At 67.4% G+C, this 56,473-nt stretch carries 56 protein-coding genes and 2 pseudogenes (1 of these 58 running past the window's edge); 13 read left to right on the top strand and 45 right to left on the bottom strand.

What is annotated here, in order from left to right:
- The 3 genes in view from ACIA75_RS07275 to ACIA75_RS07265 are tightly spaced (at most 19 nt apart) and all read right to left on the bottom strand, a layout consistent with a single transcriptional unit that may run on beyond the window.
- Positions 1–5,323, bottom strand: the start of a protein-coding gene (locus tag ACIA75_RS07275) for a hypothetical protein (protein ID WP_397100797.1). 28,814 nt of this gene lie to the left of the window's left edge; 5,323 of the gene's 34,137 nt are visible here — the first part of the coding sequence; the start codon lies at positions 5,321–5,323; its stop codon lies beyond the left edge, outside the window.
- A 15-nt stretch (positions 5,324–5,338) separates the two neighbouring features.
- Positions 5,339–5,830: a YbaB/EbfC family nucleoid-associated protein gene (locus ACIA75_RS07270; protein WP_397100795.1), complete on the bottom strand. Its 492-nt coding sequence runs from the start codon at positions 5,828–5,830 to the stop codon at positions 5,339–5,341.
- Positions 5,831–5,849: 19 nt separating this feature from the next.
- On the bottom strand, positions 5,850–6,170 hold the full coding sequence (locus ACIA75_RS07265) for a hypothetical protein (RefSeq protein WP_397100793.1): 321 nt from the start codon (positions 6,168–6,170) through the stop codon (positions 5,850–5,852).
- A gap of 316 nt (positions 6,171–6,486) precedes the next feature.
- On the opposite strand from ACIA75_RS07265, the gene dtd reads away from it, so the two are divergent.
- Positions 6,487–6,930: a D-aminoacyl-tRNA deacylase gene (gene dtd / locus ACIA75_RS07260; protein ID WP_397100791.1), complete on the top strand. Its 444-nt coding sequence runs from the start codon at positions 6,487–6,489 to the stop codon at positions 6,928–6,930.
- A 72-nt stretch (positions 6,931–7,002) separates the two neighbouring features.
- Here the strand turns inward: dtd and map are convergent, their stop codons facing one another.
- From map to ACIA75_RS07195, 13 genes and pseudogenes are all read right to left on the bottom strand, one after another.
- A complete protein-coding gene (map, locus tag ACIA75_RS07255; RefSeq protein WP_397100789.1) occupies positions 7,003–7,812 on the bottom strand; it encodes a type I methionyl aminopeptidase in 810 nt (269 codons plus the stop codon).
- A gap of 44 nt (positions 7,813–7,856) precedes the next feature.
- The gene (locus tag ACIA75_RS07250) at positions 7,857–8,417 is read right to left on the bottom strand and encodes an adenylate kinase (RefSeq protein WP_397100787.1); all 561 of its coding nucleotides are present in this window, start codon (positions 8,415–8,417) and stop codon (positions 7,857–7,859) included.
- Positions 8,414–9,739, bottom strand: a complete 1,326-nt coding sequence (secY, locus tag ACIA75_RS07245; protein WP_397100785.1) for a preprotein translocase subunit SecY — start codon at positions 9,737–9,739, stop codon at positions 8,414–8,416. The genes ACIA75_RS07250 and secY overlap by 4 nt, the downstream gene beginning before the upstream one ends.
- A gap of 240 nt (positions 9,740–9,979) precedes the next feature.
- Positions 9,980–10,423, bottom strand: a complete 444-nt coding sequence (gene rplO / locus ACIA75_RS07240) for a 50S ribosomal protein L15 (protein ID WP_397100783.1) — start codon at positions 10,421–10,423, stop codon at positions 9,980–9,982.
- Between the two features lies 1 nt (position 10,424).
- The gene (gene rpmD, locus ACIA75_RS07235) at positions 10,425–10,604 is read right to left on the bottom strand and encodes a 50S ribosomal protein L30 (protein ID WP_033244270.1); all 180 of its coding nucleotides are present in this window, start codon (positions 10,602–10,604) and stop codon (positions 10,425–10,427) included.
- 1 nt (position 10,605) lies between these two features.
- A complete protein-coding gene (rpsE, locus tag ACIA75_RS07230) occupies positions 10,606–11,253 on the bottom strand; it encodes a 30S ribosomal protein S5 (protein ID WP_397100780.1) in 648 nt (215 codons plus the stop codon).
- 46 nt (positions 11,254–11,299) lie between these two features.
- Positions 11,300–11,707 carry a 50S ribosomal protein L18 gene (gene rplR / locus ACIA75_RS07225; protein ID WP_397100778.1) on the bottom strand — a complete coding sequence of 136 codons (408 nt, stop codon included), beginning with the start codon at positions 11,705–11,707 and terminating at the stop codon, positions 11,300–11,302.
- Positions 11,708–11,709: 2 nt separating this feature from the next.
- Positions 11,710–12,246, bottom strand: a complete 537-nt coding sequence (gene rplF / locus ACIA75_RS07220; RefSeq protein ID WP_397100776.1) for a 50S ribosomal protein L6 — start codon at positions 12,244–12,246, stop codon at positions 11,710–11,712.
- 15 nt (positions 12,247–12,261) lie between these two features.
- Entirely contained in the window at positions 12,262–12,660 is a 399-nt protein-coding gene (rpsH, locus tag ACIA75_RS07215) for a 30S ribosomal protein S8 (protein WP_069161946.1), read from the bottom strand.
- 358 nt (positions 12,661–13,018) lie between these two features.
- Entirely contained in the window at positions 13,019–13,846 is an 828-nt protein-coding gene (locus ACIA75_RS07210; RefSeq protein WP_397101022.1) for a collagen binding domain-containing protein, read from the bottom strand.
- A gap of 228 nt (positions 13,847–14,074) precedes the next feature.
- A pseudogene (locus ACIA75_RS07205) lies at positions 14,075–15,502 on the bottom strand (MFS transporter); the annotation flags it as partial.
- Positions 15,503–15,743: 241 nt separating this feature from the next.
- Positions 15,744–17,159: a protein kinase gene (locus tag ACIA75_RS07200; protein WP_397100774.1), complete on the bottom strand. Its 1,416-nt coding sequence runs from the start codon at positions 17,157–17,159 to the stop codon at positions 15,744–15,746.
- 32 nt (positions 17,160–17,191) lie between these two features.
- Positions 17,192–18,001 carry a hypothetical protein gene (locus tag ACIA75_RS07195; protein WP_397100772.1) on the bottom strand — a complete coding sequence of 270 codons (810 nt, stop codon included), beginning with the start codon at positions 17,999–18,001 and terminating at the stop codon, positions 17,192–17,194.
- 125 nt (positions 18,002–18,126) lie between these two features.
- Between ACIA75_RS07195 and ACIA75_RS07190 the strand changes: the two genes are divergently transcribed.
- The 3 genes from ACIA75_RS07190 to ACIA75_RS07180 all read left to right on the top strand — a co-directional run bounded on the left by ACIA75_RS07190 (position 18,127) and on the right by ACIA75_RS07180 (position 20,368).
- Positions 18,127–18,366, top strand: coding sequence for a hypothetical protein (locus ACIA75_RS07190; protein ID WP_397100770.1), 240 nt, complete (start codon positions 18,127–18,129; stop codon positions 18,364–18,366).
- Positions 18,367–18,439: 73 nt separating this feature from the next.
- The gene (locus ACIA75_RS07185) at positions 18,440–19,570 is read left to right on the top strand and encodes an alkaline phosphatase family protein (RefSeq protein ID WP_397100768.1); all 1,131 of its coding nucleotides are present in this window, start codon (positions 18,440–18,442) and stop codon (positions 19,568–19,570) included.
- A gap of 117 nt (positions 19,571–19,687) precedes the next feature.
- A complete protein-coding gene (locus tag ACIA75_RS07180) occupies positions 19,688–20,368 on the top strand; it encodes an MBL fold metallo-hydrolase (protein ID WP_397100766.1) in 681 nt (226 codons plus the stop codon).
- A gap of 138 nt (positions 20,369–20,506) precedes the next feature.
- Here ACIA75_RS07180 and ACIA75_RS07175 read toward each other — a convergent pair whose 3' ends face one another.
- The 4 genes from ACIA75_RS07175 to rplN are packed head-to-tail and all read right to left on the bottom strand — an operon-like array spanning position 20,507 to position 21,948.
- Positions 20,507–20,692 carry a type Z 30S ribosomal protein S14 gene (locus ACIA75_RS07175; protein ID WP_014349101.1) on the bottom strand — a complete coding sequence of 62 codons (186 nt, stop codon included), beginning with the start codon at positions 20,690–20,692 and terminating at the stop codon, positions 20,507–20,509.
- Positions 20,693–20,695: 3 nt separating this feature from the next.
- The gene (gene rplE / locus ACIA75_RS07170; protein WP_397100764.1) at positions 20,696–21,259 is read right to left on the bottom strand and encodes a 50S ribosomal protein L5; all 564 of its coding nucleotides are present in this window, start codon (positions 21,257–21,259) and stop codon (positions 20,696–20,698) included.
- A 1-nt stretch (position 21,260) separates the two neighbouring features.
- The gene (rplX, locus tag ACIA75_RS07165; protein WP_357241949.1) at positions 21,261–21,578 is read right to left on the bottom strand and encodes a 50S ribosomal protein L24; all 318 of its coding nucleotides are present in this window, start codon (positions 21,576–21,578) and stop codon (positions 21,261–21,263) included.
- A gap of 1 nt (position 21,579) precedes the next feature.
- Positions 21,580–21,948, bottom strand: coding sequence for a 50S ribosomal protein L14 (gene rplN / locus ACIA75_RS07160; RefSeq protein ID WP_033244618.1), 369 nt, complete (start codon positions 21,946–21,948; stop codon positions 21,580–21,582).
- Between the two features lie 341 nt (positions 21,949–22,289).
- On the opposite strand from rplN, the gene ACIA75_RS07155 reads away from it, so the two are divergent.
- Positions 22,290–24,329, top strand: a complete 2,040-nt coding sequence (locus tag ACIA75_RS07155) for a M13 family metallopeptidase (RefSeq protein ID WP_397100761.1) — start codon at positions 22,290–22,292, stop codon at positions 24,327–24,329.
- Between the two features lie 33 nt (positions 24,330–24,362).
- Here the strand turns inward: ACIA75_RS07155 and ACIA75_RS07150 are convergent, their stop codons facing one another.
- The 5 genes and pseudogenes from ACIA75_RS07150 to ACIA75_RS07130 all read right to left on the bottom strand — a co-directional run.
- A complete protein-coding gene (locus tag ACIA75_RS07150) occupies positions 24,363–28,865 on the bottom strand; it encodes an amino acid adenylation domain-containing protein (protein WP_397100759.1) in 4,503 nt (1,500 codons plus the stop codon).
- A 79-nt stretch (positions 28,866–28,944) separates the two neighbouring features.
- Positions 28,945–29,886, bottom strand: a complete 942-nt coding sequence (locus ACIA75_RS07145; protein WP_397100757.1) for a methionyl-tRNA formyltransferase — start codon at positions 29,884–29,886, stop codon at positions 28,945–28,947.
- 63 nt (positions 29,887–29,949) lie between these two features.
- Positions 29,950–31,242, bottom strand: a complete 1,293-nt coding sequence (locus ACIA75_RS07140) for a SidA/IucD/PvdA family monooxygenase (RefSeq protein ID WP_397100755.1) — start codon at positions 31,240–31,242, stop codon at positions 29,950–29,952.
- Positions 31,243–31,827: 585 nt separating this feature from the next.
- Complete coding sequence (locus tag ACIA75_RS07135; protein ID WP_397100753.1) at positions 31,828–32,883, bottom strand: AMP-binding protein; 1,056 nt, start codon at positions 32,881–32,883, stop codon at positions 31,828–31,830.
- Positions 32,884–33,224: 341 nt separating this feature from the next.
- Positions 33,225–33,512 (bottom strand): annotated as a pseudogene (locus tag ACIA75_RS07130) (ABC transporter ATP-binding protein); the annotation flags it as partial.
- 75 nt (positions 33,513–33,587) lie between these two features.
- Between ACIA75_RS07130 and ACIA75_RS07125 the strand changes: the two are divergent.
- Both ACIA75_RS07125 and ACIA75_RS07120 read left to right on the top strand, forming a co-directional pair.
- Positions 33,588–34,289, top strand: a complete 702-nt coding sequence (locus ACIA75_RS07125; RefSeq protein WP_397100751.1) for a siderophore-interacting protein — start codon at positions 33,588–33,590, stop codon at positions 34,287–34,289.
- 62 nt (positions 34,290–34,351) lie between these two features.
- The gene (locus ACIA75_RS07120) at positions 34,352–35,311 is read left to right on the top strand and encodes a pseudouridine synthase (protein WP_397100749.1); all 960 of its coding nucleotides are present in this window, start codon (positions 34,352–34,354) and stop codon (positions 35,309–35,311) included.
- On the opposite strand, the gene ACIA75_RS07115 is transcribed toward ACIA75_RS07120, so the two are convergent.
- A complete protein-coding gene (locus ACIA75_RS07115) occupies positions 35,305–36,825 on the bottom strand; it encodes an alpha/beta hydrolase (protein ID WP_397100746.1) in 1,521 nt (506 codons plus the stop codon). The two genes, ACIA75_RS07120 and ACIA75_RS07115, sit on opposite strands and share 7 nt — an antisense overlap.
- 166 nt (positions 36,826–36,991) lie before the next feature.
- On the opposite strand from ACIA75_RS07115, the gene ACIA75_RS07110 reads away from it, so the two are divergent.
- Entirely contained in the window at positions 36,992–37,735 is a 744-nt protein-coding gene (locus tag ACIA75_RS07110; RefSeq protein WP_397100744.1) for a lysostaphin resistance A-like protein, read from the top strand.
- 281 nt (positions 37,736–38,016) lie between these two features.
- Here ACIA75_RS07110 and ACIA75_RS07105 read toward each other — a convergent pair whose 3' ends face one another.
- Both ACIA75_RS07105 and ACIA75_RS07100 read right to left on the bottom strand, forming a co-directional pair.
- Positions 38,017–38,595: a hypothetical protein gene (locus ACIA75_RS07105; RefSeq protein WP_397100742.1), complete on the bottom strand. Its 579-nt coding sequence runs from the start codon at positions 38,593–38,595 to the stop codon at positions 38,017–38,019.
- Between the two features lie 698 nt (positions 38,596–39,293).
- Positions 39,294–39,617, bottom strand: coding sequence for a hypothetical protein (locus ACIA75_RS07100; protein ID WP_397100740.1), 324 nt, complete (start codon positions 39,615–39,617; stop codon positions 39,294–39,296).
- Between the two features lie 373 nt (positions 39,618–39,990).
- Here ACIA75_RS07100 and ACIA75_RS07095 point away from each other — a divergent pair, with 373 nt between their 5' ends.
- The gene (locus tag ACIA75_RS07095) at positions 39,991–40,773 is read left to right on the top strand and encodes a dienelactone hydrolase family protein (protein ID WP_397100738.1); all 783 of its coding nucleotides are present in this window, start codon (positions 39,991–39,993) and stop codon (positions 40,771–40,773) included.
- Between the two features lie 159 nt (positions 40,774–40,932).
- On the opposite strand, the gene ACIA75_RS07090 is transcribed toward ACIA75_RS07095, so the two are convergent.
- From ACIA75_RS07090 to rpsJ, 13 genes are all read right to left on the bottom strand, one after another.
- Entirely contained in the window at positions 40,933–41,367 is a 435-nt protein-coding gene (locus tag ACIA75_RS07090) for a type II toxin-antitoxin system VapC family toxin (protein ID WP_397100736.1), read from the bottom strand.
- Complete coding sequence (locus ACIA75_RS07085) at positions 41,364–41,606, bottom strand: ribbon-helix-helix protein, CopG family (RefSeq protein ID WP_397100734.1); 243 nt, start codon at positions 41,604–41,606, stop codon at positions 41,364–41,366. Before ACIA75_RS07085 ends, ACIA75_RS07090 begins: the two co-directional genes overlap by 4 nt.
- A gap of 141 nt (positions 41,607–41,747) precedes the next feature.
- On the bottom strand, positions 41,748–42,020 hold the full coding sequence (rpsQ, locus tag ACIA75_RS07080; protein WP_397100732.1) for a 30S ribosomal protein S17: 273 nt from the start codon (positions 42,018–42,020) through the stop codon (positions 41,748–41,750).
- A complete protein-coding gene (rpmC, locus tag ACIA75_RS07075; RefSeq protein WP_357241994.1) occupies positions 42,017–42,256 on the bottom strand; it encodes a 50S ribosomal protein L29 in 240 nt (79 codons plus the stop codon). Before rpmC ends, rpsQ begins: the two co-directional genes overlap by 4 nt.
- Entirely contained in the window at positions 42,256–42,672 is a 417-nt protein-coding gene (gene rplP, locus ACIA75_RS07070; protein WP_397100730.1) for a 50S ribosomal protein L16, read from the bottom strand. The genes rpmC and rplP overlap by 1 nt, the downstream gene beginning before the upstream one ends.
- A gap of 3 nt (positions 42,673–42,675) precedes the next feature.
- Positions 42,676–43,473, bottom strand: a complete 798-nt coding sequence (rpsC, locus tag ACIA75_RS07065; RefSeq protein ID WP_062999054.1) for a 30S ribosomal protein S3 — start codon at positions 43,471–43,473, stop codon at positions 42,676–42,678.
- Positions 43,474–43,872: a 50S ribosomal protein L22 gene (gene rplV / locus ACIA75_RS07060; RefSeq protein ID WP_033244237.1), complete on the bottom strand. Its 399-nt coding sequence runs from the start codon at positions 43,870–43,872 to the stop codon at positions 43,474–43,476.
- Complete coding sequence (rpsS, locus tag ACIA75_RS07055) at positions 43,869–44,150, bottom strand: 30S ribosomal protein S19 (RefSeq protein ID WP_062999056.1); 282 nt, start codon at positions 44,148–44,150, stop codon at positions 43,869–43,871. The genes rplV and rpsS overlap by 4 nt, the downstream gene beginning before the upstream one ends.
- A 14-nt stretch (positions 44,151–44,164) precedes the next feature.
- The gene (rplB, locus tag ACIA75_RS07050; protein WP_397100726.1) at positions 44,165–45,001 is read right to left on the bottom strand and encodes a 50S ribosomal protein L2; all 837 of its coding nucleotides are present in this window, start codon (positions 44,999–45,001) and stop codon (positions 44,165–44,167) included.
- Between the two features lie 33 nt (positions 45,002–45,034).
- Positions 45,035–45,340 carry a 50S ribosomal protein L23 gene (gene rplW / locus ACIA75_RS07045; protein WP_030522697.1) on the bottom strand — a complete coding sequence of 102 codons (306 nt, stop codon included), beginning with the start codon at positions 45,338–45,340 and terminating at the stop codon, positions 45,035–45,037.
- Complete coding sequence (gene rplD / locus ACIA75_RS07040) at positions 45,337–46,026, bottom strand: 50S ribosomal protein L4 (RefSeq protein ID WP_397100724.1); 690 nt, start codon at positions 46,024–46,026, stop codon at positions 45,337–45,339. The genes rplW and rplD overlap by 4 nt, the downstream gene beginning before the upstream one ends.
- Positions 46,023–46,688, bottom strand: a complete 666-nt coding sequence (gene rplC, locus ACIA75_RS07035; RefSeq protein ID WP_397100722.1) for a 50S ribosomal protein L3 — start codon at positions 46,686–46,688, stop codon at positions 46,023–46,025. The genes rplD and rplC overlap by 4 nt, the downstream gene beginning before the upstream one ends.
- Before the next feature lie 14 nt (positions 46,689–46,702).
- Entirely contained in the window at positions 46,703–47,008 is a 306-nt protein-coding gene (gene rpsJ / locus ACIA75_RS07030; protein ID WP_003938093.1) for a 30S ribosomal protein S10, read from the bottom strand.
- A 461-nt stretch (positions 47,009–47,469) separates the two neighbouring features.
- Here rpsJ and ACIA75_RS07025 point away from each other — a divergent pair, with 461 nt between their 5' ends.
- Both ACIA75_RS07025 and ACIA75_RS07020 read left to right on the top strand, forming a co-directional pair.
- On the top strand, positions 47,470–47,949 hold the full coding sequence (locus ACIA75_RS07025) for a hotdog fold domain-containing protein (RefSeq protein WP_397100720.1): 480 nt from the start codon (positions 47,470–47,472) through the stop codon (positions 47,947–47,949).
- A 306-nt stretch (positions 47,950–48,255) separates the two neighbouring features.
- Complete coding sequence (locus tag ACIA75_RS07020; protein WP_397100718.1) at positions 48,256–49,446, top strand: lycopene cyclase family protein; 1,191 nt, start codon at positions 48,256–48,258, stop codon at positions 49,444–49,446.
- Between the two features lie 9 nt (positions 49,447–49,455).
- Here ACIA75_RS07020 and ACIA75_RS07015 read toward each other — a convergent pair whose 3' ends face one another.
- The 3 genes from ACIA75_RS07015 to ACIA75_RS07005 are packed head-to-tail and all read right to left on the bottom strand — an operon-like array spanning position 49,456 to position 52,081.
- The gene (locus ACIA75_RS07015) at positions 49,456–50,328 is read right to left on the bottom strand and encodes an ABC transporter permease (protein WP_397100716.1); all 873 of its coding nucleotides are present in this window, start codon (positions 50,326–50,328) and stop codon (positions 49,456–49,458) included.
- Positions 50,325–51,134 carry an ABC transporter permease gene (locus ACIA75_RS07010; RefSeq protein WP_397100714.1) on the bottom strand — a complete coding sequence of 270 codons (810 nt, stop codon included), beginning with the start codon at positions 51,132–51,134 and terminating at the stop codon, positions 50,325–50,327. The genes ACIA75_RS07015 and ACIA75_RS07010 overlap by 4 nt, the downstream gene beginning before the upstream one ends.
- On the bottom strand, positions 51,131–52,081 hold the full coding sequence (locus tag ACIA75_RS07005; protein WP_397101019.1) for an ATP-binding cassette domain-containing protein: 951 nt from the start codon (positions 52,079–52,081) through the stop codon (positions 51,131–51,133). Before ACIA75_RS07005 ends, ACIA75_RS07010 begins: the two co-directional genes overlap by 4 nt.
- A gap of 464 nt (positions 52,082–52,545) precedes the next feature.
- On the opposite strand from ACIA75_RS07005, the gene ACIA75_RS07000 reads away from it, so the two are divergent.
- Positions 52,546–54,063: an aldehyde dehydrogenase family protein gene (locus ACIA75_RS07000; protein WP_397100712.1), complete on the top strand. Its 1,518-nt coding sequence runs from the start codon at positions 52,546–52,548 to the stop codon at positions 54,061–54,063.
- Between the two features lie 102 nt (positions 54,064–54,165).
- On the opposite strand, the gene ACIA75_RS06995 is transcribed toward ACIA75_RS07000, so the two are convergent.
- Complete coding sequence (locus ACIA75_RS06995) at positions 54,166–55,401, bottom strand: TetR/AcrR family transcriptional regulator (protein ID WP_397100710.1); 1,236 nt, start codon at positions 55,399–55,401, stop codon at positions 54,166–54,168.
- 132 nt (positions 55,402–55,533) lie between these two features.
- On the opposite strand from ACIA75_RS06995, the gene ACIA75_RS06990 reads away from it, so the two are divergent.
- Positions 55,534–56,343, top strand: a complete 810-nt coding sequence (locus tag ACIA75_RS06990; RefSeq protein ID WP_397100707.1) for an enoyl-CoA hydratase-related protein — start codon at positions 55,534–55,536, stop codon at positions 56,341–56,343.
- Positions 56,344–56,473 lie beyond the last annotated feature (130 nt).

The following is a 56,473-nucleotide window of genomic DNA, read 5'->3' as shown; positions in this document are numbered from 1 at the left end:
GTTGCGCGTCCACGGTTCTCGACCCGCCGAGTGGCGAACGGCCGCCCTTCGCTTCGACAACGAGCAGCTTCGGCGGCGTGGTATCGGAACCCGGGACGAAGGCCGCGACATCCACGACATTGCTCGAGGTGCTGTCACCCTCCAGCGGGGTGAGCTGCACGACCCCGGGATGCAGATCTCGATCCAGCGCGTACGCGAGACCACCCAGCTCGCCCAGATGCTGTGAGGTGGCGACCTCCCGCAGTCGTAGCGCATGGAACTGCCGGGCATGCTCACCCAGCGCGTCGAGTGCCGCGGATCGCTCCGCCCGGTGACTATCGCTCAGGTCCGGGTTGTTGCGGACCAGTCGCTGCTGCTTCGCAATCTCCTCGCCCACGGCCCGCGGGCTGCGATTGCGGATCTCGGTGAGATCTCGGCGCGTGAACCGCCCCAGTTCCGCCTGGAGCCGCGCACGGTCGGCGTCGAGGCGGGCGTGTTCGGCCCGCTGTTCGGCCCGCTGGGCCACGGCCTCGGTCATCCGCTCGGCGAGCGCCCGGTCGGCCGTCCGGTACGGCTGCTCCGGCCCGAGTTGTGCGTGATGCCGGTAGTCCGCGGCGCGGGATCGGCCGGGATCGTCGCCGAAGAAACCGTCGGCATGCAGGTTGCCGACGCCGCCGATCGTATCGATGGGAACCGGGGCGCCGTCGCGGGTGAGATCAAACCGGCGCACCCTGACATCGCCGTTCGCCCCGGTCCGCACCTCGTGGTACTCGACCTGCAGCGTTCCGTCCCGATGAGCGGCCAGCAGGTTGTCCCGTGCGCGGGTGAGCGCGCGTCCCTGGGCGCCGTCCGGGTCGATACCGCGGGCCCGCATCTGCTCGGGGCTCTCGGTGAGCACGGTGGCTAGGTTCTTGTCCATGGCGAGGGTCCGGGCGAGGTATTCGGGCGAACCCTGTTGTGCGGCAGATACTCTCGATCCACCCAGCGTCGACCCCACACCCTTGGCCTCGACGACGAGCAGTTTCGGCGGCGCACCGTCGGCCCCGGGCACCAGGACCGCGATATCGACGACGTTCTTCGCGCTGCTCCCGCCCTCGTAAGGCGACAGCTGAACCGCCCCCGGGTGCAGTTCCGGATCCAGCGCATAGGCCAGCCCACCCAGTTCACCGAGCTGCTGCGAGGCAGCTACCTCCTGCCGGATCAGCCTGCGGTAATCCTCGGCGTGGATGCGCAGATCGTCGAGAATCGCGAGCCGTTCCTGCCGCTCGTCTTCGCTCAGGCTTTCGTCGAAGAGGACCTGCTGCTCTTCCCGGGCGATCTCGCCCTCGAGCTTGTTCGGGGTGAGATATCGGAGGTCGGTGAGATCGGCCCGGCCGACAATCCCCGCTTCCACAGCGAGCGCTTCGAGGTCGGCGGCGAGCCGGTCGCGGCGAGCCTGCTGCTCGAGCCGCGTGGCCGAGGCCTCGGCCAACTGCCCGGCCAGCACCGGATCGGTCGGCAGATACGGTGCGGCCTCGCCCAGCTGCGCGCGATGCCGATATCCGCCCCCGGTGCGCGGATCGGGTACCCAGCCGTGCTGGTCGCGTAGCCGGAAATCTGTGTCGCGGTAGGTGTTCGGCGGGTCGTCGCGATGATGCCGCCGCCCGCCGGAATCGGTGTAGACGAGATCGTCGCCGGCATCATTGCGCGGTTCGGCGCCGGATTCCTCCCGCTGCCCGGGCGAACCTTCGTCCTCGGGGCGATTCCGGCCGTAGTCGACACCGGACTCCGGAGCACGGCGAGCCCCCGCCTCACTCTCATCCGCACGATCCAGGGTCGCGTCGTCCCGGCGCCCGGATGTCTCGTCCCCACCCCGGGCGGCCGACTCGTCCTCGCCTCGACGGGCCGGTTCGTCCTCATCCCGACCGGCCGACTCGTCCTCATCTCGACGTGTCGACTCGCCTTCATCGCGACCCGCGGGCTCCTCATCGCGACCCGCGGGCTCGTCCTCATCGCGGTTCGACCGCTCGTCCTCGTCACGCGAGTCCGGGTCGTCATCCGACGGTGTCCGCTCGTTGTCCCTTGGCCAGTCGGAGATCCGCGTCTTCGGTGGGCGGCGCGCCTCGTCCCACCGGTTGTCAGCGGTGGCGCGGTGTTCCTCGGCTTGACGGTCGGCCTCGTCGGCGCGGGCGCGGAGCGCATCGCCGAGGCCGGCCGGGCCGTTCTCGTCGAAACCATCCGCCACCAGCCGCAGGACCTGCGCGCGCCGGCGTTCCAGCAGGGACGTCAGATCGGCGGCCTCGGCCTCCCGCCGCGCCGTGTACTGCGCCTCGTTTTCCCGGCGACCCTGCCGGTTCGCCCGGTAATCGTCCTGGTTGTGCCGCAGATACTCCTCGACCGACGGCCGGACCCGGGCATCGTTCCCGGACGGCGGAACCACCCGGCCCGCCCCGTCCAGGATCGTCGCCGATACCTTCCGGACCTCCGCCGGCGCGTCCGGCGGGTAGCCACGGGTGGACGGCGCCCCGGTCGGATCCGAGACCACGATCCGGTATTCGCCGGTGAGCGGGTCGGCCACCACCCGCATCGAGTAGGCGTGCGAACCCACCCCGTGCTCGTCGACCGGACCGGCATAGCTGTCGATCACGAACGCCCGCGGTCCCCGGCCCGCGAGCACCAGTTCCGGAGGCAGTTGCGCGGCCTGCCGCATCAGTTCGTCGGCGACGGCCTGATGCCGCGGCTCGGGTTCCGCACCCGGGCGCTGGTCCGGGGCCGGATAGTCGTAGAGCTTCCCGCCGAGCGCGTCCTCGATGTCGGAGCGGTCCATACCGCGGGGCCCGACCGGATCTTCCGGCGGCCTGATCCGGGTGCTGCCGGTCTCCTCTTGGAGCTGGGCCAACGTCAGTCGCGCGCATTCGCCGCGGTTGCGCGGCTCGGCGGCCCCCTCGGGCTCATCGAGGTCCCGGGTCCGGGTGTCGTCGGTATCGTCCGGCGAGGGGTCGAGGTCGTCCGGGTCGTCCGGGGCGGGATCGAGGTCGTCGGCGGAATCATCCGGGGAGCGGTCCGGGTTGTCGTCGGGATCGGTGCCGGCCCGGCTATCGCGGCGGGGGCCGCGGGACTCCGGATCACGCGGCGTACTGCGCGATCCGCCCTCGCGCATAGTGGAGGTATCTCCGGGCACCGGGAGCGGAAGCACATCCTCCGGCCCGATCCGGCCGTCGCCGACATCGCCGGGGACCCGGCCGCCGGGGAGGTCCTGCCCATTGTCCGCCGGCCGGGCCTTGTTCGAATCCGGTGCGGGAGCATCGGTCCGGCCCGCACGAATACCCTCCGTGCCCGGATACGGCGACCGCTGCCCGGCCCGGTCACCGGCTCCCGCTCGATCACCGGCTCCGGCCCGGTCGCCGGTCCGCGCGCGCGACCCACCCTCGCCGGCGCCCGGCGACGAACGGGAATCACCCGGCGCTCCGGGCTGTGCCCGCTGATCGCCGCCGCTGCCGGGAGCGTGCGAGGAGCCGGGAGCAGCCGGACTGGAGCCACCGGGAGTGGCACCCGGAGCGGCCGGTGCGGAACCCGGCGCGGGCGTGGCCCCCGGTACTCCGGCGGCCGGTGGCACCGGCGCACCCCCCAACGGGCCCGCCACCGGTGCGCCGACGACCGCACCCGGCGCGCCGGTACGGTCGCCACCCAGCGCCGGATCCCCGGTCCCGGTGACCCCGTCGCCGGCCGTACGACCGGCGCTCTGCGACTCCCCTGCGCCCGTATCCTGCTGTACACCAGCGGTATCCGAGGTCTCGGAACGGTCCCGCCCCGGATCGGTTCCGGAATCCGCGACCGGCCCGGTAGGTTCCTGCCCCCCGGACCGGTCCGCGATACCCGCACCGGAGTCGGACCGGTCACCGCCCCGGGACGGCTCCGCGGCCGCCCCCGAATCCGTGGAATCGTCTCCGCGCGATACCTGACCGCCGTCGTTCGCCGGCGTGCCGGAACTCGTCGAGCCGGGATCGGAATCGCCGCGGCCCGCGCCGTCTCCGCCACCGTTCGATGGATCGCCGGTGGCCGAGGCCGGGGAGCTGGGCCGGTCGCCGTTGCTCGAATCGCCGTCGCCGTTCGACGAACTGTCGTTCATCGACGAGCCGTTGTGTGCAGGCCCACCCTCGCCCGTGAACCCGTTACCTTCGGGGCCACCCGGCGTCCGCGCCGGGCTACTGGTCTGCGATCCATCGGGTCCCACGCCCGAACCGTCTGTGCCACCGGGCAATCCGGCACCGGGGGCGAAACCGGCGCGCGGGCCGGAACCGTTCACTTCCGCGTTGATCCGGTCCATGAGGGTCCGGTCGCCCCAGGTATTGCGGAAGTCCTCGCTGTGCACCCCTATTCCGAACTTGCCGCCCGCCGCGTTGATACCACCTTTGTAACCACCGGTGATCGCCCCGTTGGTCATCCCGGAGACGATCCCGAGCGGCCCGAACTGCTGGGGCAGCGACGACATCGTCTTGTCCATCGCGTCGCCCCAGTCCCCGCCGTTGTGGTACATGAGGACCGCGAACTGAGCCGGGATGGCGGCGACGGTACCGGCCACACCGCCGGCGAGTCCGGCCACGGCGCCGGTGGCCAACCCGTCGAATGTCTGGCGCAGTATCCCGCTGCCTTCCCGGCGCAGCGCATTCCCCATCAGATCACCCAGCGGGCCGGCGGCGGCGCCACCTGCGGCGGAGGCCACCACCGTGACCCCGATCTGCCCCAGGTCGAAATCCGGGCGATGCCCCTGCTGGATCTGCCACCCCTGGATTCCGACCTCCTGCAGAGTGCCGAGAATCGTATCGATGGCCACATGGCGCAGCAGGAATTTGGCGAACTTCTGCCCGGCGATCCGCATGATCGCCTGTATCGCCCGCTGAGTCAGCAAACGCACCGCGACCCGGGTCGCTGCGACGGCCGCGGCGTGCAGCGCAGGCCCCGCGAAAAGGGCGAACGACGCCGCGATGAGCTCCGCCAGCAGCAACGCCAGCGACGAGAGATACATCAGCTTGGTGTATTCGATCTCGGTGCCGGTGTTGTACGCCGCATCACCGAGTGCCCGGAAGTTGTCGGCGAGTTTCGGCACGGATTGATCGGTATCGGATCCGTCACCGGAGATCAGGCTGTCGAAAGCCTTGATCATCTCGGCGACGCCGTCACCCTCCGGATAGGCGTACAGCGAGGCACGCTTGGCCTCGATGATGTCCGAGACGATATCGTCGAGTGAATCTCCCGCGCCCCGCCAATCCTCCCCGAGGCCCCACATCTCGTCTTCGTTGCCCTCGGGCCATTCCACACCCGCGATCCATGCCAGGTTCTGCGCCCAGCCCGGGATATCGATCATGGCGGGATACTCGGACTACCAGCTGGAATCGGTGACCGAGCCGCGCCCGCTACCGTCCTCGCCCGCGAACCGCAGCCCGCTACCGTCGGAAATATCGCGGCGCTGCGCGGCATCCGGCCGTGCGGTCGAAGCAGGAACCACGCCCGGCATTTCCAGCTCGTCCATGCCCTCCACGAGATCGGAGAGTTTCGGTAACCGGGCCCGCTGGGTTTCCAGCGGCGCCATCAAGTCGGCGGTCTTCTCCGTCAGCTGTTCGGTGGCTCGCTGGCCGGCCTCGGTGATCGCCTTCGCGATTTCCGAATAGCTCAATTCGTCGACATCATCGGCGAATTTCACGTCGATCACCGTATTGTCGGCGTTCACCGTGACGCGGACTTTCTTACCGCGGGCCGTGCCGGTGGCAGTGATTTCGGCGCGCTGCTGCTGGATCCGGGCGATGGTGCGCATCTGCTCCTGCACCCCGCTCATGATCGCGGCGAAGTCGGCTTTGGCCTGTTCGTTGGTCATCGTCGCGCTTCAGCCTCGGTCAGCGCAGGCCGTCGCGGTTGCCGTCTTCCATGTCTTTCAGGTAGTTCGCGCTTTCCACCTGGCCGTCATAGAAGGAGCCCATGGTGCCGGCGACATTCCGGGCGCTCGCGAACAGGTTCGTCTTACCGGACGAATAACCGTCGTTCGCTTCACCATTGAGGAAGCTGTTTCCGAGCGTATCGTTGCCCCACGGCTCGCCGCGGCCGTTGATACTGGTGGTGAGGGTGTCGATCACGCCGTTGACCCGATCCCGCACACCGCCCGTGCGTTCTGCGGCCGCCGTGAACGCTTCGTCGTTGTAGTCGACCCTGTCGGCCATCGCGTCCGCTCCTCCCGCGGTGCCGAGCCACCCCGCACCGTCGTATCTGTCGAGATCGACGATGACAGCCAGGAGCGAACCCGGCGTAATGCCGGCGTGAACAGGAGCTTGCCCGCGGTTTGCGAACAGAAATACCGCCGCGCACAGTAGCTTCCGCGCGGCGGACAGCGCCGGGTCCGAAATACCCCCGGCGAGCAGGAATTCTGCGTGACTCTATCGCACCGGTACCCGTCCGGCGCGGGACAATTCTCCCCACAGACGGGAACCCCGCACCCGCGGCGCGGGAGCAGTGTCCGGCAGGGCATGATCGACCGGTATGCGAGCCCTCCTACAGCGTGTGACCTCCGCACAGGTACAGGTGGACGGCGAAACGGTCGGCCGGATAGACCCGGTGGCCAACGGAATTCCGCACGGCGTGCTGGCGCTGGTGGGTGTCACGCACACCGATACCGAGTCGATCGCGCGGGCCATGGCCGAAAAGATCTGGCGCCTACGGATCCTCGACGGTGAACGCAGCGCCGCGGATCTAGGGGCGCCCGTACTGGTGGTCAGTCAGTTCACGCTCTACGCCGACACCCGCAAGGGACGACGCCCCTCCTGGTCGGGAGCCGCACCCGGGGCAATCGCCGAACCACTGGTCGAGACGCTCGCCGATACCCTCCGGCAACTCGGCGCGACCGTAGCCGGCGGCCGCTTCGGGGCGCATATGCAGGTGGAACTCAGCAACGACGGACCGGTCACCGTCCTGCTCGAACTCTGAACCGGACAACGTGACCGGGCTGTGCACCGAAGCGGCTTGGCCGAAACCGGCGGGCGGGGGTGAGAGACGGTCCTATACGGAGTCGGAGGGGCGCAGGGTGAGGATCCGAGGGCCGTCCTCGGTCACCGCAACGGTGTGCTCCCAGTGCGCGGCGCGGGAACCGTCGGTGGTGACCACGGTCCAGTCGTCGTCGAGAACCTTGGTGTCGGAGGTGCCCAGGGTGAGCATCGGCTCGATGGCGAGTACCGAACCCACCACGAGACGCGGGCCCTTACCGGGCTGGCCCTCATTCGGCAGAAACGGGTCGAGATGCATTTCGCGTCCGATCCCGTGCCCGCCGTAACCGTCGACAATGCCGTACGAGCGGCCGTGCTCGGATTCCGCGGCGCGCGTGCCGAGCTCGATCGCGTGTGAGACATCGGTGAGCCGGTTCTCCGGAAGCATGGCGGCGATCCCCGCCACCATCGATTTCTCGGTGGCCTCACTCAGCAGCCGATCCGCTTCCGACACCTCGCCGACCCCGAACGTCCACGCCGAATCACCGTGCCAGCCGTCCAGGATCGCACCGCAATCGATGGACACCAGATCGCCCGCGGCCAGCACCTCCGACTCGGTCGGGATACCGTGGACCACGCGGTCGTTCACCGAGGCGCAGATCGACGCCGGAAACCCGTGGTAGCCCTGGAAGGACGGAACCGCACCGGCGTCCCGGATCACCTGTTCGGCGACCCGGTCCAGTTCGAGCGTGGATACTCCGGGCGCGGCCGCCGCACGCACCGCGACCAGCGCACGGCCGACGATCGCACCGGCCGCCGCCATCGCGTCGAGTTCCCCGGCGGTACGGAACGGTACGACCTTCTTACTCTTGCGACCGAAGACCACAGCTCTCCTTCTTCGAAGGATCGACGCCGGAGCCGCGAACGAAGCTATCCGGTCGTGGCATTACGGCCCAACGCCTCGAGGGCCCGCGCATTGACCTCGTCGACCTCGCCGACACCGTCCACCGACACGACCAGACCGTCGTAGTAGTTCAGCAGCGGCTGGGTCTCGTCGCGGTAGACCCGCAACCGGGTCCGGATGGTTTCCTCGTTGTCGTCGGAACGACCACGGGAGAGCATCCGCTCGACCACCGTGTCCTCGGACACCACGAAGCACAGCACCGCGTCGAGTTCGCTACCGAGCTCGTCGAGAATCTTGGCGAGCGCATCGGCCTGATCCACCGTGCGGGGGTAGCCGTCGAGAACGAAACCGCGCGAAGCATCCGGTTCGCCCACCCGCGACCGCACCATCCGGTTGGTCACATCGCTGGGCACCAGCTCACCGGCGTCCATATAGCGCTTGGCCTCGACACCGAGCGGAGTCTGCTCGCTGATATTCGCGCGGAACAGATCCCCCGTAGAGATATGTGGTACCCCCAGCTTTTCCGATAGCAGCACGGCTTGAGTGCCCTTGCCCGCTCCCGGCGGCCCGAGTAGTACGACTCTCACTTGAGGAACCCTTCGTAATTGCGATTCATGAGTTGGCTTTCGATCTGCTTCACGGTGTCCAGGCCGACGCTCACCATGATGAGCACGGCGGTACCACCGAACGGCAGATTCTGCACCCCGCTGGACGACGAACCCATATCGAGGAACACGTTCGGCAGTACGGCGACCAGACCGAGATAGATCGAGCCCGGCAGGGTGATGCGGCTCAATACGAAGGTCAGATGGTCGGCCGTCGGCTTACCGGGGCGGTAGCCCGGGATGAAGCCGCCGAACTTCTTCATTTCGTCTGCGCGTTCCTCCGGGTTGAAGGTGATCGCGACGTAGAAGTAGGTGAAGAAGACAATAAGGCCGAAGTAGATCGCGATGTACACCGGGTTGCTGGGGTTCACCAGATACTTCTGGATGATCTCCTGCCACCAACTGGGGTCCTCGGCAGTGTTGGACCCGGTGAGCTGGGCGATCAGGTTCGGCAGATACAGCAGCGAGGACGCGAAGATCACCGGGATGACACCGGCCTGGTTCACCTTCAACGGTAGATACGTCGACGAACCGCCGTACATCTTGCGGCCGACCACGCGTTTGGCGTACTGCACCGGGATCCGGCGCTGACCCTGTTCGACGAAGATGACCGCCACGATGATGGCGAACGCGGCGACGCAGACGAGCGCGAACACCAGGTTGCCGCGGCTGTCGAGAATGTTCTTGCCCTCGCTGGGGATCCGGGCGGCGATACCGGCGAAGATCAGCAGCGACATACCGTTGCCGACACCGCGCTCGGTGATCTGCTCACCGAACCACATGACCAGGGCGGCACCCGCGGTCATCACCAGCACGATGATGATCACACCGAAAACACTGGTGTCGGCGAGAATGTCCTGCTGGCAGCCCTGCAGCAGCTGCCCGCGGGCAGCCAGCGCGACCAGGCCCGAGGCCTGCAAAATCGCCAGCGCGATCGACAGGTAGCGGGTGTACTGCGTCATCTTGGTCTGGCCGGCCTGGCCTTCCTTGCGCAGTTCCTCGAACCGCGGGATGACGACGGTCAGCAGCTGAACGATGATGCTCGCTGTGATGTAGGGCATGATGCCGATTGCGAACACCGACAACTGCAGTAGCGCACCACCGGAGAACAGGTTGATGAGCTGGTAGATCCCGGCGGATTCACCCCCGGAGACCAGGTCGATACACTCCTGGACCGCCTTGTAGTCGACGCCCGGTGAGGGCAGCGCGGCACCGAGACGGTACAACGCGACCAGCCCCAGCGTGAAGAGAATCTTCCGCCGCAAGTCCGAGGTCCGGAAGGCCGTAACGAAGGCGGAAAGCACAGATCCTCCTGGCGAACGACATGGTCAGGCCATGGAATTTTCAGCGTGTCCCGGTCGGAAATCGCCGAACCCATGACGGGTCTTGGCAGACAACACTTGAACTCTAACAGTGACGCCGGACGAGCCTGCACTCGTCCGGCGGCGCTGTGCCTTTCGACATGGCCGGGAGCGCTGCGTGGTTACGCTGCGCTACCGCCTCCGCGCTTGACCCGGCCATGTCGATCGTCGAAATGGCGAACGTCAGCCCAGTTCGGTGGCGGTGCCACCGGCTGCGGCGATTTTCTCCTTGGCAGAGCCGGAGAACTTGTCCGCGCTGACCTGCACGGCGACGGAGATTTCTCCCTCGCCGAGCACCTTGACCAGCTGGTTCTTACGAACCGCGCCCTTGGCGACCAATTCGTCCTTGCCGATGGTGCCGCCCTCGGGGAACAGCTCGGCAATGGCGCCCACGTTCACGACCTGGTACTCCACCCGGAACGGGTTGGTGAAGCCCTTCAGCTTCGGCAGGCGCATGTGCAGGGGCATCTGACCGCCCTCGAACGCGGCGGGCACGTTCTTGCGGGCCTTGGTGCCCTTGGTGCCGCGGCCGGCGGTCTTACCCTTGGAGCCCTCACCGCGACCCACACGGGTCTTCTCGGTTTTGGAGCCCGGGGCCGGGCGCAGATGATGCAGTTTGATGGTCATGTCAGACCTCCTCAACAGTTACGAGGTGGCGCACGACATTGATCAGACCGCGGTTCTGCGGGTTGTCTTCCCGGATAACCGTCTTGCGGATCCCCCGCAGACCGAGGGTCCGCAGGCTCTCCCGCTGATTCTGCTTGGCGCCGATCGAGCTCTTGATCTGGGTCACCTTGAGATCTGCCATATCAGACTCCTTGTCCGGCACGGGCACGCAGCATGCCCGCGGGAGCGACGTCCTCGAGCGGCAGACCGCGACGCGCGGCGACCTCTTCGGGCCGCTGCAGCATCTTCAGCGCGGCGACGGTCGCGTGGACGACGTTGATCGCGTTGTCGCTACCGAGCGACTTGGCCAGGATGTCGTGGATACCCGCGCATTCCAGCACGGCACGCGCGGCACCACCGGCGATCACACCGGTACCCGGGGAGGCCGGGCGCAGCATGACCACACCGGCCGCCGCTTCGCCCTGCACCGGGTGGGTGATGGTGGAGCCGATCATCGGGACGCGGAAGAAGCCCTTACGCGCTTCCTCGACACCCTTCTGGATGGCCGCGGGAACTTCCTTGGCCTTGCCGTAGCCGACGCCGACCAGGCCGTTGCCGTCGCCCACGATGACCAGGGCGGTGAAGCTGAAGCGCCGGCCACCCTTGACCACCTTGGAGACACGGTTGATCGCGACGACGCGCTCGAGCTGGTTCTTCTCGGCGGGATCGTTACGACGATCGCCGCGGCGATCGCCGCCGCCACCACGACGGTTGTCGCGGCCGCCCTCAGGGGCATTGGGGTTCTGTCCGGCGGGTCCGTTTCCGCCGTCACGCCGTTGACGTCCCGGCATCAGACGTTCCTTCCGTTCACGCTGGTGTGTGCAGTCATGGTGATCATCAGAACTTCAACCCGCCTTCCCGAGCGGCGTCGGCGAGCGCCGCGATCCGGCCGTGGTAGTCGTGACCACCACGGTCGAACACCACGGTCTCCACACCGGCGGCCTTGGCGCGGGCCGCGATCAGTTCGCCGACCTTCTTACCCTTGGCGGTCTTGTCGCCGTCCACCGCGCGCACATCGGCCTCGATGGTCGAGGCCGATGCCAGGGTGTGACCGGCCGAATCGTCGATGAGCTGCACATGCAGATGCCGCGAGGAGCGGTGCACGATCAGCCGCGGCCGAACGGTGGTGCCCTCGATCTTCTTGCGCAGGCGGAAGTGACGCCGCGTCTTGGACAGCCGACGGCGAGTCGAAGCATCCTTGCCCAGCGGAATGCGCTTGGCCTTCTGGTTCTCGGTTTGCGCCATGATCACTTACCCGTCTTTCCGACCTTGCGGCGAACGACCTCACCGGCGTAGCGGATGCCCTTGCCCTTGTACGGGTCGGGCTTGCGCAGACCGTGGATGACCGCCGAAATCTGGCCGACCTTCTGCTTGTCGATCCCGGATACGGAGAATTTGGTGGGCGATTCCACCGCGAAGGTGATGCCGGCGGGCGCCTCGATCGGCACCGGGTGGCTGTAGCCGAGGGCGAACTCGAGGTTGCTGCCCTTCTGCTGCACGCGGTAGCCGACGCCGAAGATTTCCATCTTCTTCTCGTAGCCCTTGGTGACACCGGTGACCATATTGTCGATCAGGGTGCGGGTCAGGCCGTGCAGCGAGCGGTTGCGCCGCTCGTCGTCCGGGCGGGAGACCACCAAGCGGCCGTCTTCCTGCGCGACAGTGATCGGCTCGGAAACGGTCAGCGAGAGCTGACCCTTCGGGCCCTTCACGGCGACGTCCTGGCCGTTGATGCTCACCTCGACACCCGAGGGGATCACGACGGGATCTTTACCGATACGCGACATTGTCCGTACCTCCCCTTACCAGACGTAGGCGAGGACTTCCCCGCCTACTCCCTGCTTGGCCGCCTGGCGGTCGGTGAGCAGACCGGTCGACGTGGAGATGATGGCCACGCCGAGGCCGCCCAGGACCTTGGGCAGGTTGGTGGATTTCGCGTACACGCGCAGACCCGGCTTCGAGACGCGCCGCAGACCCTGCAGGCTGCGTTCCCGGCTGGGCCCGTACTTGAGGTCGACGACGAGGGCCTTGCCCACGGTGGCGTCCTCGGTGCGGTAATCGGCGATATAGCCCTCACGCTTCAGGATCTCGGCGATATTCGCCTTGAGCTTCGAATGCGGGGCCTTCACCTGATCGTGGTACGCCGAGTTGGCGTTGCGCAGACGTGTCAGAAAGTCTGCGATCGGATCGGTCATGGTCATAGTTCGACCTCGACACCTTTCTCGCTGCGGTTCCCATGCAACACCCGCGCCACAAGACACGGGCCGTGGGCCTACAGCAATTCGGCTGGTCCGGACGGCAGTCACCGCCGGATGAGTTCGCATCGCCCGGGCCGCCCGCGCAGGGGGCCCACGGACACAGAAGTGCCCTGGCAACCGGTCCAGTGTAGGAGCTGGCCCGGATACGACAAAATCGGGGCCCCGGACGACCGTCCCGACCAGCAAGGCGGCGATCGGTAACCGCGGTTGCGCCGTGCACGCGCGAAGCTACGGCCCCGCAGCGCGAACGAGCCCCGGAGCACCTGCTCCGGGGCCCGTTCTCCCACGTCCACGCCCGAGCTCACCAGGAGCTCTTGTGCACCTCCGGCAGTTCGCCGAACTGCTCGGTGTCGTGGTCGCTGTCGTCGGCAGGGCTCTCGGAGGAGGCGGCGCGCAGCTCCATATCGATCCCCTCGATATCGTGCTCACCCACCCGCACCTGTGCGGTCGACGGTGCGTAGCCGGTGGCGACGACCGTGTAGTTGCCCTCGGCGAGGTTGGCGAACACATAGGAACCGTCCGCGTCCGTGGTGCGGCTCTCCACCACATTGCCCAGCGAATCGGTCAGCGTGACCAGGGCGCCGGCCAGCGGACGTCCGCCACCCGCGACCACACCCGCCACTCGCACCCCGGGGCGCAGCAGCACCTCGACGCGGGCGGTGTCACGGCCGTTCACCTGCGCCGAAACGGCAGTCGGGTGGTATCCGAATGCGCTCACCGCGATCGTGAAGGCACCCTCCGGCAGGCCGGTGAGTTCGAAGCCGCCGGTGTGGTCGGAAACGCCTGCCGCCATCACTTCGCCGCGCAGGTCCAGGGCGGTGATCATCGCGCCGGATACGGGGTTGCCGTCACCGGCCCGCGCGACCGTGCCCTCCAGGCCGGTCAGTGCGCTGAGGGTGACGTCGTAGGACACCGGGTTGCTGCCGAGGACCGCGGTCGACGCGTCCGGCCGCCGCCCCTCGGCGGAGGCGATGAGGACATACGAACCGGGTTCGGGTGCGGCCAGTTCGTAGAACCCGTCCTGCCCCGACCGCGCCCGGCTGAGCTGCCGGCCGGCGGGCGAGATCAAGGTGAGGGTCGCACCGGCCACCGCGGCACCCCGCACGTCGGAGACCCGGCCGAACAGCACGGATCCGTTACTGGCCGGCTGCTGGGCGGGCTCGCTCGCACCATTGCGGTGCGCCGCGGTAACAGCAGGGGTCTCGGGCGCGGCGTGCCGCGGACCCGGCGCGGAAGTGGTGTCCTCGGCGACCGCCGCCGTTGCGGCATCATCGACCACCTGCTCGGCTTCGGCCGAGAGTCCCGCGGCTGCGGCAGGAACCGCCTCGGCCACCGCATGCGCTTCGGCCTTCGCCTCGTCGGGCCGCGCGCCGGCCGCCGCCGCGGCGGCGCGTTTCACCGTCGGGATGGTGCAGGCGATCAGCGCGGCCGCCGCGGCGACACCGCAGCCGATCAGGATGCCGACCCGGAAACCGTTCTCGGTCGGGACAGTGATCCCGCCGGCGAAGCTGACACTCATCTGCGCCAGGACCGCGCCGATCGCGGCCGAGGCCACCGAGGTGCCGATCGAACGCATCAGGGTGTTGAAGCTGTTGGCCGCCGAGGTCTCGGTGATCGGCACCGCGCTCATGATCAGGGCGGGCATTGCGCCGTAGGCGAAACCCACACCCAGGCTGATGATGATGCCGCCGAGCATCAGCCCCCACGCCTCGCCCATCATGAGGACCGACGAACCGTAGCCGAGGGCGATGATGACCGAGCCGAGAATCAGAGTGATCTTCGGGCCCGCGAGCGCGGAGAGTTTCGCGCTCAGCGGCGAGCTGAGCATCATCATCAGCCCGCCGGGCGCCATCCACAGACCCATCGCGACCATCGACTGGCCCAGGCCGTAGCCGGTGGCTTCCGGCAGCTGCAGCAGCTGCGGGAAGATCAGCGCCTGCGCGAACATCGACATACCGATGACGATCGAGGCGGCGTTGGTCAGCAGCACGCGGGGCCGGGCGGTCACCCGCAGATCGACCAGCGGATCACGCGAGCTCAGCTCCCACCATCCCCACAGCAGCAGAACCACCACCGCGGCGACGAACAGCGAGAGGGTGGTGACGCTGGTCCAGCCCCAGGTTGCTCCCTTGGATACGGCGAGCAGCAAACAGACCAGTGCGACGCCGAGACCGACAGCGCCCAGCACATCGAATCGGCCGCGGTGGGCACGAGGCGGGGTCGACGGCACCACGAGGAAGATCAGCAGGCCCGCGACCACGCCGAGTACCGCGATACCCCAGAACAGGTAGCGCCAGCTGCTGTACTCGACGACCGCCGCGGCCAGCGGCAAACCGAGCGCACCGCCCACACCGAGGGAGGAGCTGATCAGCGCGATACCGGAGCCGAGCTTCGCCGGGGGCAGCAGATCGCGCAGAGCGGCGATTCCGACGGGGATCAGGCCTACACCCATCCCCTGGAGCCCGCGGCCGACGAGCATCGGCCACAGCGACGAGGACACGGCGCACAGCACCGACCCGATGACGAGCGGAACCACCGAGCCCACCAGCACCAGGCGTTTCCCATACAGGTCGCCGAGCCGGCCGGCGACCGGCGTCGTCACCGCGCTGGCCAGCAGGCTCGCGGTCACCACCCAGGTCGCGTTGGACGGGTCGGTGCTCAATATCTCCGGCAGCTGCCCGAGCAACGGCATCACCAGGGTCTGCGTCAGCGACGCCACGATCCCGGCGAAAGCGAGCACCGCAAGTACCGCCGCGGGGCGGACAGCGGGTTCGGTCTTGGTCACGAGCTTGCTCCTCAGCAAGAAGAATTCAGTCGATGTGCATCATACACATAACATGCATGATGCAATCTAACCAATTCGCCGCCTTCGGGTTCCGTCCACGCGAAGGGTCGTGTGAGCACCCGCGGAGACCGCGATATACGCCGGGAGCAGCGCCGACGCTGTGACTCGCGCAACAAACCCGCGACGCCGCCGGTGTGCGCCGGACCACCAGCCGATCGCCCGCGAGCCGACAGACACTCACCTATCCCTGGCGGTCGTCCACAACCAGCCGAGGGGCGCCGACCGTGGGAGAAACCTGGCCGCCGCGGGCAAGTTCGGCGAGCAACGCGCCGCGTAGTTCCTCCGCCGTGCGGAAATCACTGGCCGCGTCCTCGCGTAGCGCCTCGTCCACGATCGCAGCGAGAGCAGCGGGGATGTTCGGGTCACGCATCCGGATCGGCATCGGTTCCGTCTGCAGAATCACCAGCCACGGGTCCCGGCCGTATGGGAAGTCCCTCGGGTAACTGGCCGTGAGGGCGTAGTACAGACAGGAGGCGAGCGCCCACAGATCCACGGCGGGCGTGACATCGCGGAAGTTGATCACCTGCCGGCGCGAGACATAGCCGGGTTTACCGGCAAGCGTGCCAGTTCGGGTGAGTCCGCTGAGCCCGGCCTGATCGAAGGCCTTGGCCAGGCCGAAATCGCCGACCTTCGCGATCGGCGCGTCGCCGGCACCACCGAGCAGTAGGTTGTGCGGGCTCATATCGCGGTGCACGACCCCCGCGTCGTGCGCATAGGCCAGGCCTTCCAGTGCCTGGCAGGCCAGCCGGGTGGCTTCGGGAACGCCGAGGCGGCCGCCCCGGTGGAGCATGAACTGGTCCAGGCTGCCACCGGCGCAGTACTCGGCGGTGAAGTAGAACACCCCATCGGCGAAGCCGGAGTCGTGCAGGGCGGCGATGTTCGGATGTCGCAGTGCCCGGGTGAACTCGACCTCACGCAGGAACCGGGCCCGAGCCTTCGAGCTCGCCGCGGCCTGGGGCAGCAGCACCTTCAATGCCACCAACCGGCCGGTGTCCTCGTGCCGGGCGAGATACACCGAGCCCATCCCACCGCGCCCCAGTTCACGCAGCAGCTGGTAGCCACGGATAGGGGCGAGTTCGCGGCGCCCGGCTCGCGCGGTATCCACCAGGTGCCGGGCGATATCACCGGAGTCGGCACGACAGTCCGCACACAGGTAACCCCCGGTGAGCTCACCACTCACCTCCCGGTGGCATTTCGCGCACAGGATCACCGACAGCGTGGGCTGATTCGCAGGCAGGTGTATATGGACGCGGAATACCGTATCGCCGAGCCGGATCTCGTCGCCGTCGGCGAGGTCGTATTCCGGGACGGGCGCCGCTGCCCCTTCCCGGGGAGTCTGGTGGGCGGCGCGCTGGCCGATCTTCCTGCCGTTGACGAAAGTTCCGTTGAGACTTCCGAAATCGCGGATGCGAATGGCGGGCGGGTTGATATCGAGCAGGCAGTGATGGCGGGACACCGTGTTGTGCCGCTCGTCGTCGGGCAGACGCGGCGAGCAGTCACCGGCGCGGCCGAGGACACAGGTGGTTCGCGTGTCGAACTCGTACTCCCCGGGTTCGAGCCGGCCGCGGACGACCCGCAGGGTGACAGTGGCGGGCATCGAGGGCTACTCCCCGGCCGTCGGGTCGCTGCTCACCCGTCGTTCTCGTCGAGCTGATCCCCGAGCAGCAGGAGATCCTCCGGCATCAGCGTGGCCGATGCCAGCATGGCTTTGATCAGATTGTGGTTCAACGTGTTACCTACCGGTTCACCGATCCCGTCCTCGACCCGGATACCCGGAATCGGGTCGGGCCCCATGGACAGCCGCTCGCGGAGCGCCCCGACGATATGCGCGGCTCCCCGCCAGGTCCAGTGCCGTCCACCGGGCGCCCGGTTGAGATCGGCGGCGGCCTGATTCCACGTCACCGGTTGCGGGAATCGCTCCTGGCGCAGATACCGCTGCGCGAGGGCGGTCAGCACCAGGCGTTCGTCCGGGCTCAGCTCGTAGATATCCGGCGGTCTGGTCCGGGTGTGCTGCTGATCGGCGGCGCGCGGGTTCCGCGCCCCGACCACATGGACCTCCAGCAGGTGCGGACCGCTCTTCGGCGAACCGATGAACAGCGGGGTGTACCCGGACTCGATGGGCATATCGTGCCCGGACAACAGCATCACATCGCCCGGCAACTGGATCGGCAGCTTGCCCTTGTTGCGGATCCACCACTCGCGACCGTCACAGGCGAGCACCCCGTGCAACCGGCTGACCCGCGGATCATCGACCCCGATCGGCACATGCACTTCGTCCCGGCAGCGCCCGAAATGCAGGGCGAACTTCCGGGGCGGGACGGCGTAACCGCCATCCGCGGCCAGCGCGAAAATCGTCCCGGGTGGCGCCGGTGGCACTCCACCGGCCAGGCTGGGCGTCGAACCCGGCAAAAACTGCGGTACGAAATCATCGGTCCTCACCGCGCACTCCCTTCCCCGAACCGGACGTTCCGCACAGTACCGATTCCCGCTCGGGACCGGTCCCGGATCGATCCTCACGCAGTCGGCGCAGCGGATTTCCGGACCACCCCGGCAGAATGGTCGTCATGGAAGATGCGGAACCCACGGTCACGCTGAGCTTGTGGCGTGCCGATGCCATCGTGTTGTTCGATTGGCTGGCCACCACGGACCTGGATTCTGTGCCGATCACGCATCCGGCACAGAAGCAGGCACTGGCCGATCTCCTGTCCCGGTTCGAATGGGCGGCGGACGAGGACGTGACCGCCGTGGCGGATGCCGAGATCGCCGCGGCACAGCGCGACGTAGCCCGAGATATGGGCTGGTGACCCCGCAGAGCAGCATCCCCGCCCGTAATCTGCTCCCCGCGACGCAGCCCGGTCTCCGGCAGTATTGAAGTCGATGCTGTACACACTCGCCGATATCCTGCCCGCGGTCGCCGCGTCGTTCGGGTCGGGAACGCACAATCCCCTGGGATTCGTCCCGAACCGGGATGTCGTGGTGCTGCTGATCGACGGACTCGGCGCCGAATTGCTCGCACGGCACCGGGACCTCACGCCCACCCTGACCGCCCGTGCCACCACCACGCTCACCGCGGGGTTTCCGGCCACCACCGCGACCAGCCTCACCAGTCTGGCTCTCGGTGCGCCCTGCGCGACGCACGGCATCATCGGCTACAGCTTCGCCGTGCCGGCCGCCGGCGGTGTGCGGTTGTTCAACTCGCTGCGCTGGCGGTTCGATTCCGCGACCGGCGACGACGCCCGCGAAGCCTTTCCACCGGAAACCGTGCAGCCGGGGACCAGCCGGCTACAGGACCTCGCCGCGCACGGGGTCGAGGTGCACTATGTGGTCCCGGAGTACCAGGTTCGTTCCGGTCTGACCCGGGCCTCGTTCCGCGCACCGGGCACCCTGCATCCGGCCGCCACGCTCGACGAGGTGCGGGCCGGAATACTCGAGGTGGCCACTCATCCGGGCACCGGATCGCGATTCGCCTACGCCTATTTCCCGGATCTCGATTCCACCGGCCACATCTACGGTCCCGAATCGTCCGAGGCACTGGCGGTTCTCCGGGAAATCGACGCGTTCGCAGCCGGGCTGCTCACCGACCTCCCGGATACCTGCACCCTGGTCATCACCGGTGATCACGGAATGATCCACGCGGACAACGCCGTCGACCTCGACACCCGGGACGGACTGCTCCGCGGTGTACGCCTGATCGCGGGCGAGGCGCGGGTACGGCACATCTACCTCGACCGCGCGGAGGCCGCGGCCGACACGCTGGCCCGATGGTCCGCGGAACTGGCCGCGGATGCGCACGTGGTGAGCCGCGAGCAGGCACTGGACGAGCACTGGTTCGGCCCCACCCCGCCCGCACCGGTGATCGCCGATCGGATCGGGGATCTGATCGCCGTCGCCGAGGGCCGCTCCGTGCTGCTGCGGCCGGAACACGAACCCCTGGAGTCGGCGATGATCGGCCATCACGGCGCCCGGACCCCCGACGAACAACTGGTCCCCCTCATCACCTCACGCTGACCGCGCGCCGTCCCGTTTCGTGCCGGGCAAGCCGCCCGCCGAGCACACAGCCCAAAACTATTGTGGCCGAATCCGCACCCTTGACCTGAACTAATATTCAGGTTTTAGCGTGAGACCATGCGTACCGAAACGACACACACCACCGATACCGGCATCGCGGCCGTAAGCCAAGTGGCACCCGACCTCTGGGAGACCCGGGAGTTCGTCGTCCCCGGCGGCCCGCGAACCCACGCCTACCTGTGGACCCCACCCTCCGGCCAGAACATCCTCTTCTACTCCCCCGGCAACGACCAGGATTTCGACCGGCTCGAACAACTGGGCGGCGTCACCCGCCAATATCTGAGCCACCAGGACGAAGCCGGTCCGATGCTGCGCGCGGTGGCCCACCGGTTCGGCAGCCGCCTGCACGCCCCGGCCGCCGAGGCGGGAGAGATCGAAACCCACGCGTCGATCGATGTCCGGCTCACCGAGCGGACGGTGGACGACGCGGGCGTGGAAGTGATCCCCACCCCCGGGCATTCCCCGGGCAGCACCTGCTATCTGGTACCCGGCCACGACGGCCGTACCTACCTGTTCACCGGCGACACCCTGCTGCGTTACCCCGACGGATGGCGCACCGGCTACATCCCGGGCTACAGCGACAAGGACGGGCTACGCGCAGCTCTCGACATCCTCGCCACGGTGCAACCGGACGTCGTAGTGTCCAGTGCCTTCGTCGCCGGAGCCCCGGGCGTCCACCACGTGGCCCCCGGTACCTGGCAGACCCACCTCGCCCAGGCCCGCGCCGGACTCTCCTAGATTCCGCGTCGAAGGCACAGCCCACCATGATCGCGGTTTCACGATCACACCCCCGGAAGCACGAAAAGGACCCGAGCCGCAGCTCGGGTCCTTTTCTATGGTGCGACCCCGGCCGGGCGGGAGCCCGCCGGGATCAGCTCACCAGGAGCTCTTGTGCACGCCCGGCAGCTCGCCGCGGTGCGCCATTTCACGCAGGCACACGCGGCACAGGCCGAACTTGCGGTACACCGCGTGCGGCCGGCCGCAACGCTGGCAGCGGGTGTAGGCGCGCACAGCGAACTTCGGCTTGCGGTTGGCCTTGTTGACCAGTGCTTTCTTGGCCATGTCTCAGTTCTCCTTGAACGGGAAGCCGAGGTGCTTCAGCAGGGCACGGCCTTCTTCGTTGTTGGTCGCGGTGGTGACAACGGTGATATCCATACCGCGCGGGCGGTCGATCTTGTCCACATCGATCTCGTGGAACATCGACTGCTCGCTCAGACCGAACGTGTAGTTGCCGTTGCCGTCGAACTGCTTGGGCGACAGGCCGCGGAAGTCACGGATACGGGGCAGGGCGATCGAGACCAGGCGGTCCAGGAACTCCCACATCCGGTCGCCGCGCAGGGTGACCTTCGCGCCGATCGGCATACCCTCACGCAGTTTGAACTGCGCGATGGACTTGGTGGCCTTGCGGATCTGCGGCTTCTGACCGGTGATCAGGGCCAGGTCCTCGACCGCGCCGTTGATCAGCTTGGCGTCGCGGGCGGCGTCACCGACACCCATGTTCACCACGACCTTGACCACGCCGGGGATCTGCATGACGTTCGGGTAGTTGAACTCGGTGTTCAGCGCGCCCTTGATTTCCTCGCGGTAGCGCTGCTTCAGCCGGGGCTGCACTTTCTCGGTGGTGGTCATATCAGATGTCCTTCCCGTTCTTACGGGAGATCCGAACCCGCTTGCCGGTTTCTTCGTCGGTGCGGTAGCCGATCCGGGTCGCGTTACCGTCGGAGTCGACAACCATCACGTTGGACACGTGGATGGGCGCTTCCTGGGTAACGATGCCGCCCGACGACGCGCCGCGCAGGTTCGCGGAGTTCGCGACATGCTTCTTGATCCGGTTCACGCCCTCGACCAGGATCCGGTTCTCCTTGGGGAAGGCCTGGATGACCTTGCCCTTGGCACCTTTGTCCTTGCCCGAGACGACGAGCACGGTATCGCCCTTGTGCACCTTCATGTCAGAGCACCTCCGGGGCCAGCGAAACGATCTTCATGAACTTCTTGTCGCGCAGCTCGCGGCCGACCGGGCCGAAGATGCGGGTGCCGCGCGGGTCGTTGTCCGGCTTGATGAGCACAGCGGCGTTCTCGTCGAAACGGATGTAGGAACCATCCGGACGGCGCCGTTCCTTGGTGGTGCGCACCACGACGGCCTTCACCACGTCACCCCGTTTGACGTTGCCGCCCGGGATGGCGTCTTTCACAGTGGCGACGATGACGTCGCCGATACCGGCATAGCGGCGCGACGAACCACCGAGAACGCGGATGCAGAGAATCTCCTTGGCACCCGTGTTGTCGGCGACGCGCAGCCGCGACTCCTGCTGAATCACTTCAGCCTCCTCGACCTGGACGTAAAGCACGCCGGATTGCCGACCCGACGGGCATGGTCTGTTACCACCCGAACGCGCGCCTACCAGCGGTTTCCTTCGATCTTCACGATCAACCACCGGGGGTTCGCGGCCGAATCGCGGGCACAGGGCCCGCAGGCAACCGGTCAAGGATAGCGAACCCGCAGCTAGGAAGGAAATCAGGGGTTGTGCCGGCACCGTCTTCGGCGGCGCGGGGTGGGGAGCGATATCGCCCGGCGCGACGTCAGGATGGTACGCCGGTAGCCTCATGAGGCTGGTTCGCCTACGAGAGGTGCGGGTCCCGCATCGGGGAGAGAGTTCGTGTGAATTCTTCGGATCGTCGATTCGTGCTCGACCGCCGCGGCTTCCTGGTCGCGCTCGGCCTGGTGCCTGCGGCCGCATGGCTGGTCTCCTGTTCCGAGGAGGAGACCGCGCGGCTGGTCAGCGTGGATATGGAAGGGTCCGATCCGGCGATCCGGCCGCAGGACGATCTGTACCGGCACGTCAACGGTAAATGGCTGCGCGAATACCAGCTGCCGCCGGACAAGACCTCCTACGGCGCGTTCAGCGAGGCCAACGACCGCACCCAGCTGCAGTTGCGGGAGATCGTCGAGGGCATCAGCGATCCGGAGGACGGGACCGCGGCCCAGCACATCCGCGATCTGTTCGATGCCCGGATGAACCTCGACGAAATCGAGCAACTGGGACTGACGCCGCTGGACTCCATGTTCGCCGAGATCGACGACGCGAAGGACAAGCGGGAACTCGCCGAGGTGATGGGCCGGCTGCCGATCGGCGGGTTGATCGGTATCGGGGTGAGCATCGACCGCAAGAACTCCTCGGCCTATATCCCCTCGATCGGCCAGGGCGGAATCGGCCTGGACGAGCAGTACTACCGCGACCCGCAGTACGCCGAGGAGCTCGCCGGCTACCGGACCTACCTGGAACGCCTTGCGAAGGGCGCCGATTTGCCCGATCCGGCCGCGATCGCCGGCCGGCAACTGGACCTGGAAACCCGGATCGCCGCCGCTCACTGGGACAATGTGCGCAATCGCGATACCGAGGCCACTTACAACCTGATGTCCTGGACGGAAACCACCGCGCTGGCACCGGAGTACGACTGGGATCCCTGGCTGTCCGGGATCACCGACCGGCCCCGGGACCTGTTCGCGAAGCTGGTGGTGAACCAGCCGTCCTTCGTCACCGAGGCGGGCAAGATCTGGGCCGGCACCGATATCGCGGTCTGGCGGGAGTATCTCAAACTGTCGGTGCTGCAGACCTACGCGCGATACCTACCGAAGGAACTCTCGGACGCGAATTTCGATTTCAACGGCCGGCTGATGTCGGGTTTGCAGCAGCGGCCCGAACTGTGGAAATCCGCGGTCGGCACGGTGGACAGCAACCTGGGTGAACAGCTGGGCAAGCTGTACGTGGAGAAATACTTCCCGCCGGAAGCCAAGGAACGGGTTCAGATCATGGTCGACGATCTGATGGCCGCCTACCGGGAGAATTTCACGAACTCGAGCTGGATGTCGCCGGAAACGCGGCAGGCGTCGATCGCCAAATTGGACAAGATCGGCCTGAAACTCGGCTATCCCGACAAATGGGTGGACTATTCCGGCCTGAAGGTCACCCGTGGCAAGCTGATCGAATCCCTGCGCGCCATCAATGATTTCGAGGTGAAACGGTCGTTCGACCGGCTCGGGAAACCGGTGGACAAATCCGAGTGGAACGCTTCCCCGCAGACGGTGAACGCCTACTATTCGCCCACCACGAACGAAATCGTCTTTCCGGCCGCATTCCTGCAGCCGCCGTTCTTCGACAAGGACGCCGAACCGGCGGTCAACTACGGCGGGGTCGGCGCGGTGATCGGGCACGAGATCGGGCACGGTTTCGACGATCAGGGTTCGAAATTCGACGGGGACGGTAACCAGCGGGACTGGTGGACCCCGGCCGATCGCGCCGCCTTCGACGCCAAATCCCAGCAGCTCATCGACCAGTACAACGCCCTGGTTCCCGAGGGCCTGCCGCCGGAACAGCATGTCAACGGCGAGCTGACGGTCGGCGAGAACCTGGCCGACCTGCGCGGCCTGCAGATCGCGCTGACGGCCTTCCGGATCGCCGAACAGCGCGCCGGGGTGACGAATCCCGACTACCACACCATGTTCCTGTCGTATTCGCGGATCTGGCGCTCGAAGATGACGCCGGAGGTCATCGAGCGGCTGCTTCAGGGCGATACCCATGCCCCGGACGAGTTCCGGGTGAACCAGGTGGTGCGCAATATCGCCGAGTTCTACCGGACCTTCGGCGTGGTGGACAAGGACGCACTGTTCCTCCCGGAGGACCAGCGCGTCGAGCTGTGAGTCCCGCCGAGCGGCATGTCGAGTAGTCGGTTGTCAGAACCCCGAATCCGACAGGGTCAGTCCGCCGTCCGCCGACCACCGGGCGTTTGTTGCGGTGAGCGGCAACGCCTCCGACACCGGTGAATCGGGAGCATCCACAAAGGCCGTAAGCATCTGTTCGAGGTGGTGGGCGAGCAGATCTACGGTATTCCGGTCATGCCGGCCGGCTTCCGCGTGTACCACCGCCCGGAGGCCTCCGCCGGCCAGGGACGCGAAGGCGAAAACAAGCCGGTGCACGGTCGCGTCGATCGAGTCGAGTACCTGTACCGAGACCTCGTCACCGAGCCAGACCTGCTGAGGCCCGCAGTTCTCGGTGAATTCCACCACCGCGCGGCACAGGTCGTAGGGTGAACGCCCCGGGCATACGGCGGCGGCGATTCCGTCTGTCAGCATGTCCTGACCGCCGTAGACACCGAGCGCGGTCCCGCGCGCCCGGTCGAGCACCGTGCGCAGGGCCGGGTCGCCGGACAGGTCGTGGCGCAGGACCACGGCCGTCGACAGCGGGCCGACCGTCTCGGCCACGGAGTTGTCGGCCCGCCCCGACAGGGGTGCGCCGAGCGCGATATCGGCGCCGGCACCCAGCGCGTGCAGCAATGCCGCCACCACCGCCTGGTAGAGCATGTATTCGGAGGCCCCGACCGTCTCGGCGTGAGCACGCAACCGCCGGCGCACAGTTGTGGGCACCGCGAATTCCGCCGACCGGGCGCCGCCGTCGCGGTCCGGCCCGGCCGCTGTATCGCGCAGTCCGGCGAGCGCGGCCTGCCGGTACTCCACCCGGGGCCCGGCCGATTCGACGACCGCCAGCTGCCACAGGGTGTAGTCGGCGTAGTCGACGGCCGGCGCGGCCCAGCGCGGCTCCGCACCGGTTCCGGCGCGACTCCGGTAAGCGGTGGCCAGGTCGGCGAGCACGATCCGCAGCGACTGCTCATCGGCGACCAGCCGGTCGGCCGCCAGTACCAGCGCATACCGGTCCGCGCCCAGAACGTAGAGGCTCGGCTGCAGGAGCGGCCCGGCCGCACGGTCGAAGCGGACGGACGGCAGCGCGGACAGAGCGGCACCCAGATCGGTCTCGGCTAGCTCCGTCGCCGGTATCCGCGGACGAAGTTCCGGCAGGACAACCTGATACGCCGAGGCGCCCGACCCGGCGATCACCGTCCGCAGGATCTCGTGCCGCGCGAACACATCGTGCAGGGCGGCAGTCAACGCATCCCGGTCGAGCGGGCCGTCGAGGCGAGCCACCAGCCGGACCGTCGCGTCACCTCCCGCGCCGAGCACGGCACGCTGGTTGTAGGACAGCGGGATTCGGCCGGGCCGGGGCCGGCGGTCCAGTTCCGGACGGCCCCGACCGGTCACCGGTGTCGCGTCGACCAGGGCGGCCAGACCGGCCACGGTCGGTGTATCGAACGGTGCCCGCACATCGACCTCGACCCCGAATTCCTCCCGGAGCAACAGCACCAACCGGTTGGCCAGCAGCGAATGCCCGCCCAGTTCGAAGAACGAATCGTCCGCACCGACCTCCGCGCACCCGAACAGTTGCCCGAACAGCCCGGCCAGCCGGACCTCCGTGGGGGTACTCGGCGGCCGCAGCTCACCGGTCCGGAAGCGCCGCGGCTCGGGTAGTGCGCGTTTGTCGAGCTTGCCGTGTTCGGTGAGCGGGATCTCCTCGATCACCGCCCAGGCCGTGGGCAACATGTAGTCCGGCAGGGATTTCGCCGCATACGCCCGCACCTCGGCCACATCCAGAACGCCCGCGGCAGGCACCAGATAGGCGGCCAGACCGGTGCCGGCCGCCGGGTCCTGGAACGCGACCACCGCGCAGGCCCCGACCCCCGGATGCGTGGACAGCGCCGCCTGCACCTCACCCGATTCGATCCGGTATCCGCGCACTTTCACCTGTTCGTCGGCGCGGCCGACGAATTCGATCTCGCCGTCGGTGTTGCGCCGCGCCAGATCGCCGGACCGGTACAGCCGCTGCCCGGGCAGGAACGGGTCGGCGACGAACCGCTCGGCGGTGAGGCCGCCGCGATTCCGATAGCCGCGGGCCAATTGTTCACCACCGAGATAGATCTCACCGATCACCCCGTCGGGAACCAACTGCAAGCGATCGTCCAGCAGGTAGACGTACACATTCCGGTTGGGCACACCGACCGGGACGATCCGGGTGCCCTGCGGCCCGCGCACGGTCTGATGGGTCGCGGACACCACCGCCTCGGTCGGACCGTAGTGGTTGCGCAGTTCCGCGTCCAGAACTCCGGCGAACCGGTCGGCCACCTCGCCGAGTAGCGCCTCACCGCCCACCGGGACCCGCCGCAGCGCACGCCATTCGGTGACCTCGGGCAGCATCAGGAATGTGCTCAGCAGTGACGGAACCATATGCAGCACAGTCACCCCATACCGGGTGATCAACTCGGAGACGTACGGAATATCGCGCAGCGCACCGGGTTTCGGAATCACCAGGCAGGCGCCCAGCGTCAGCGTGACGAAGATATCGAGCAGGGAGGCATCGAAACTGACCGAGGAGGACTGCAGCAGCCGGTCCTGCGCGGTCATATCCCATTCGGCGGAGAATCCGCGCACGTGGTCGGCGATCGCCGCATGCGCGACCCCCACGCCCTTCGGAGTTCCGGTGGAACCGGAGGTGTAGATGACGTATGCCAGGTTGTCCGGGTGCAGGGGTCGCCGGCGGTCGTCGTCGGTGAGGTCGTGCCCGGCCAGGGCGGCGGCGCTCTCTTCGAAAGCCGCCAGTTCGGCGCCGTCGAGGACGAGCCGCGGGCGGGCGTCCGCGTCCAGGAGGTCGATTCGCCGGCCGGGGTAGGACGGATCGATAGGAAGGTAGGCCGCACCCGCCTTCAGAACAGCCAGCACAGCCACCACGAACTCGACGGAATCGGCGATCCGCACGGCGACGAGGTCCTCGGTGCCGATCCCCTCCTGGACGAGCCGGCGCGCGAGTCGATTGGCGCGACTGTTGAGTTCCGCGTAGGTCAGCTCGAGATCGTCCGCGCCGGGTGCGATCACGGCGGTGGCGGCACGGGCCCGCGCAACCCGGTGCTCGACCAGCGCGACCAGCGTCGTGGGTTCATCGGCTATCAGTTCGCCGTGTGATCGGGTGAGCAGGCGGGCCCGCTCTCGATCGCCGAAGAGGTCCAGCTCACCCAACCGGGCCGCCGGGTCACGCAGGACACTGTGCAGCAATTGCGTGTACTGCGCGAGCAGTTGCTCGACCAGCCGCCCCTCCAGCTGGTCGGGCCGGTGGTCCGCCGTCAGCCGCGGCTCGTCCCGGTCGAGCACCACCGTGACCCGCAGCGGCATCGGCGCGACCGGCGAGCCGAACGCCTCCAGCGTCGCGGTGATTCCGGCCAGTTCGGGCACGGCGATCGATTCCCGCACCCCGAACCCGATCCGCGCCAGCTGTTCCAGACCGTCCCGCGCGCCGGTGCGGTCCGGGTTGATCGCGTGGACCACCCGGTCGATCCCGACCGCACGATGCGCGACACCGTCCGCCACCGTGCCGGCGATCCGGGTGAGGAACTCCGCGAAGGTGTGCGCCGGTTCGGGCGTGGCCCGGATGAGCAGGGTGTTACCGAAATAGCCGATCACCCCGGATGTGCCCGGGGGGCGGGTGTCGGCCGGGAGAGCCACCAGGAAATCACCGGCACCGGTGTATCGGTGGACCAGCGCGGCGAACGCGGCCAGCAGAACCGCCGTGTCGTCGACTCCGTGGGCGGCGGCGAGATCCCGGACCTGTCCGAGCAGGGCCCTGGGCAGCGGGGTCTCGGTGTGTTCGACGGTGGGCGGCACCACCGCGCGCTCAGCGGGTTTTCCGGGTAGTTCCAGCGGCTCCGGCAGCGGGTGCAGCGCCCGGGTCCAGTACTCCAGCCCGTCGCTGTCGGCAGTGTCGTCACCGAACCTCTCGGTGAAACGGACCGGCAGCGAACCCCCTGATGTGTCGTTGTAGGCGGCGGACAGTCCGGCGGCGAAAACCGGTGCGGAGGCGTCGTCCCACGCGATCGTGTGGACAACCAGCAGCAGCAGATGCTCGTCGGCACCGCGGCGCATCAGCGTGACCCGCAGTGGAGTTTCGCCGGCCAGGTCGAAGGGCCGGGCCAGCGCGCGCCGGGTCAGCACCTCGACGCGGCGGCGCGCCGGATCGGCCGCCAGCGCCGTCAGGTCGTGCTCCTGCCACTGGAAGGTCAGGTCGGCGCGCACCTCCTGATAGGGCTCACCGTTGGTGTCCAGCCCGTAGACGGTACGCAGGATTTCGTGCCGGTCCGCGACCGTTCGCACTGCCACGCAGAGCCGTTCGGTGTCGAGCGGGCCACGCAGCCGATAGGTGATCCGGAGATTGAGGGACGTGTCCGCGGGGTCACGGGTCTGCAGGAACCAGGCGCGGCGCTGCCCGGACGTGAGCGGGCGCCGGGTCGCCGCCGGGTTCGGCTGCGGTGCGACCGCGTCCGGCGGGGCCTCGTGGTTCGCGTCGTTGGCGATGATCGACATGATTCCCTTCGGCCCCCCGTACTGGATCACTGCGCTCGGACCGGTCCGGCCGGCGCGCGGACGCGCCGGCCGAGCCGGGTCATTCCGTCGCGTCGGTCAGATAACCACCACGCCGGAAGAATTCGGCGCCGCTGTGTTCGGCACCGTCGGCCGTGCGAACCCGGGTGATCAGCAATCCGTGGTTGTCGCCGCGATAGGCGTCGGGACCGCACACCACGACACCGCCACCCTCTTGCACGATGACCCGCCCCGGGGTGCCGCCGTAGCGAGCCGCCGACACGCCGGCCTCCAGCACCTCGATGCGCTCACCGCGGTAGTGAGCGAACGCGCGTGGATACGGCGCCGACAACGCCCGCACGAAACGTTCCAGATCCACGGCCGGCCAGTTCCAGTCCAGCCGGCTGTCCCGATCGGACCGCTTGTGGAAATACGTGCGGGCCGCCTTGTCCTGCGGCCGCCACACCGCCGTCCCGTTCGCCAACGCCGCCAGCGCCTCGTGGACCGCGCCGGGAATGAGTTCCATTCCGGCGATGACCAATTCCGTCCCCGTGGCATCGGGGCCGATCGGCAGCGAATGCTGCACGAGGATATCGCCGGTGTCGAGCTGCTCGTCCATTCGGTGCACGGTCAGGCCGAACTCGTCCGCACCGCTGATCAGCGCCCACAGCACCGGGGAGAATCCGGTGAATTTCGGCAGCAGCGAATCGTGCAGGTTGAGGGTGCCGTGGGTGGGCATGTTGTACAGCTCCGGCGGCATCCAGGTGTACCAGCTGTTCACCACGATGACGTCCGGTTCGGCGCGCTTGACCAGGTCGATCGTCTCGGCGTCGGCCCGTTCGGTCAGGTGGACCGGGATACCGTGTTCGCGGGCCAGCTCCTCCACCGAATCCGACCAGATCCCCTTGTAGGAATCCTCACTGGCGGGATGGGTGACCGCGAGCACCACTTCGTGCTCGGAATCGATCAGCGCCTGCAGAGTCTTCCGGCCCCAGGTCTGGAACCCGAACGACACGATACGCATCAACGAACCTCATCTACGTGTTGCTGGACAAAAGTAAGGCAAGCCTAGCCTAGCGCCAGGCGCTCAGTGTGTGGGGACTTGTCCCGCGAACGCCGGGCTCGCGGCCGCGGCGACGGGCGCCGGTGCGCTCGCCAGAATCCGGTCCGAGAGTTCGCCCAGGCAACTGAGATTCGGAAATCCGGGCCCCTGCGCAAGACCCGCCATATTCGGCAGATACAGCTTCGCCGGCAACCCCTCCACCGCCAGGTCGTATCCCATCACCGCCTCGATCCTCGGCTGGGTGACCGGCCCGCCGACGGCCAGCTCGAACAGATCGGCGGCCTCCTCGTCGAACAGGTCGAGGAACCAGAGCGGCTGGCCGCCGGTCGCGTCGACCACGAGATCGAAGGCATGGGTCTGGTCGGGCCGGGATTCGTTGCGCAGCGTCAGCGCGACCCCGTCCCCCTGATCGGCCACCCGCACCACCCGGCCCTGCAGGTGATGTACCCGGTTGTCCGCGAGCAGCGTCTCCTGCACCCGCACCGAGAACACGCCCCGGTCGGTCCGCCGCACCACATCACGGCGTTCGGCGACGCTCAGCGCCCGCCATTTGGCGGGATCGCTGAACAGCGAATTCTCGAAATAACTTTCGCCGCGGGTGTAGATCGTGGCGGCGGGCGAGATCACCGAAACGGTCAGCACATCGTGGCGGACCAGTTCGTCCATGGCCGAACCGGCGGTCTCACCCCCGCCGATCACGGCGGCCCGCGAGGACACCGGCAGTTTCCGGCGTCCCGCCAGATCCCAGAAATCGGCGATACTCAGCAGTTTCGGATGGTCGGCCAGGGCGCGGGTGCTGTCACCCGGGCCGGTGATCATCAACCGCTCGGCGCCGATCTCGGAAGTTTCACCGTCGGACCCCGCGACGGTGACCCGCCACTCGGCACCTTCGGCGCGAATACCGCGCACCCGGCCGCGCACGATCTCCACCTCGGATTTACGCGCAACCCACTGCAGGTATTTCGCCCACAGATTGTGTTCCGGACTCGGCCGGCCCCGATCCACCCATTCGGCGTAGGTACCGCGGTCGACCAGGAAGGCCGTCCACCCGAACGCCATCATGGCCTGATCCACGGCATGGTTGTGGCCGCGGGCCCAGGTCGAGTGGTACGGGAAGCCGATATCTTTCTCCGGGCTGGTCCCGAGCCGGTGCCGGCCATCGGTCCAGCCACCGGTCGCCAGCCAATTACCGCCCACCGCATTCGGTTCCACCACGGTGACCCGTGGCGCCGGCAATCCCAGTTCGCGGAGAACATGCGCTTTGGCCGCTACCGCCATGGCTTTGGGGCCCGCACCGACCACCAGAAGTCTGTCCACTGGTTCTCCCACTTTCCCGACAGCCCGATGGCGTCGCGCCTCATCCGGCGTGGTGGCGGCTGTCGCACCGGACAGCACGAACCACCCGAGTTCGCATAGGCTTACCTTACATCAGGTCGCGGCGCGAAACCCCGGGTCCGCTCGGGAAATCGGGCGCCCAGGCGCCCGAAATGCGGGTGACCAGCAGTAATACAAACCGACCGATGCGGATATCGATAACCGGACCGCACAGGCCAACTCCGACCGCGCCCCAAGACCAACACTGCTGATCGCCGCCGATTCCGTGTCGCCGGAACAGGATCGGCAGGCCAGTGGACGGCCGGAGCCGGAAGTACGTTCACGCCCGGCGCACACTGTCGCCGACCGATCGGCTCCCGACCGAACCCGCCCGGCCGGCGCGGAACCGGACTCGGCAACGCCGCCCATCGCCTACGCACCGGGCTCGACGCGAGCGACGCCACTGTTCACCCGAAGCACGAATTCGGCGGCGGCCCGACAACCGTGCCGTTGAATCCGGAGGCCCAGCTGCGCAACAGGTGGCGCGGGCAGCGGCCACGGTGTATCGCCGAATGCCGGTGCCGCGGCTCACGATTCGATGATCAACCGACCCTCGGAGGTCCACCAACCGCGGTGGCCGGTGCGGAACAAACGCGCGCGTGGCTCGTACGGATCACTCACGAACCGTTCGCGATAACGACCGCCCGAGAACTCCGCGCCCAGCGCCCGGCCACCGATGTGGACATCACCGACAACGCCGGGCGCAGCCAACCGCCCGTGGTCATCGAGGAGCAAAACCTTCGCACCGGGCACCGGGCGGGTCCAGCCGTCCGGCGCCAACGGGCCGCGCGATACAGCACCCACGTAGGCCGGGGCGTGGAATGCGACCGTTGCCACCGCTTCCGGCGACAGGCGCCGCACAGCGTCGGGAAGCATCGAACCACCACTGGTACCCACCAGATCCCAGCGCGCCACGGTCGGCAGCCGGTGCACCCCGGCCTCGACGAAGCGGACCGGCAGTTCGGCGGCGGCGACCACCTGGGATACCGCGTAGGTTTCGATCAGCTCGGCCAGCGCCGCAGGATCCCGGCGCTGCGATTCGGCCGGCACGACCACCGATGCGCCCGACGACCACGCCGCCAGCAGGTCGACAGTGTTCTGCGGGTCCCCCCACGGCAGCGCCAGCAGCCGGACATCGGCGGGCCTCTGCGCGGGGTCCACCCGGTGCAGCCGGCGATCGGCGGCGACGGCACGACGATCGGCGACGGCGACCGCGAGCGCATCGGCACCGAGCAGCAGGCCGTCGCGGCCGAATCGGCCGATACCGACGTGCGAGGCGGTCACGAATTCGGCCAGGAGCGCGGCGAGCCCGGCCGGAGTGGGCAGCGCGGACGACCCGAGGGTCCGCTCTACGTCGCCGAGGCCGCCGTACAGTTCGCCGTAGGTGACGACCTCGCCACCACAACGGGCTGCCACGCGCGTGCCGGGCACCATATGGCCGTGCCGGATCACGGTGACCAGCGGGGACATGTCATAGGGTTCCACGCCGGTGGCCCATTCGCCGAGTATCCGTTCCCGTTCACCGGCCGTCAGCCGCGGTACGACGAGCGAGTCGATTCCCCTGATATCGTCGATGACGGTCATCGGTCACCTCCTGACACGGGCAGCACTCGGATCGCGACCACCGATGGATCGTTCACCACAGCTCCCGCCTCACTGATCGGCACGGTCGACACCGAACCCTGGTACACATTGTGCTTAGGCTTACCTTACAGGGCGAGAGCATGATTCTCCATACTGTCATCCCACATTCTCGCCGTACGGTTCGCTTAGGCTAAGCTAACATGCCCGGTGGCGCCGCGGGCCATCCACCCGGAATTCGAGCGCGCCGAGCGTCGCAGATCGTGCAGCGGAGCCGGGCACCGATGCACCCGGGCCGTGCAACAGGCCACGAAACCCGGTCCCCCCCCCCAGCAAGTTCCAGACCAACCGGCCGCCCGTGCCCGTTCGCTCCAGAAATCGGCATAGCGCCCGCCGAGTTCCAGCAGTTCCGCATGGGTGCCCCGCTCCACGATCCGGCCACCGTCCAGGAAAAGGATCTGATCGGCATGCGCGACCGTGGCCAGCCGATGCGCCACGACGATCACCGTCTTGTTCCGGGCCAGCTCGTGGATACCCCGCACGACCACGGCTTCGCCGCACGGATCGAGGGCGCCGGTCGCCTCGTCCAGCAGCACAATCAACGCAACTTTTCGCGGAGCACGGGCAACAGAGGGCCAGGTCAGACGCCGGACAATACGGCTCGGCAAACCCTGAACACAGCTGTCAGTTAGGTTAAGCTAACCTGCATGGGTAGAGGTAGTAATGGCGTAATCATGAAGGTGTGGCGGGCCGACGACTATCGGCTGACGGTCACCTCCACCGAGCGGATCACCGACAAGTACGTCCGCATCGGATTCACCGCCGGGGGGCTACTCGACGATCACCCGGTCCATCCCACTCAGTTCATCCGGTTGTGGATCCCCGACGCCGTAACCGACAAACTGCACCACCGCGGGTACACCCTGATCGACCAGGACCCCGACAGCGACCACTTCCACATCGAATTCGCCGTCCACGGCGGGCCTGCCAGTCAGTGGGCCGAACGCGCCCAGGTCGGGGATGTGATCGAAACCTCCGTGCTCGGCTCGAACTTCGAGCTCCCCGCGGCGACCCCGAGCGAATACGTGATATTCGGCGACAGCGCCTCCCTGCCCGCGATCAACACCCTGCTCGAAGCGATCGGCGACACCCCGGCCCGCGTCTGGCTGGAGTGGCAGTACGAATCGGATACCACCCTGCCCGTCCGCAACAAACCGCACCACACGGTGACCTGGGTGCAGCGGATCGACGACGGACGCGCCATGCGCGAGGCAGCCGACGAGCTCACCGTCGCCGGTGATGCCTTCGCCTGGGTCGCCTGTGATGCCGCCACCACCCGCGCCGTGGTGAAAACCCTGCGCACCACCCTGCCGAAACAACAGATCAAAGCCCAGGGCTACTGGAAGTGAACCCGCAGGTCCGCGCGGATCCGCGGGCATAGCGCCGCGGCCGCGCCGACTATGCTGCGACGATGCGAAGAAGGCAGCAGCCGCCGCTGCCGAAGCGGTACGGGCTGGATCCGGCCCGGTTGCGGCTCCCCGAGGACGGCGACTGGGCAAGCCTGCGCGAGCATCTGATCCAGCGGTTGCCCCGCGTCGAACCGGCGCGGATCGAGGAAATGCTGCGGGCCGGCGAGATCGTCGATCTGGACGGCCCGCTCGGTCTCGATTCGCCGTATATCCCCGGCGGGGCGATCTGGTTCCACCGCGATCTTCCCGATGAGCGGCCGGTGCCGTTCGATATCCCGATCGTGTACCGGGACGACACCATCCTGGTAGCCGACAAACCCCATTTCCTGGCCACCATTCCGCGCGGCAGCCATGTCCTGCAGACCGCACTGGTCCGGTTGCGCCGCGAACTCGGCCTCCCCGATCTGATCCCCGCGCACCGGCTCGACCGCGCGACCGCCGGTCTCGTGCTGTTCGTGATCGATCCCGCCTACCGCGGTGCCTACCAGACGATGTTCCAGCGGCAGCAGGTCCGCAAGGAGTACGAGGCCGTCGCCGGTCACCGCCCCGGACTCGCGTTCCCGGTCGCTCTGGAAAGCCGGATCATCAAGGAGAAACACGTCCTGGCCGCCCAGGAAGTTCCCGGCCCGATCAATGCGCGCACCCGCATCGAGCTGATCGAACAGCGTGACGAGCTCGCTCGCTACCGGCTGCACCCCGCGACCGGGCGCACGCACCAGCTCCGCCTGCACATGAATTCGCTGGGCCTGCCCATCCTCGGCGACGATTTCTACCCGGTGATCACCGATAAACAGCTCGACGACTACCGCCGGCCGCTGCAGCTCCTGGCCGCGACCCTCGAATTCACCGACCCGCGCACCGGCGAACTCCGCCGCTTCGACACCGGCCGATCGCTGCAGGCCTGGACCGATCCGCACGGCTGGGCAGCCGGTCCGGCCGAGCCACCGGCGACCGATCACTGAATCGGCTGGTCCGTGGTGCAGGTGATATCGGTCGCGGGCAGCCGGCCGGTACCGAGGTAGCCGTTGATCGCCTCGTTCACGCAGGTGCTCAGCCCCGGCCGGAAGGTGAGGTGGATCCGGACATCCTGCAACGTCACCAACCGCGACTCACTGAGATGCCGGTGCAGTTGTACCGCCTCGCTGTAGGGCGTACGCGCATCACCGGTCGCCTGGACGATCAGCACCGGTACGGCATTGCGCACCACCGTCGCCGGTTCGACCGGGCGCGGCCAGAACGCGCACGGCTGAATATTGTTGGCCATCGCCCCGAACAGCGGCTGGGAGGTGCGGGTGTTCTCGATATTGCGCCGGTACCACTGCGGATCGTGCGGAGCTTCCGAATCACCGCAGGCGATGATCATCAATTCGGAGTTCTCGCCGGTATACAACAGCTCCAGCAGTTCCCCCAGACCCGATTCGGCCGAACTGCTGGAATCGCCGGCCGCCGCGTCGGCGATATCACGCACCGTGGCGGCCATCGTGTCGTTCACCTGGTAGCTGCGCAGCACGTTGTGCAGGATGAACGGGAAGATGTGGCCGTCGATCGGGTAGCCGTCGACCATGATCGGCTCGCGGGCCGTCCGCTGGTAGAGGGCGTCCACCGTCGCCCGGACCTCCGGCACGGTCGCCCCGAGGCGGTAGGTCGAGTTGCGGGCGGCGGCCCAGCGGGCCCAGTCGTCGAACGCGATTTCGTCGGCCGGCCCCCAATCCTGGACCAAGCCTGTCCAATACCGGTCCGGGTCGATCGCGCTGTCCAGGACGATCCGGTCGCTGCGTTCCGGGAACATCTCGGTGAACACCGCGCCCAGATAGGTCCCGTAGGACAACCCGAAGAAGTTGATCTTCTCCTCCCCCAGCACCGCACGGATCAGATCCATATCGCGCGCGGTATTGCGGGTGGTGATCTGCCGTAGTTTCTCGATATCGCCGTCGAGACAAGCCGCCGCCAGTTCGGACGCGAACACCACTTCCTCATCGAAACCGGCCGCCGTCGGCCCCGCCGACCGGACGGCCTCGGAGACCGGCCAGCCGCACGGCTCCGTCGGGTCCGAGGCACCCACGCCGCGCGGGTCCATGCCGATCAGGTCGTACTGCGCGAGCACATCGGGGCTCAGCACATCACCGAGAAGAGCCGGAGCATCCAGTCCGGCGGCTCCCGGACCGCCCGGATTGGACAGCAGGATCCCGCGACGCCGGTCGGGGTCGGTGGCCGGCACCCGGGAGATCACCACGGTGAGGGTGCGGCCGTCGGGGTCGGAGTAGTCGAGCGGAACGGTCACGTCGGCGCATTCGACACCGGGCGTGTCGACCGACGGAGTGTCACACAGTTCCCAGCTCAGTTCCTGGCTGTAGTACGGGAACCGCCGCTGATCCCCGGCCAGCACCGGCACCACCACGGCCACCAGGATCACCGCCAGCAGCCACCCTCCGAGGCGTGTCGAACGCCGCTCGGCGTCCGGATCGCCGCTCGACATCACAACCCACTTTCCCCGGGAACAGGTGTGTAGTGCTTCGCAACGGCCGAGGTCACAGCCCGCCGCGCCGCATATGCTATCCGAGCTCACCCGGACCCACCGGGCGAAACCGCCGGGTCGCGCGGGCCGGGGAGCCGCGCCCCGGCGGATCCGTACACTGGGACCGATGCTCCACCCGGTTCCCGAGAAAACGGCTGCTCCGCGGCACAAAATCCATGCCTACATCGATGTCGCGGTGGTGGTGCTCGTACTCACCTGCACCAACCTGATCGCCCACTTCACCACGGCGTGGGCGAATATCGTCTGCGTCCCGGTCGCCGCCGTGGTGCTGCTCGCGCTCATGCGCCGCCGCGGCCTGCACTGGTCGGAACTGGGACTGTCGCCCCGGCACTGGCGCACCGGAACCAAATACGCGCTCGCCGCGGTCGGGGTGGTGCTGGCGGCGGTCGCCCTCGGCGCCGCGCTCCCACTGACCCGGCCGTTCTTCCTGGCCGACCGCTACGCCACGCTCTCCGGCGCCCTCATCGCCTCGATGATCGTCATTCCGCTGCAAACCGTGATCCCCGAGGAACTCGCCTTCCGCGGGGTACTACACGGCACCCTGGATCGGCTGTGGGGCGCCCGCGGCGTTTTCGCCGCCGGTTCGCTCATGTTCGGCCTCTGGCATATCGCCTCCTCCTTCGGGCTCACCGCCGGTAACGCGGGCCTGTCCGGAGTGCTCGGCGGCGGCGTATTCGGCCAGATCGCCGGCATCCTGCTCGCCGTCGCGGCCACCGCGGCCGCCGCGGTCGTGTTCACCTGGCTCCGCCACCGCAGCGGTAGCCTGCTCGCCCCCATCGCCCTGCACTGGGCAGTCAACGGCGCGGGTGCGCTCACCGCGGCATTCCTCTGGCATACGACATTGGCCTGACCGGCCACCGAACCGCGATCAACTACGCCGGGATCGGGATCGCGCACGGGCACATCCGGATGCCGGACGAGTAGATCGCGGAGCTGACCCACCCGCTCTGTGCCGTGCCAGTCGATCGTGTCGAGCAGTTCCCGGGACAGCGGGGCCGCCTCGATCATGATCCGCAACAGATGGAGGTCACCCTCGACATCACGGAACCGGGACCACCACCGGCAACAAGCTGCAGGTGGTGGTCGCAGCGTGCACCGCCGCGGCCGGCTCGTCTGCCGGCTACGCCGGAATCAGCAGTGCTCGCAGATCCCCGTGGCAGGCAACTGGATGAAACAGCTGGAGCACACGACCGTCCGGCTACCGGTATCGGCTTTCGCCGGCGCCGGCCGCGTGGCGACGGACCCACTGGACCGCCGTGCCGACCCGCCCCGCGAAATCAGTGGCGGGGTGCCACCGTCGACCGGCACATCGGCACCGTGCGCCGCGTAGCAGGCCCACCGGGCGTATGCGGCATGGGTTTCGATATCCGCCGGCACCGGCAGCGCGGCCAGCTCGAGCACGTACTTGTAGCTGTCGCTCACCTTCAGATTGCGTTTGACACACAGCGAGGTCAGCGGCGGCTCCCCCGCGTTGTGGCAGCGCCGCGCCACCTTCCGCAGAATGGCATCCATCCAGGTGCGGGTCGGCGCATCGGTACGCACCCCCGACATCTCCTGCACCTTTTCCGCCAGTTCCTGCACGGTCACGAAGTACCCGTACCCTGTCGCAGTCTCGGCCAGCACCTCGTGCGCGGCCATAGCCCAGGCCACCGCGGCGTCACGGAAGGTCACCGCCGCCCCGTCGTCGATCCGCCAGGCCCCCGAAGTCATTGTCGCAGCGTCCCTCATAGCCCGTACACCGTAGCGCCACCCCTTCCGAGGCGATCAACCGCCCTCCCCTATACCACATTTCGCCTGCGAGCCATCGAATCCCATTCCGGGGACCGCCTACTCGAACTGACCTGGCCGTGACGGATATCACCCCCGACAGCCCAGGAGTCATTCGATCGGAGGCCGGCCTCTTGCCCGGCGTAAACAGTCCAGGACCGGGAAGAACCGACAATGTGTGGAGCTGGAGAGGCGGTCCTCACTCCATGACATCAACCGACACCGGTCCGTCCAACTCACTCGACTTCCGCGACCGCCCCGGATCAGTCGAACCAGGCCACCCCGACACCAGCCCGGTCGGTGGCCGCAGGGGTACCCACTTCTGGACGGTCGAGCTGCCGCCACCGCCGGCACCACCGACTCGGCGCCGCGTCCCGGTGGACCGTCGATACCCGGCGGCAGTTCCCCTTCCGCACAGAAGAAGCGGCGCGGTGCCGACACCGCTGTCACGAGCAACGACGAGCAGGAAGCCCTCGCAGACGAACAGGACGAACAAGACGTCCCCACGGTGGCACCGGCCTGACACCGGATCCGCCGGTCGCTGAACGTCTGCCACCGGTGCGGACGAGAGCACCAGCAGGTGTATCGAAAGTACTTCGCGGACGGTCCGATCGGTGTCCCGCCGGATTCACTGGGCAGGTTTACGCTGCAGCCCTGGCCGACCAGCCGTAGAAAGTCGCGGACGTGTGCGGCGCCACCACGGCACTGGGCGCGCCGCTGCAGTCACCGGACGCATACACGAGGAAGTCCCGCGTGCTCCGGTTCTCGAAATGTATGTCACGCGGGAACCCGCTGGCCCAGCATGCGTTCAGATCGCTCAACTCCAGCGTGTTGTCGACGATCACGACCTCCCGCCCGTCGCCGATACCTGCCGAACCGGTGGGGAACGATGAAGCCGCCGGCGCAGCGGCGGATACGGCAGCGAGCACGAAAGCGCCTACGATAGCGAACTTTTGGAGTTTCACTACGTCGATGCTACGCCCGGACGACCCTGCCGTCACAACGGCGCCGCTATTGCAATGATTCACCGCCGGACATTCCGGAGCTCACCGACCGGCACCAGGTGACCGCCCTGCGGTGTCGAAGTCAGGTGGCGAGGTCATCGACCGGCGATGGCAACCTCAGAGTTGACATCGGTCCTGTCCAGCGGGCTACGGTGTGAGGCGATGACTACCGGGACGGCGTTGCGCCACACACGGATGGATTACCCGGTGCTCTTCTGAGCGCGGCGCGGGCCGGTGCCCGCCCGCTTTTCGGTCGAGGATCCTGCGGTACTGCGCGGGCTCCGCCTTCGTCGTGTTGATCACAGGACATCAACTACGACAGAAGGATTCAACGATGATGACAACGTACGGAATGTCGGTCGACGTGCCGACACCCGATGGTGCCGCCGATGCGTATGTTGCCTACCCCGACGATGGCGTCGCTCATCCGGGAGTGCTGGTGATTCAGGACGGTTTCGGACTGCGGCCCAGCCTGCGGTCACTGGCCGATCGTATTGCGGCCCACGGCTACACCGTCCTGCTTCCGAACGCCTATTACCGGCACGGGCCGGCGCCGGTGATCGAGTTGCCGGACTTGATCGACCCGGCGCAGCGGCCGGAGATCTTCCAGCAGGTTCTCCCGATGATCCGCGAGCTGACACCGGAGCTCCTGCGTTCCGATGCCGGCGCCTACCTGGAGTGGCTGTCAGCATCGCCGCATGTCGCCGCAGGGAAGGTCGGCCTGACCGGCTACTGCATGGGTGCGCGGCTGGCGGTACTGACCGCCGGCATGTTCCCCGATCGGGTTGCGGCGGTGGCCGGATTTCATGGCGGCCCGCTCGTCACCGACGCCCCGGACAGTCCGCACCTGACTGTCGGAAACATCACCGCGGAGTTGTATTTCGCCCATGCCGGCGACGATCACCACATCACTGCCGAACATATCGCCCAGTTCGACAAGGCACTCGCCGCCGCCGGCATCCGCCACCGCACCGAGGTCTACGAGGCGGCCCAGCACGGCTACACACAGGCCGATACTTCCGCCTACGACCCCGAGGCCGCCGAACGGCACTACCGCGAACTGCTCGCCTTGTTCGACCGCAATCTGCGCACTGGAGCCCCCGCGCCGAACCGATAAACGACAACAAGGCCCGCTTCCCGAGAACAGGAAGCGGGCCTTGCGTTTACGACCTCAGCCGAGGAGCGTCCTCCCTCGACCTTTCTCCCCGCCACTGCTTCGGTGACCGACGTGGGCCCGCCGAGCAGCGACTGAACTCGGCGTCCAGGACTAGAAGTGCTATTTGTCCGCAGGCAGGATCCGGAATGAACGAAGGCCGGACGTCAGAGGTTCGATCGCACGGAAATCGCGCTGGTCGAGGGTGAAGATGCAGTCGGTTTTGTACTTGTCGGCGAGCGCGACGCCGACCGCGTCGGCAAGGTCGAGTTTCAACCCTTCGTATTTGGCTCGGACCGCTTGCGCGGTGGACAGATCGACATGCTTCAACTCGGCGAGCCGGTAGCTTCCGTCGATCGTTCGCGCCAGCAGCGCGTCGGTGATCTTCATAGCCGCGGCGAAGCCGAGGTCGCGACGAGTCAGGTGATCCAGTTCGGTCAGCACGAGCGGCGAGATGATCAGCATCTCGTGTTCCATCACCGACAGCGCTTGTTCGTGTTCTTCCTGGTCTGCATCGAATGCGGCGAAAAGCGCAGAGGTATCAGCGACGATGATCACCGACGGGCCGACCGCTGCTTGATCTGGCCGTAGATATCATCGCGCATCTCGTCGACGCTGCGTGAGCGACCGCTGCGGAAAACCGGAAGTGGCGCGCTGTCGCGGGGGCGGTCGGAGGCGTCCAGCAGCATCGCGATACCGCGGCGGATGAGTTCCGCCTTGCTCACCCCGGTGGCCGAAGCTTCCGCATCGAGCCGGACCTCCAGGTCATCGGGGAGGTACACGGTCGTCTTGTTCATGCCATATATGGTACCACCCATGTATGGCAGGAAATCGCTGCGCAGGCCACACACCGAACGAGCAGGCGGATGACGAAGGCCCGCCTCCCGGAACCGGGAAGCGGGCCTTACGTTTACGACCTTCTCAGCCGAGAAGAAGACCTACTTGGCCTTCTCCAGGACCTCGACCAGCCGCCACCGCTTGGTGGCCGACGTGGGCCGGGTCTCCATCAGCTGCACGCGGTCACCGACACCGGCGACCTCGTTCTCGTCATGCGCCTTCACCTTGGAGGTGGTGCGAATGATCTTGCCGTAGAGCTTGTGCCGGTGACGGTCTTCCAGCTCGACGACGATCGTCTTCTGCATCTTGTCGGAGACAACGTAGCCGACCCGGACCTTGCGGGTACTGCGCTGCTCCTCCACTTTGTCACTCATGCCGCATCTCCCTTGTCAGCGGGGGCAGTGGCCAAACCGAGCTCGCGCTCACGCATGACCGTGTAGATGCGCGCGATCTCATGACGCACCACACGCAGCCGGCGATTGTTGGTCAGCTGACCGGTCGCCATCTGGAAGCGCAGGTTGAACAGCTCTTCCTTGGATTCACGCAGGCGGGAGACGAGCTCCTCCTCGCTCAGCTCGCGGAGCTCTGCGGCAGGGGTACCGGTTGCCATCAGAACTGCTCCTCCCTCGTCACGATCCTGCACTTCATCGGGAGCTTGTGCATCGCGCGGCGCAGCGCCTCGCGAGCGATCTCCTCGTTCGGGTAACTCATCTCAAACATCACGCGACCCGGCTTGACGTTCGCGATCCACCACTCCGGCGAACCCTTACCGGAACCCATACGGGTTTCGGCCGGCTTCTTGGTGAGCGGGCGATCCGGGTAGATGTTGATCCAGATCTTGCCGCCACGCTTGATGTGGCGGGTCATCGCGATACGCGCCGACTCGATCTGCCGGTTGGTCACATAGGCCGGCTCCAGCGCCTGGATACCGAACTCACCGAACGACACCGAGGTGCCGCCCTTGGCGAGACCGCTGCGGCTCGGGTGATGCTGCTTGCGGAACTTGACCTTGCGGGGCATCAGCATGGGTCAGCCCTCCTGCTTTTCTGCCGGGGGCTCGGCCACCGCGGTAGCGGCGCGCCCGGCCTCGGTGCTGGTCGCAGTGGTACCGGAGGAACCGGATCGACGCGGGCGGTTCGGACGCTCGCGGCGCGGGCGATCCCCGGCCGGCGCGCTCGGGGCGGCCAGCTCACGCTTGCCACCGACGATATCGCCCTTGTAGATCCAGACCTTGACACCGATGCGACCGAAGGTGGTCTTGGCCTCGTAGAGGCCGTAATCGATATCGGCACGCAGAGTGTGCAGCGGGACGCGGCCTTCGCGGTAGAACTCCGAACGCGACATTTCGGCGCCACCGAGACGGCCCGAGCACTGCACGCGGATGCCCTTGACGTTCGGCGAACGCATGGCCGACTGGATGGCCTTACGCATCGCGCGACGGAACGCCACACGGTTGGAGAGCTGCTCGGCCACACCCTGGGCGACCAGCTGGGCATCCGATTCGGGGTTCTTGACCTCGAGGATGTTCAGCTGGACCTGCTTCTTGGTGAGCTTCTCCAGCTCGGCGCGGATCCGGTCGGCCTCGGCGCCGCGGCGGCCGATGACGATGCCCGGACGCGCGGTGTGGATATCGACGCGGACCCGGTCACGGGTGCGCTCGATCTCCACCTTGGAGATGCCGGCCCGTTCCATGCCGGTGCTCAGCAGCTTGCGGATGGCGACGTCTTCCTTGACGTAGTCCGCGTACTGCTTATCGGCGTACCAACGGGACTTCCAGTCGGTGGTGATACCGAGGCGGAAGCCGTGGGGGTTGATCTTCTGTCCCATTTACTTTGCCCCTCCCTTCCGGCGGCCACGAGTGCCACCGGCGGTGGGGACGCTCTCGACCTCGATGGTGATGTGGCTGGTGCGCTTGCGGATCCGGAACGCCCGGCCCTGGGCGCGCGGCTGGAACCGCTTCATGGTCGCGCCCTCGTCGACATACGCCGTCGAGATGACCAGGGTGTCCGGGTTGAGGCCGAGGTTGTTCTCGGCGTTCGCCGCGGCACTGGCCACGACCTTGGCAACCGGGGTGCTGGCGGCCTGCGGGGCGAACCGGAGCAGGTCGAGCGCATCGGAGACGCGCTTACCGCGGACCAGGTCCACGACCCGGCGAGCCTTCATCGGGGTCACGCGCACGTGCTTGGCGGTCGCGCGCGCAGTCGGATTCTGCGTTTCTGTGCTCATCGCCGCTTGCTCTTCCGATCTTCCTTGACGTGGCTGCGGAATGTCCTCGTCGGCGCGAACTCACCGAGCTTGTGCCCGACCATGTTCTCCGAGACGAACACCGGCACGTGCTTGCGGCCGTCGTGGACCGCGAAGGTGTGGCCGATGAAATCGGGGGTGATGGTCGAACGACGCGACCAGGTCTTGATGACCTGCTTGCTGCCCTTCTCGTTCTGCACGTCCACCTTCGCTTGGAGGTGGTCGTCGACGAACGGGCCCTTCTTGAGGCTGCGTGGCATTTCTTACCTCCTCCTTAGCGCTTCTTGCCGGTGCGACGGCGACGGACGATGAGCTTGTCGCTCGGGCGGTTCGGCTTACGGGTGCGGCCTTCCGGCTGACCCCACGGCGAGACCGGGTGGCGACCACCGGAGGTCTTGCCCTCACCACCACCGTGCGGGTGGTCGACCGGGTTCATGACGACACCACGGACGGTGGGACGGCGTCCCTTCCACCGCATACGACCGGCCTTGCCCCAGTTGATGTTCGACTGTTCGGCATTGCCGACCTCGCCGACGGTGGCGCGGCAGCGCACGTCGACGCGGCGGATTTCACCGGAGGGCATACGCAGCGTGGCGTAGGGGCCTTCCTTACCCAGCAGCTGGATGCTGGCACCGGCCGAGCGGGCCATCTTGGCCCCGCCGCCGGGACGCAGCTCCACCGCGTGGATGGTGGTACCGGTCGGGATATTGCGCAGCGGCAGGTTGTTGCCGGGCTTGATATCCGCGGTCGGACCGGACTCGATCTTGGTGCCCTGCACCACGCCCTTGGGGGCGATGATGTAGCGCTTCTCGCCGTCCAGGAAGTGCAGCAGCGCGATATTGGCAGTGCGGTTGGGGTCGTACTCGATATGAGCGACCTTGGCCGGCACGCCGTCCTTGTCCAGCCGGCGGAAGTCGATCAGCCGGTAGGCGCGCTTGTGACCGCCACCGCGATGCCGGGTGGTGATCCGGCCGTGGCCGTTACGGCCACCGCTCTTGGTCAGCGGGCGGACCAGCGACTTCTCGGGGGTCGACCGGGTGATCTCGGCGAAGTCCGAGACGGACGACCCGCGGCGGCCCGGGGTAGTCGGCTTGTACTTACGGATTGCCATGAGTTCTTCTCTGCTTTCTGGATACCCCGCCGCCTACGCGACCGGGCCTCCGAAGATCTCGATGGGCTTGCTGTCGGCCGAGATGGTCACGAGCGCGCGCTTGGTGTCCTTGCGCTTGCCGTAACCGAAGCGGGTCCGCTTGCGCTTGCCCTGACGGTTGGCGGTGTTGACGCTGGTGACCTTCACCCCGAAGACCTTCTCGACCGCGATCTTGATCTGGGTCTTGTTGGAGTCCGGGTGAACGATGAAGGTGTAGGTGCCTTCCTCGATCAGACCGTAGGACTTCTCCGAGATGACCGGCGCCAGCAGGATGTCGCGCGGATCGGCGATGGTGCTCACTTGCTCTCCTCCTGTGCAGCCTCAGCCGGGCCGTGCACGAAGGCGTTGAGCGCCTCGACGGAGAACACGACTTCGTCGCTGTCCAGCACGTCGTAGGTGTTCAGCTGGTCCGGTGCGATGGTGTGCACGTATTCCAGGTTGCGGGCACTCTTCCAGGCAGTGACGTCCTCGCGGCCGACGACCAGGAGGAACTTCTTGCGATCCGAAAGCTCGGACAGGAAGGTCTTCGCGGTCTTGGTCGAGGGGTCCTGGCCGGCGACGAGTTCGCTGATCACGTGGATCCGCTCGCTGCGCGCCCGATCCGACAGCGCACCACGCAGGGCGGCCTGGATCATCTTCTTGGGGGTGCGCTGGCTGTAGTCACGCGGCTTGGGGCCGTGCACGATGCCACCACCGGCGAACTGCGGCGCCCGGGTCGAACCCTGGCGGGCGCGGCCGGTGCCCTTCTGGCGGTACGGCTTCTTACCACCGCCGCGGACTTCACCGCGGGTCTTGGTGGAATGCGTGCCCTGGCGGGCGGCGGCCTGCTGGGCCACGACCACCTGGTGCATCAGCGCGATATTGGCGGTCACGTCGAAGATCTCCGCGGGGAGGTCGACGGTGCCGTTGGTCTTACCGCCCAGTTCCTTGACCGGCAGGGTCAAAGAGGCGGATTTCTTCTCGGTACTCACAGCGGAGCCGGTCATGCGTGCGCACCACCCTTCACGGCGCTCTTGACGATCACGACGCCGCCCTTGCGACCCGGGATCGCACCCTTGATCAGCAGCAGGCCGTTCTCGGCGTCCACCTTGTGAACCGACAGGTTCTGCGTGGTGACGCGGTCGTTACCCATGCGACCCGACATGCGCATGCCCTTGAACACGCGGCCGGGGGTGGCGCAGCCACCGATGGAACCCGGGCGACGGTGCACGGCCTGCGCACCGTGGGAAGCACCCTGGCCACTGAAGCCGTGGCGCTTCATGGTGCCGGCGAAGCCCTTGCCCTTGCTGGTGCCGGTGACGTCGACGTAGGTGCCCTCTTCGAAGGCATCGGCCGAGATCTCCTGGCCGACCTCGAAGGTGGAGGCATCCGCGATGCGGATCTCCGCGACGTGCCGGCGCGGGGTGACACCGGCCTTGGTGAACTGGCCGGATTCCGGCTTGTTCACCTTGCGGGGGTCGATGGCGCCGAAGGCGACCTGCACGGCGCTGTAGCCGTCGCGCTCGACGGTGCGGATCTGGGTGACCACATTCGGTCCGGCCTTGACGACGGTGACCGGAACGACCCGGTTCTTGTCGTCGAACACCTGGGTCATGCCCAGTTTGGTGCCCAGGATGCCGGCCGCGGGCCTGCTCTTGTTGTCAGTCATAGCTCGAGTCCCCGTCACTGGATATTGACGTCGACGCTGGCCGGCAGGTCGATGCGCATGAGGGCATCGACCGTCTTCGGCGTCGGGTCGAGGATGTCGATCAGCCGCTTGTGCGTACGCATCTCGAAGTGCTCGCGCGAGTCCTTGTACTTGTGCGGCGAACGGATGACGCAGTACACGTTCTTCTCGGTGGGCAACGGCACCGGCCCGACGACCCGGGCCCCGGTGCGGGTCACCGTTTCGACGATCTTGCGCGCAGACGCATCGATCGCCTCGTGGTCATAGGCCTTGAGCCTGATGCGGATCTTCTGTCCCGCCACGCTAAGTGTCCTTTTCTCCGCTTTCGTCCGTGATCCGGATACCGGCTAGGGCGTCCGTACCACCTTCATTTGCACAGCCCGAACACACGATGACGTCTCAGTGGAGACCACGACCGGGGCATGCCCGATCCGTGCCGCTGTTCATCTGTCATGGTTCTCCGGTCCACGCGGTCGGGCGTGTCGCCTTTCCGCTCATTCCTCGGCCTCGGAAGAAAACTTCGATCGTGGCCATCGGAACTTCGTCCCGGACGTACCCGCACCACAAAAGGTGAGGTACTCGCTGGTTTTGCTCACCCCGCCCAGCCGTGTCGTTTCACGAAAACGACGGCGACCCGGGGCAAGGCAACCCGAACAGTATGCACGAGCCCCGGGCGTCGTTTCAAATCGGGGTCGTGCGAGGTCCGGACGTGTCCGGAGAAAGGGGCCGCGCCGCTATCTTACCGTGGAGTAAGATAGCGCGCATGACGAACGAGACCGCCACGTACCGCGGTTGGCGGAAGCTGCCGGACAACCCGCTGGGGCACGGCCTCTTCTCCCTGTCGATGGTCGCCCGGGTCCCCTATTTCGCGACGGTACTGCCCCGGGTGGTGCGCCTGGAACCCGGCTTGTGCGAGGTCAAGGCTCCTAAGTGGTTCGGTGTGCACAACCACCTGGGCACCTTCCATGCGATCGCCGCCTGCAACCTCGCCGAGATCGCGATGGGCATGCTGAGCGAGGCCACCGTGCCCACCACACACCGCTGGATCCCGAAGGCGATGCAGGTCCAGTACCTGACGAAGGCGACCACCGGCCTGCGCGCTGTTGCGGAACTCACCGACCTGCCGGACTTCGACGCCATCACGGAAGGGCGTGACATCACGGTGGCGGTCGCGATCTACGACAAGACGGGCCGTGAAGTGGTGCACGCGGAAATCACCACGTGGGTCACGCCGAAAGGCTGACCGGCCGGGCCCCGGTACGGCGGGACCTTCGAGACGACAAGCGAGCCGGAGTCGCAGGTGGCGAGCAGGGCAGTCCGTGAAGGTTGCTGTGTTTTCGGCGCCGCCTCCGGCGTCGCGGGTTCGGGGCACCCTCGTGTCTCGATTCTTCACTCCGCCGCTCCAGAATCGAGACGGGCCCCGAACCACCAAGGTCTGCCGGCCGCATGCGGGGAACGAAGTGGGGGCGCAGGTGGACAGACGTGCGGGGACCAGGTTCTCGGTATCGCCCTGTTGATCTCCCCCGCATCAACCCGTTGAATGCAGTACATGGCAGCTACCACCGCCCATGAGTTCGATCTCTGCGTTGTCGGGCTGGGCCCGTCCGGTCGAGCGCTCGCCCACCGCGCCACCGTCGCCGGCCTGCGGGTGGCCGCCGTGGATCCCCGCCCCGACCGGCTCTGGCCGCCGACCTTCTCCTGCTGGATCGACGAACTGCCGGAGTGGTTGCCGCACAGTGTGATCGCGAGCCGGATCCCCGCCCCGGTCGTCTGGACCGACTCCGAGATCCGGATCGAACGTCCGTACTGCGTGTTGTCGAAACCCTTGCTGCGGGACGCGCTGCCGCTCGACGATGCCCGCGTGTACGCGGGGCGCGCCACGCGGGTGGACGCGCACGAGGTCGAACTCACCGATGGCACCGTGATCGGTGCGGCGGTGGTGGCCGATTCCCGGGGTATGCCCGGTCCGGGTGATCGCCGTACCGCCAGCGCGCACGGAATCTTCGTGGCCGCCGAGACCGCGGCGCCGATGGTGGGCGACGGAGAGGGGTTGCTGCTGGATTGGCGCCCGGAGAACGGGGCGGGGCCGGATGAACCCCCGTCGTTCCTGTACGCCGTCCCGCTCGGAGACGGCACGGTGATCTTCGAGGAGACCAGCCTGGGGCTGCGTGGCGGGATGCCGCAGCACGAACTGCGCAAACGCACCCTGAACCGGCTGGCCGCGCACGGGATCGAGCTGACCGGGGAAGAACCGAGCGAGGCCGCGCACTATCCGCTGGACACCCCACCCCCGGCCAAGGGGGTCGGACGGGTGGTGCCGTTCGGTTCGCGCGGCGGGATGATGCACCCGTGCACCGGTTACAGCGTGGCCGATTCCTTCGCACTGGCCGATACCGCGGTCGCGGCGATCCAGCGCGGCGACGACGCGATCGCCGCGCTGTGGCCCTGGCAGGCCCGCCTCACCTACTGGATGCGGATGCGGGGCCTGTGGGGGCTGGGCCGATTGACGACCGAGCAGTCCGTCGCCATGTTCGATTCCTTCTTCACCGCGTCCCCCCGCGGGCAGCGGGCGCTGCTCTCGGCTCATGACGATTACAGCGCGCTGGGATCCGTGCTGTTCAACACGGTCGCGCACACCTGGCCGTTCCGCTGGCGCTACGACCTCGTCGGCTGGACCAATCGCAACCGGTGGGCCGAGTACCCGTTCGCGCCCGGCGTGCCCGCGGAGAGCCGGAAGTAACCGCCGGTCTCAGCCGCTCTTCTCGGCGGCCTTCTGGTACCCACGGACCGCGGGATAGCCGAACACCAGGATCACACCGCCCACCCACAGCAGGGTGTCGATGAGCGGTTCGGCCACCGGACCGCCGTAGGAGAGGCCCTTCATCGCTTCGATGGCGCAGCTCATCGGCTGATTCTCGACCGTTGACTGCAGCCAGGTCGGATAGGCCTCGATCAGCACGAAACCGGAGTTGAAGAACAGTAGGAGATTGGTCAGCAGGCCGACGATCTGGACCAGCAGCGGTCCCTCGGAGACAGTGGCCAACGCGGTGACGAAGACCGCGAAACCGATTCCGAACAGAATCGGGATACCGATGAGCCCGAGCGCGGCCAACGGGCCCTGGTCGAATCGGAAGCCGATACAGAAACCCACCGCGATCACGATCAGAGTGGTGACGAGCACTCTGATGGCCTCCGCCATCAACCGCCCGGTCAGGCCCGCGGCGCGGTGTATCGGCAGGGTCCAGAGACGTCCGAGCAGGCCTGTTGCCTTCTCCGTCTTGAAACCGAGGGCGCTCACCACCGCGCCGGTCATCGCCGCGATCAAGGTGAGCATGGAGACCGTGCCGTAGATGGCCGGTTTCCCGGAGAAGCTGGTGATGGAGTCGTCGAGCACGATCCAGAACATCAGCAGGGTCAACGCGGGATAGACGATGGTCTGGATAGTGGTGGCCGGATCGCGCATCCAGCCCGTCAGCAGTCTTTTGCACTGGATCCAACTGTGTACCGCCCAGGCCGCGAGCGATCGCTCCGGGCGGGTCGTGACCTCCGGTAGGTCGATCGCGGTGGCCGTAGACGCGAACTGCTCGCTACTCGCCACCGCAGACGTCTCGACAATACTCATGCTCGCCTCACACCCGCCCACACCGCGAACGGTACGAACAGCACCGCCCCGCCTACCAGCCAGGCCAACCCGACTCGCAGCACCTCCCAGCTCACGCCGCCGGCCGCCATATCACGCATGACATAGGCGAACTGGGTGATGGGCTGATTACGCACGAACGGCTGGATCCAATCCGGGAACTGGGTCTCCGGAACGAAACCGCAGGACATCATGCCGAAGATCAAGGTCGGCAGGGTCAATGCCTGACTCAGCGATTGTGGGCTCTTCGTCAGGCTGCCCAGACCGTCGGCGCCGATCGCCAGCATGGTGCCGACCGCGATCGAGAATACGCAGAAGCCCACGGTCTGCGCCCAGCCCGCGGTGAACTCGAATCCGATGACGTGGCCGTAGATCAGGGCGGCGGTCAGCGATATCACCGAACGGAACAGCCCTGCCGCGATCCGCGAACTCAACGGCACCAGCAGGCCGATCGGCATGCTCTGCAAACGGCTGCTGAATCCGGTGCGGGCTTCGAAGGCCGCGAGTTGCGCGTTGGACATCATGGTGAACGCCATGGTCTGCAGCACGATGATGGGCATCACGAATTGGGCGTAGTCGATGCCCTGGAACTGCATCACAAGGCGCAGCGGCAGATAGAAACCGACGGTGAACACCAGCGGGGTCAGTACCGCGGCGATCAACTCACCCCTACTGACCATGGTCCAGACGATGCGGCCGGTGAGCGCCCGCCACTGCGCGAACGACGAAACATGCGTCCGCGGAAAGTCGTCGAAGAGTTCGGTGCGCGGGATCGCGGGAGCGCTCACGTGGCATCACCCGGTTGTTCGGTCCCGCCCGGATGACCCGTGATCGAGAGGAACACATCGTCCAGGGAGGGCCGCCGGAGGCCGATATCGGCCAGTGTGATCTCGGCGGCGTCCAACCGGCGCAGCGCCTCGGCCAGCGTGACTGCCCCCTCGGGCGCCGGAATGGACAGCCGTTCGGAGCCGTTGAGGTCGGCCACCAGCCCGGGCGGAACAAGATCGCCCAGCGCGGCGGCGGCGCGCGGCACTTGGGTCGGATCCAGCGGTACGACCTCGCAGTAGCTGCCGCCCGTCCTCTCTTTGAGTTCGTCGGCGGTGCCTTCGGCGATCACCGTGCCCTTGTCGATCACGATGATGTTGTCCGAAAGCACATCGGCTTCTTCCAGGTACTGGGTTGTCAGCAGGACTGTGATGCCCTGTTCTTTGAGCGCGTTCACCAGATCCCAGACGCCCTGGCGGCTGCGCGGGTCGAGGCCCGTGGTCGGCTCGTCGAGGAAAACCACTTCGGGGCGCACCACCAGACCGCACGCCAGATCCACTCGCCGCCGCATACCACCTGAGTACTGATTCACCGGGCGGCGCCCGGAGGCGACGAGATCGAATTCGGTGAGCAGGGTATCCGCGCGTTTACGCGCGGCCGATTTACTCAGACCCATCAGCCGGCCGAACAGTTCCAGGTTTTCCCGGCCTGACAGGTTCTCGTCCAGGGCCGCGTACTGTCCGGTCATCATGATCGACCGCCGGACTCCTGCAGGGTCCTGACGGATATCGTGGCCGGCCACGACCGCGTTCCCGCTGTCGGGCCGCAACAGGGTCGACAAGATCTTGACGGTGGTGGTCTTACCGGCGCCGTTGGGCCCGAGAATCCCGAGGACCGTCCCACGCTCAGCGGTGAAGCTCACTCCGCCCAGAGCGTGCACCTCACCGAACGATTTGGTGATGTCTTCCACCCGGACCACATCTGCCGTCGCCGTCGCACCCGGGCCGGAACGGGACGCGCGCACGGTGGCCGCGCTCGGTTCATTCGCGGCCGGGTCATCCCCGGGCAGACCGGTATCTCCCGACTCCACCCGGGAGCCGTTCACCGGCTCCACGTCCGGGGCATTGTCGCCGGCGGCTGTCCCGGCATCGTTCGAACTCGGCATCAACTCTCCACTATCGGCCGGATGGGGCTGCGGGTAGACCGGCGCATCGGTATCCCGCTGGATGATCCCTGGCGCCGGGCGCGATGTTACCGGCTCGGCGAATATCGCCCGGGTCGCCGCCGGTACCCGCAGCGGAGCCCTGTTCAACTGTGCGTTTGCTCACAGCAGCGCAAAGGCATGTTATCCACGCTGGTCGGCGGTGCAGTGACAGCGTCCGGGCAGTGCGCACACCTTGTCGGCGTAGCCGTTACCCCAATAATCTGGCTCATATGGCCGATACCGCGCAGCCCGAGGTGGCGGCGCGTTCGGGAGGATCCGGCCGACCGAGCGTGCTCACCTCTTACGATCCCCGCACCGGAGAGATCGTCGGTAACTATTCCATTGCCGGACCGGGCGAGCTGGAACATGCGGTCGCTGCCGCACGTTCTGTCGAGAACTGGTGGTCGACAGCGGGTTTCGGCCTGCGTAAACGATTACTCCTGGAGTGGAAGCGGGTTATCGCCCGCCGCTCCGCGCAACTGGTGGAGATCCTGCGCGAGGAAACCGGTAAGCCCGAGGCCGACGCCGCGATCGAAGTGATGCTCGCGGTGGAGAACCTCGACTGGGCAGCGCGCAATGCCGGTCGCGCCCTGGGCCGGCGTTCGCTGGCATCGAACTGGCTCACCCGCCACCAGCGCGCCTCGGTCGGTTATCTGCCACTGGGTGTGGTGGGGGTACTGGGCCCCTGGCAGAACCCGGTTTTCACCCCGATGGGGTCGATCGCCTACGCGATGGCCGCCGGTAATCCGGTCGTCTTCAAACCACACGAACTGACCAGCGGTACCGGGTTGTGGCTGGCGTCCACCTGGCAGGAGGTGGCACCGAACAAACCCGTCCTGGCGGCAATCACCGGCGATGATTCCACCACCGCCGCGCTGTGCCGCGCCGGGGTCGACAAGATCGCGTACGCGGGTCCGGAGGCGCAGGGTCGCGAGGTGATCTCACTGTGCGCGCAGACCATGACCCCGGTGGTGGTCGAGAACTCCGGTAAGGGCGCCATGATCGTGCACGTCGACGCGAAACTCGACGACGCCGCCGATTCGGCGGTGTTCGGCGCCATGGCCAATGCCGGCCAGAACGCCACGGGCGTACAACGCGCCTATGTCGCGGCCTCGGTATACGACCAGTTCCTCGACCTGGTCGTCACCCGGGCGCGGGCACTGCGGCCCGGCGCCGACCGACGGTCGTCCTACGGCCCGATGATCCTGGAATCGCAGACCGACGTGGTCCGCAAACAGGTCCGTGACGCGCTGGCCCGCGGCGGCCGGGCGGTGGTCGGTGGCCTGGATTCGATCCGCGAGCCCTACGTCGAGCCCATCGTGCTGACCGATGTCCCGGAGGAGAGCATCGCCATCACCGAGGAGGGCATCGGCCCGGTCCTCATCGTGAACAAAGTGCGTGATCTCGACGATGCGGTCACCCGGATCAACGAGGCCGGCCGCGGTATCGCGGTATCGGTGTTCACCCGGGATATCGCGGAGGTGGAGATCTATGCCGAGCGCTTGCGTGCCGGTGTGGTGACGGTCAATACGGCCACCACCTACGCCAGTATCCCGGCGCTACCGTTCGGCGGGGTCGGCGAATACGGCCAGGGCCACAGTCACGGCGATCTGGGGCTGCGCGAGTTCAGCCGGACGCTGTCCATCGCGCGCAACCGCTACGGGGAGCCGCTGGGCCTGTCCAATTTCAACCGGAACGTCCGGCGATTGCGGATGGCGCGCACCGTATTCCGGTTCCGGCACGGCTAGCGCACGTGGCGGGTCGCCATAACGACCCAGCCCCTGAGGCAAGGCCACGGCCGAATCGGAATCGGCCGGTGCTTCGTGCCGAACGACGCTGCTCCGTGCCGGTCAGGAAGCCGAGGGTCCGAGCAGGGCGGCCATCATGATGGCGTGCAGCCGGGCCATATGCTGCGGGCGGGAATCGAAGCGGATCAACCGGCCCACATCGATCACCTGACCGATCGCCGAATGCACGCGGAACCGGGCCTCGGTGGGATCGTCGTCGAGGAGGTTCGCCCACTCCAGCACGTTCTGCCGCTGGATGGCGCGCAACTTGTGCTGCTCGGCCTGCGGCAGGTTGGGGAACTCCGCGTAGTACACCGGCATGATCTCCGGCATGGTGAAACTGAGCCGCACATAGCGTTCGGCGATCTTGTCCACCGCGTCGGCGCGGCCGCTGGCCTCGGCCAGTGCCTCGGTGATCGCGAAGGCGAGCCGGTCGCCCGTGCGATGGAATGCCGCCGCGAGCAGGTCGGACTTACTGCTGAAGTAGCGGTACACGCTGGAGGCGTTGATCCCGGCGGCCGCACCGATCTCTTCGATACTGGCCTCGTGGTAGCCGCGGCGACCGAAGATACGGATCGCCTCGGTGAGCAACTGTTCGCGTTTGGAGGTCACCGGCAGACCGCGCGGCTGGGGATCCGGCTCACCGGGACCGGGCGCGGGCGGTAGTTCGGTGCGCACGATCGCCCATGCCATATCGCACAGCAGCGGTAGCAGTTTGGCGCTCGACAGCGCCGTGCGGTGGGCCGAGATGCTGCCGATCACGCTGAGCACGGCGGCGGCCAGCAGGGCGATGTCCTCCGGCGGCGCATCCGGCCGCAACTTCGCGATCGGCCGGGCGAAGGTCGCGTTGATCTCGTTGTAGAGGGTGCGGATCCGGGCGCGGTCGGACTGCTCCAGATAACGGCCCTCCCACCGGTACAGACCGGCTTCCCGGCGGATATCTATGGTGTGCTCGGCCACCGCGCGGATCAGGGCATCGAGATGCTGCTCGGGGGTCGCGCCGGGCTCGTCGGCGGCGCGGGCGGCCTCGAGCAACTGCCGGGCGCCTTCCTCCGCCGCCGCGACCAGGAGCGCGTACTTGTTGGCGAAGTGGCGATACAGCGCCGGGCCCGAGATCCCGACCTCGGCCGCGATCTCGTCCACGCCGACCGGGTAGTAGCCGCGTTCACTGAAGGCGCGCGCCGCCGCGCGCATGATCTGTATTTTGCGGTCCTTGGGCCGCCGCCGACCGGCCTGCCCATTGCCACGGTCGGCCGGACGAACGCGCACCGGGTCCACCCGGCTGCTCTCCGCGACCATGCATTCTCCGTTCCGTCGGCGGCGCCGCCGGTGTTGACAGCGCCCGACCAGTCAACCTAAGTTAACCACAATTCGCAATGTTAACCGGTATTCGCCCGCCGGTTGGCACGGACCGCACCCGATGGAGCGCATATGGCCGACACAGATTCCCCCACAACACAGCCGGCGGGTTTCTCCGCCGTGCACGACGGCCGGGTGCTGCGGGTGACGCTCACCAAACCCAAACGCAAGAACGCCCTCGATTACGACAGCCTGGTCGCGCTCGGCGATACGTTCCTCGCCGCGGCCCAGGACACCTCGGTCCGGGTCGTGGTGCTCACCGGGGAGGGCGGGGATTTCTGCACCGGCGCCGATCTGGCCGCCAGTGCCGAAGAAGGTGCCCGCGGGATCACCCCCGACATGGTGATGGACGCGGCGAACCGGCTGGTCCGGGCGATCGTGGACCTGCCGGTCCCGGTGATCTCCCGGATCCGGGGCGCGGCCGCCGGCGTCGGCGTCGGCATCGCACTCGCCGCCGACCTGGTCTACGCGGAAGCCGACTCCTACCTGCTGCTGGCGTTCATCAATATCGGCCTGATGCCCGACGGTGGTGCCGCCGCCCTGGTCGCCGCCGCCGCGGGCCGCCCGCTGGCCGCCCGGCTGGCCTTGCTCGGCGAACGCCTACCCGCTCCCGCCGCCCGCGCCGAGGGACTCTTCACCGACGTCCTGGCGAGCACCGAGGAACTGGACGCCGCTGTCGAGGCCGCCGCGGCGAAGATCGGCCACGGTCCCCGCCGTGCCCTGGAGCTCACCAAGAAGGCGCTCAACCGCGCCACGCTGGCCGCCCTGGACACCGCCCTCGCCGACGAGAAGGCCGGTCAGGTCGAACTGCTGCAGTCGCCGGACTTCTTCGAAGGCGCCACCGCCATGCTGAGCAAACGCAAGGCGGTCTTCGCCGAATAGAGGCGGCACCCCACCGAACACAATGAGTGGCGGGGGGGGGGGGGGGGGGGGGGGCCCGCCCGGGCGCGGGGGGGGGGGGGGGGGGGGGGGGGGCCCCGAACAACCACACAGAACAGGCTGAGGGGGTGGA

The organism is Nocardia sp. NPDC051750 (assembly GCF_044453135.1).
GTDB lineage: Bacteria > Actinomycetota > Actinomycetes > Mycobacteriales > Mycobacteriaceae > Nocardia.
Note: the sequence above shows the minus strand (reverse complement) of the source record. Positions and strands in the feature narration are given on the sequence as shown.

Excerpts from the sequence above, each read along its gene's own strand:
- ACIA75_RS07270 (WP_397100795.1), bottom strand. The coding sequence starts at position 5,830 with ATGACCAACGAACAGGCCAAAGCCGACTTCGCCGCGATCATGAGCGGG.
- ACIA75_RS07265 (WP_397100793.1), bottom strand. The coding sequence starts at position 6,170 with ATGGCCGACAGGGTCGACTACAACGACGAAGCGTTCACGGCGGCCGCA.
- dtd (WP_397100791.1), top strand. The coding sequence starts at position 6,487 with ATGCGAGCCCTCCTACAGCGTGTGACCTCCGCACAGGTACAGGTGGAC.
- rplO (WP_397100783.1), bottom strand. The coding sequence starts at position 10,423 with ATGACCATCAAACTGCATCATCTGCGCCCGGCCCCGGGCTCCAAAACC.
- rpmD (WP_033244270.1), bottom strand. The coding sequence starts at position 10,604 with ATGGCAGATCTCAAGGTGACCCAGATCAAGAGCTCGATCGGCGCCAAG.
- rpsE (WP_397100780.1), bottom strand. The coding sequence starts at position 11,253 with ATGCCGGGACGTCAACGGCGTGACGGCGGAAACGGACCCGCCGGACAG.
- rplR (WP_397100778.1), bottom strand. The coding sequence starts at position 11,707 with ATGGCGCAAACCGAGAACCAGAAGGCCAAGCGCATTCCGCTGGGCAAG.
- rplF (WP_397100776.1), bottom strand. The coding sequence starts at position 12,246 with ATGTCGCGTATCGGTAAAGATCCCGTCGTGATCCCCTCGGGTGTCGAG.
- rpsH (WP_069161946.1), bottom strand. The coding sequence starts at position 12,660 with ATGACCATGACCGATCCGATCGCAGACTTTCTGACACGTCTGCGCAAC.
- ACIA75_RS07200 (WP_397100774.1), bottom strand. The coding sequence starts at position 17,159 with ATGCCCGCCACTGTCACCCTGCGGGTCGTCCGCGGCCGGCTCGAACCC.
- ACIA75_RS07190 (WP_397100770.1), top strand. The coding sequence starts at position 18,127 with ATGGAAGATGCGGAACCCACGGTCACGCTGAGCTTGTGGCGTGCCGAT.
- ACIA75_RS07185 (WP_397100768.1), top strand. The coding sequence starts at position 18,440 with ATGCTGTACACACTCGCCGATATCCTGCCCGCGGTCGCCGCGTCGTTC.
- ACIA75_RS07180 (WP_397100766.1), top strand. The coding sequence starts at position 19,688 with ATGCGTACCGAAACGACACACACCACCGATACCGGCATCGCGGCCGTA.
- ACIA75_RS07175 (WP_014349101.1), bottom strand. The coding sequence starts at position 20,692 with ATGGCCAAGAAAGCACTGGTCAACAAGGCCAACCGCAAGCCGAAGTTC.
- rplE (WP_397100764.1), bottom strand. The coding sequence starts at position 21,259 with ATGACCACCACCGAGAAAGTGCAGCCCCGGCTGAAGCAGCGCTACCGC.
- rplX (WP_357241949.1), bottom strand. The coding sequence starts at position 21,578 with ATGAAGGTGCACAAGGGCGATACCGTGCTCGTCGTCTCGGGCAAGGAC.
- ACIA75_RS07150 (WP_397100759.1), bottom strand. The coding sequence starts at position 28,865 with ATGTCGATCATCGCCAACGACGCGAACCACGAGGCCCCGCCGGACGCG.
- ACIA75_RS07145 (WP_397100757.1), bottom strand. The coding sequence starts at position 29,886 with ATGCGTATCGTGTCGTTCGGGTTCCAGACCTGGGGCCGGAAGACTCTG.
- ACIA75_RS07135 (WP_397100753.1), bottom strand. The coding sequence starts at position 32,883 with ATGACCGTCATCGACGATATCAGGGGAATCGACTCGCTCGTCGTACCG.
- ACIA75_RS07125 (WP_397100751.1), top strand. The coding sequence starts at position 33,588 with ATGGGTAGAGGTAGTAATGGCGTAATCATGAAGGTGTGGCGGGCCGAC.
- ACIA75_RS07120 (WP_397100749.1), top strand. The coding sequence starts at position 34,352 with ATGCGAAGAAGGCAGCAGCCGCCGCTGCCGAAGCGGTACGGGCTGGAT.
- ACIA75_RS07115 (WP_397100746.1), bottom strand. The coding sequence starts at position 36,825 with ATGTCGAGCGGCGATCCGGACGCCGAGCGGCGTTCGACACGCCTCGGA.
- ACIA75_RS07110 (WP_397100744.1), top strand. The coding sequence starts at position 36,992 with ATGCTCCACCCGGTTCCCGAGAAAACGGCTGCTCCGCGGCACAAAATC.
- ACIA75_RS07105 (WP_397100742.1), bottom strand. The coding sequence starts at position 38,595 with ATGACTTCGGGGGCCTGGCGGATCGACGACGGGGCGGCGGTGACCTTC.
- ACIA75_RS07095 (WP_397100738.1), top strand. The coding sequence starts at position 39,991 with ATGATGACAACGTACGGAATGTCGGTCGACGTGCCGACACCCGATGGT.
- ACIA75_RS07085 (WP_397100734.1), bottom strand. The coding sequence starts at position 41,606 with ATGAACAAGACGACCGTGTACCTCCCCGATGACCTGGAGGTCCGGCTC.
- rpsQ (WP_397100732.1), bottom strand. The coding sequence starts at position 42,020 with ATGAGTGACAAAGTGGAGGAGCAGCGCAGTACCCGCAAGGTCCGGGTC.
- rpmC (WP_357241994.1), bottom strand. The coding sequence starts at position 42,256 with ATGGCAACCGGTACCCCTGCCGCAGAGCTCCGCGAGCTGAGCGAGGAG.
- rplP (WP_397100730.1), bottom strand. The coding sequence starts at position 42,672 with ATGCTGATGCCCCGCAAGGTCAAGTTCCGCAAGCAGCATCACCCGAGC.
- rpsC (WP_062999054.1), bottom strand. The coding sequence starts at position 43,473 with ATGGGACAGAAGATCAACCCCCACGGCTTCCGCCTCGGTATCACCACC.
- rplV (WP_033244237.1), bottom strand. The coding sequence starts at position 43,872 with ATGAGCACAGAAACGCAGAATCCGACTGCGCGCGCGACCGCCAAGCAC.
- rpsS (WP_062999056.1), bottom strand. The coding sequence starts at position 44,150 with ATGCCACGCAGCCTCAAGAAGGGCCCGTTCGTCGACGACCACCTCCAA.
- rplB (WP_397100726.1), bottom strand. The coding sequence starts at position 45,001 with ATGGCAATCCGTAAGTACAAGCCGACTACCCCGGGCCGCCGCGGGTCG.
- rplD (WP_397100724.1), bottom strand. The coding sequence starts at position 46,026 with ATGACCGGCTCCGCTGTGAGTACCGAGAAGAAATCCGCCTCTTTGACC.
- rplC (WP_397100722.1), bottom strand. The coding sequence starts at position 46,688 with ATGACTGACAACAAGAGCAGGCCCGCGGCCGGCATCCTGGGCACCAAA.
- ACIA75_RS07025 (WP_397100720.1), top strand. The coding sequence starts at position 47,470 with ATGACGAACGAGACCGCCACGTACCGCGGTTGGCGGAAGCTGCCGGAC.
- ACIA75_RS07020 (WP_397100718.1), top strand. The coding sequence starts at position 48,256 with ATGGCAGCTACCACCGCCCATGAGTTCGATCTCTGCGTTGTCGGGCTG.
- ACIA75_RS07015 (WP_397100716.1), bottom strand. The coding sequence starts at position 50,328 with ATGAGTATTGTCGAGACGTCTGCGGTGGCGAGTAGCGAGCAGTTCGCG.
- ACIA75_RS07000 (WP_397100712.1), top strand. The coding sequence starts at position 52,546 with ATGGCCGATACCGCGCAGCCCGAGGTGGCGGCGCGTTCGGGAGGATCC.
- ACIA75_RS06995 (WP_397100710.1), bottom strand. The coding sequence starts at position 55,401 with ATGGTCGCGGAGAGCAGCCGGGTGGACCCGGTGCGCGTTCGTCCGGCC.
- ACIA75_RS06990 (WP_397100707.1), top strand. The coding sequence starts at position 55,534 with ATGGCCGACACAGATTCCCCCACAACACAGCCGGCGGGTTTCTCCGCC.